Source organism: Komagataeibacter ossonobensis, assembly GCF_057359305.1.
This window is the reverse complement of sequence record NZ_JBXAYQ010000002.1, coordinates 55741-113226: the sequence shown is the minus strand read 5'-3', so window position 1 is coordinate 113226 and position 57486 is coordinate 55741. Positions and strand designations below refer to the sequence as shown.

Annotated in this window: 55 protein-coding genes (2 of these 55 cut by a window edge); 7 read left to right on the top strand and 48 right to left on the bottom strand. The window is 61.7% G+C overall.

The features are described 5' to 3' along the window. The 3 genes in view from AC1RQ9_RS02845 to AC1RQ9_RS02835 are tightly spaced (at most 5 nt apart) and all read left to right on the top strand, a layout consistent with a single transcriptional unit that may run on beyond the window. On the top strand, positions 1 to 1065 hold the end of the coding sequence (locus AC1RQ9_RS02845; RefSeq protein WP_485985472.1) for an efflux RND transporter permease subunit. The gene continues 2112 nt to the left of window position 1, outside the view; the window shows 1065 of its 3177 coding nt (coding positions 2113-3177); its start codon lies off the left edge, out of view; the stop codon is at positions 1063 to 1065. Then, positions 1062 to 4358 (top strand): efflux RND transporter permease subunit, encoded by a 3297-nt coding sequence (locus tag AC1RQ9_RS02840; protein WP_485985471.1) that lies wholly within the window; start codon positions 1062 to 1064, stop codon positions 4356 to 4358. The genes AC1RQ9_RS02845 and AC1RQ9_RS02840 overlap by 4 nt, the downstream gene beginning before the upstream one ends. A gap of 5 nt (positions 4359 to 4363) precedes the next feature. Further along, positions 4364 to 5935: an efflux transporter outer membrane subunit gene (locus AC1RQ9_RS02835; protein WP_485985470.1), complete on the top strand. Its 1572-nt coding sequence runs from the start codon at positions 4364 to 4366 to the stop codon at positions 5933 to 5935. Between the two features lie 57 nt (positions 5936 to 5992). On the opposite strand, the gene AC1RQ9_RS02830 is transcribed toward AC1RQ9_RS02835, so the two are convergent. The 47 genes from AC1RQ9_RS02830 to AC1RQ9_RS02600 all read right to left on the bottom strand — a co-directional run bounded on the left by AC1RQ9_RS02830 (position 5993) and on the right by AC1RQ9_RS02600 (position 47369). After that, the gene (locus tag AC1RQ9_RS02830) at positions 5993 to 6172 is read right to left on the bottom strand and encodes a DUF1328 domain-containing protein (RefSeq protein ID WP_193732495.1); all 180 of its coding nucleotides are present in this window, start codon (positions 6170 to 6172) and stop codon (positions 5993 to 5995) included. A gap of 61 nt (positions 6173 to 6233) precedes the next feature. Next, positions 6234 to 6491: a hypothetical protein gene (locus AC1RQ9_RS02825; RefSeq protein ID WP_485985469.1), complete on the bottom strand. Its 258-nt coding sequence runs from the start codon at positions 6489 to 6491 to the stop codon at positions 6234 to 6236. A gap of 103 nt (positions 6492 to 6594) precedes the next feature. Next, on the bottom strand, positions 6595 to 7401 hold the full coding sequence (locus AC1RQ9_RS02820; protein ID WP_485985468.1) for an ABC transporter ATP-binding protein: 807 nt from the start codon (positions 7399 to 7401) through the stop codon (positions 6595 to 6597). Next, on the bottom strand, positions 7398 to 8162 hold the full coding sequence (locus AC1RQ9_RS02815; RefSeq protein ID WP_193732498.1) for an ABC transporter permease: 765 nt from the start codon (positions 8160 to 8162) through the stop codon (positions 7398 to 7400). The genes AC1RQ9_RS02820 and AC1RQ9_RS02815 overlap by 4 nt, the downstream gene beginning before the upstream one ends. Further along, entirely contained in the window at positions 8159 to 9202 is a 1044-nt protein-coding gene (locus tag AC1RQ9_RS02810; protein ID WP_485985467.1) for an ABC transporter substrate-binding protein, read from the bottom strand. The genes AC1RQ9_RS02815 and AC1RQ9_RS02810 overlap by 4 nt, the downstream gene beginning before the upstream one ends. Positions 9203 to 9372: 170 nt before the next feature. Then, positions 9373 to 9798, bottom strand: coding sequence for a 50S ribosomal protein L17 (gene rplQ / locus AC1RQ9_RS02805; RefSeq protein ID WP_010506694.1), 426 nt, complete (start codon positions 9796 to 9798; stop codon positions 9373 to 9375). Between the two features lie 33 nt (positions 9799 to 9831). Further along, the gene (locus AC1RQ9_RS02800; RefSeq protein WP_007399646.1) at positions 9832 to 10851 is read right to left on the bottom strand and encodes a DNA-directed RNA polymerase subunit alpha; all 1020 of its coding nucleotides are present in this window, start codon (positions 10849 to 10851) and stop codon (positions 9832 to 9834) included. 121 nt (positions 10852 to 10972) lie between these two features. Further along, positions 10973 to 11365 (bottom strand): 30S ribosomal protein S11, encoded by a 393-nt coding sequence (gene rpsK, locus AC1RQ9_RS02795; RefSeq protein WP_003621069.1) that lies wholly within the window; start codon positions 11363 to 11365, stop codon positions 10973 to 10975. Positions 11366 to 11443: 78 nt separating this feature from the next. Further along, positions 11444 to 11821, bottom strand: coding sequence for a 30S ribosomal protein S13 (gene rpsM / locus AC1RQ9_RS02790; RefSeq protein ID WP_010506706.1), 378 nt, complete (start codon positions 11819 to 11821; stop codon positions 11444 to 11446). A 233-nt stretch (positions 11822 to 12054) separates the two neighbouring features. Next, complete coding sequence (locus AC1RQ9_RS02785; RefSeq protein ID WP_485985466.1) at positions 12055 to 12714, bottom strand: adenylate kinase; 660 nt, start codon at positions 12712 to 12714, stop codon at positions 12055 to 12057. Then, complete coding sequence (secY, locus tag AC1RQ9_RS02780; RefSeq protein ID WP_193732501.1) at positions 12711 to 14060, bottom strand: preprotein translocase subunit SecY; 1350 nt, start codon at positions 14058 to 14060, stop codon at positions 12711 to 12713. The genes AC1RQ9_RS02785 and secY overlap by 4 nt, the downstream gene beginning before the upstream one ends. Before the next feature lie 158 nt (positions 14061 to 14218). Continuing rightward, complete coding sequence (gene rplO, locus AC1RQ9_RS02775) at positions 14219 to 14707, bottom strand: 50S ribosomal protein L15 (RefSeq protein WP_193732502.1); 489 nt, start codon at positions 14705 to 14707, stop codon at positions 14219 to 14221. A gap of 1 nt (position 14708) precedes the next feature. Next, positions 14709 to 14897: a 50S ribosomal protein L30 gene (gene rpmD, locus AC1RQ9_RS02770; protein ID WP_010506714.1), complete on the bottom strand. Its 189-nt coding sequence runs from the start codon at positions 14895 to 14897 to the stop codon at positions 14709 to 14711. Beyond that, entirely contained in the window at positions 14890 to 15468 is a 579-nt protein-coding gene (gene rpsE / locus AC1RQ9_RS02765) for a 30S ribosomal protein S5 (RefSeq protein ID WP_010506715.1), read from the bottom strand. The genes rpmD and rpsE overlap by 8 nt, the downstream gene beginning before the upstream one ends. Before the next feature lie 17 nt (positions 15469 to 15485). Next, on the bottom strand, positions 15486 to 15848 hold the full coding sequence (rplR, locus tag AC1RQ9_RS02760) for a 50S ribosomal protein L18 (RefSeq protein WP_193732504.1): 363 nt from the start codon (positions 15846 to 15848) through the stop codon (positions 15486 to 15488). After that, positions 15848 to 16381 carry a 50S ribosomal protein L6 gene (rplF, locus tag AC1RQ9_RS02755; protein ID WP_193732505.1) on the bottom strand — a complete coding sequence of 178 codons (534 nt, stop codon included), beginning with the start codon at positions 16379 to 16381 and terminating at the stop codon, positions 15848 to 15850. The genes rplR and rplF overlap by 1 nt, the downstream gene beginning before the upstream one ends. A gap of 10 nt (positions 16382 to 16391) precedes the next feature. Continuing rightward, positions 16392 to 16790 (bottom strand): 30S ribosomal protein S8, encoded by a 399-nt coding sequence (gene rpsH / locus AC1RQ9_RS02750; RefSeq protein WP_010506719.1) that lies wholly within the window; start codon positions 16788 to 16790, stop codon positions 16392 to 16394. Between the two features lie 12 nt (positions 16791 to 16802). Continuing rightward, positions 16803 to 17108 carry a 30S ribosomal protein S14 gene (gene rpsN, locus AC1RQ9_RS02745; protein ID WP_010506721.1) on the bottom strand — a complete coding sequence of 102 codons (306 nt, stop codon included), beginning with the start codon at positions 17106 to 17108 and terminating at the stop codon, positions 16803 to 16805. 106 nt (positions 17109 to 17214) lie between these two features. Continuing rightward, complete coding sequence (gene rplE, locus AC1RQ9_RS02740; RefSeq protein ID WP_039732878.1) at positions 17215 to 17784, bottom strand: 50S ribosomal protein L5; 570 nt, start codon at positions 17782 to 17784, stop codon at positions 17215 to 17217. Positions 17785 to 17794: 10 nt separating this feature from the next. Further along, positions 17795 to 18115, bottom strand: coding sequence for a 50S ribosomal protein L24 (rplX, locus tag AC1RQ9_RS02735; RefSeq protein ID WP_025439065.1), 321 nt, complete (start codon positions 18113 to 18115; stop codon positions 17795 to 17797). Further along, entirely contained in the window at positions 18115 to 18483 is a 369-nt protein-coding gene (gene rplN / locus AC1RQ9_RS02730) for a 50S ribosomal protein L14 (protein ID WP_007399629.1), read from the bottom strand. Before rplN ends, rplX begins: the two co-directional genes overlap by 1 nt. Positions 18484 to 18498: 15 nt before the next feature. Further along, positions 18499 to 18780: a 30S ribosomal protein S17 gene (gene rpsQ, locus AC1RQ9_RS02725; RefSeq protein WP_193732506.1), complete on the bottom strand. Its 282-nt coding sequence runs from the start codon at positions 18778 to 18780 to the stop codon at positions 18499 to 18501. 13 nt (positions 18781 to 18793) lie between these two features. Continuing rightward, positions 18794 to 19030, bottom strand: coding sequence for a 50S ribosomal protein L29 (rpmC, locus tag AC1RQ9_RS02720; RefSeq protein ID WP_485985465.1), 237 nt, complete (start codon positions 19028 to 19030; stop codon positions 18794 to 18796). A 1-nt stretch (position 19031) separates the two neighbouring features. After that, complete coding sequence (gene rplP, locus AC1RQ9_RS02715) at positions 19032 to 19448, bottom strand: 50S ribosomal protein L16 (RefSeq protein WP_007399626.1); 417 nt, start codon at positions 19446 to 19448, stop codon at positions 19032 to 19034. 54 nt (positions 19449 to 19502) lie between these two features. After that, a complete protein-coding gene (rpsC, locus tag AC1RQ9_RS02710; protein ID WP_010506729.1) occupies positions 19503 to 20180 on the bottom strand; it encodes a 30S ribosomal protein S3 in 678 nt (225 codons plus the stop codon). A gap of 3 nt (positions 20181 to 20183) precedes the next feature. Continuing rightward, on the bottom strand, positions 20184 to 20585 hold the full coding sequence (gene rplV, locus AC1RQ9_RS02705) for a 50S ribosomal protein L22 (RefSeq protein WP_007399624.1): 402 nt from the start codon (positions 20583 to 20585) through the stop codon (positions 20184 to 20186). Positions 20586 to 20587: 2 nt separating this feature from the next. Further along, positions 20588 to 20866: a 30S ribosomal protein S19 gene (gene rpsS / locus AC1RQ9_RS02700; RefSeq protein WP_007399623.1), complete on the bottom strand. Its 279-nt coding sequence runs from the start codon at positions 20864 to 20866 to the stop codon at positions 20588 to 20590. A gap of 12 nt (positions 20867 to 20878) precedes the next feature. Next, positions 20879 to 21709: a 50S ribosomal protein L2 gene (rplB, locus tag AC1RQ9_RS02695; RefSeq protein WP_010506731.1), complete on the bottom strand. Its 831-nt coding sequence runs from the start codon at positions 21707 to 21709 to the stop codon at positions 20879 to 20881. A 16-nt stretch (positions 21710 to 21725) separates the two neighbouring features. Next, a complete protein-coding gene (locus AC1RQ9_RS02690; RefSeq protein ID WP_010506732.1) occupies positions 21726 to 22022 on the bottom strand; it encodes a 50S ribosomal protein L23 in 297 nt (98 codons plus the stop codon). Positions 22023 to 22057: 35 nt separating this feature from the next. Next, complete coding sequence (gene rplD, locus AC1RQ9_RS02685; RefSeq protein WP_010506735.1) at positions 22058 to 22672, bottom strand: 50S ribosomal protein L4; 615 nt, start codon at positions 22670 to 22672, stop codon at positions 22058 to 22060. Between the two features lie 12 nt (positions 22673 to 22684). After that, the gene (gene rplC, locus AC1RQ9_RS02680) at positions 22685 to 23368 is read right to left on the bottom strand and encodes a 50S ribosomal protein L3 (protein ID WP_029329235.1); all 684 of its coding nucleotides are present in this window, start codon (positions 23366 to 23368) and stop codon (positions 22685 to 22687) included. 10 nt (positions 23369 to 23378) lie between these two features. After that, positions 23379 to 23687, bottom strand: coding sequence for a 30S ribosomal protein S10 (gene rpsJ / locus AC1RQ9_RS02675; protein ID WP_007282720.1), 309 nt, complete (start codon positions 23685 to 23687; stop codon positions 23379 to 23381). A 105-nt stretch (positions 23688 to 23792) separates the two neighbouring features. Continuing rightward, a complete protein-coding gene (gene tuf, locus AC1RQ9_RS02670; RefSeq protein ID WP_010506739.1) occupies positions 23793 to 24983 on the bottom strand; it encodes an elongation factor Tu in 1191 nt (396 codons plus the stop codon). A 93-nt stretch (positions 24984 to 25076) separates the two neighbouring features. After that, positions 25077 to 25553, bottom strand: coding sequence for a 30S ribosomal protein S7 (gene rpsG / locus AC1RQ9_RS02665; RefSeq protein WP_007399617.1), 477 nt, complete (start codon positions 25551 to 25553; stop codon positions 25077 to 25079). 15 nt (positions 25554 to 25568) lie between these two features. Beyond that, positions 25569 to 25940 carry a 30S ribosomal protein S12 gene (rpsL, locus tag AC1RQ9_RS02660; protein ID WP_003621118.1) on the bottom strand — a complete coding sequence of 124 codons (372 nt, stop codon included), beginning with the start codon at positions 25938 to 25940 and terminating at the stop codon, positions 25569 to 25571. 415 nt (positions 25941 to 26355) lie between these two features. After that, entirely contained in the window at positions 26356 to 30552 is a 4197-nt protein-coding gene (gene rpoC / locus AC1RQ9_RS02655; RefSeq protein WP_485985464.1) for a DNA-directed RNA polymerase subunit beta', read from the bottom strand. Between the two features lie 101 nt (positions 30553 to 30653). Continuing rightward, positions 30654 to 34826: a DNA-directed RNA polymerase subunit beta gene (gene rpoB / locus AC1RQ9_RS02650; RefSeq protein WP_485985463.1), complete on the bottom strand. Its 4173-nt coding sequence runs from the start codon at positions 34824 to 34826 to the stop codon at positions 30654 to 30656. A gap of 255 nt (positions 34827 to 35081) precedes the next feature. Beyond that, the gene (rplL, locus tag AC1RQ9_RS02645; protein ID WP_010513091.1) at positions 35082 to 35459 is read right to left on the bottom strand and encodes a 50S ribosomal protein L7/L12; all 378 of its coding nucleotides are present in this window, start codon (positions 35457 to 35459) and stop codon (positions 35082 to 35084) included. Between the two features lie 102 nt (positions 35460 to 35561). Further along, a complete protein-coding gene (gene rplJ / locus AC1RQ9_RS02640; RefSeq protein WP_193732509.1) occupies positions 35562 to 36080 on the bottom strand; it encodes a 50S ribosomal protein L10 in 519 nt (172 codons plus the stop codon). Positions 36081 to 36365: 285 nt separating this feature from the next. Next, complete coding sequence (gene rplA, locus AC1RQ9_RS02635) at positions 36366 to 37061, bottom strand: 50S ribosomal protein L1 (RefSeq protein WP_193732510.1); 696 nt, start codon at positions 37059 to 37061, stop codon at positions 36366 to 36368. A gap of 5 nt (positions 37062 to 37066) precedes the next feature. After that, the gene (rplK, locus tag AC1RQ9_RS02630) at positions 37067 to 37501 is read right to left on the bottom strand and encodes a 50S ribosomal protein L11 (RefSeq protein ID WP_039732885.1); all 435 of its coding nucleotides are present in this window, start codon (positions 37499 to 37501) and stop codon (positions 37067 to 37069) included. A 112-nt stretch (positions 37502 to 37613) separates the two neighbouring features. Beyond that, positions 37614 to 39236 carry an efflux transporter outer membrane subunit gene (locus tag AC1RQ9_RS02625; protein WP_485985462.1) on the bottom strand — a complete coding sequence of 541 codons (1623 nt, stop codon included), beginning with the start codon at positions 39234 to 39236 and terminating at the stop codon, positions 37614 to 37616. After that, positions 39233 to 40519 carry an efflux RND transporter periplasmic adaptor subunit gene (locus AC1RQ9_RS02620; protein WP_485985461.1) on the bottom strand — a complete coding sequence of 429 codons (1287 nt, stop codon included), beginning with the start codon at positions 40517 to 40519 and terminating at the stop codon, positions 39233 to 39235. Before AC1RQ9_RS02620 ends, AC1RQ9_RS02625 begins: the two co-directional genes overlap by 4 nt. Then, positions 40516 to 43704 (bottom strand): efflux RND transporter permease subunit, encoded by a 3189-nt coding sequence (locus tag AC1RQ9_RS02615; protein ID WP_485985460.1) that lies wholly within the window; start codon positions 43702 to 43704, stop codon positions 40516 to 40518. Before AC1RQ9_RS02615 ends, AC1RQ9_RS02620 begins: the two co-directional genes overlap by 4 nt. Positions 43705 to 43845: 141 nt before the next feature. Then, the gene (locus tag AC1RQ9_RS02610; protein ID WP_193732514.1) at positions 43846 to 45243 is read right to left on the bottom strand and encodes an ATP-binding protein; all 1398 of its coding nucleotides are present in this window, start codon (positions 45241 to 45243) and stop codon (positions 43846 to 43848) included. Continuing rightward, positions 45233 to 45970, bottom strand: a complete 738-nt coding sequence (locus AC1RQ9_RS02605; protein WP_193732515.1) for a response regulator transcription factor — start codon at positions 45968 to 45970, stop codon at positions 45233 to 45235. Before AC1RQ9_RS02605 ends, AC1RQ9_RS02610 begins: the two co-directional genes overlap by 11 nt. A gap of 55 nt (positions 45971 to 46025) precedes the next feature. Further along, positions 46026 to 47369 carry a DNA recombination protein RmuC gene (locus tag AC1RQ9_RS02600; RefSeq protein WP_485985459.1) on the bottom strand — a complete coding sequence of 448 codons (1344 nt, stop codon included), beginning with the start codon at positions 47367 to 47369 and terminating at the stop codon, positions 46026 to 46028. 241 nt (positions 47370 to 47610) lie between these two features. Here AC1RQ9_RS02600 and AC1RQ9_RS02595 point away from each other — a divergent pair, with 241 nt between their 5' ends. Beyond that, positions 47611 to 49002, top strand: coding sequence for a dicarboxylate/amino acid:cation symporter (locus AC1RQ9_RS02595; protein WP_485985458.1), 1392 nt, complete (start codon positions 47611 to 47613; stop codon positions 49000 to 49002). A 30-nt stretch (positions 49003 to 49032) separates the two neighbouring features. Beyond that, the gene (locus tag AC1RQ9_RS02590; RefSeq protein WP_193732518.1) at positions 49033 to 50334 is read left to right on the top strand and encodes an MFS transporter; all 1302 of its coding nucleotides are present in this window, start codon (positions 49033 to 49035) and stop codon (positions 50332 to 50334) included. A gap of 111 nt (positions 50335 to 50445) precedes the next feature. On the opposite strand, the gene AC1RQ9_RS02585 is transcribed toward AC1RQ9_RS02590, so the two are convergent. Further along, positions 50446 to 53778 (bottom strand): AsmA-like C-terminal region-containing protein, encoded by a 3333-nt coding sequence (locus AC1RQ9_RS02585; protein WP_485985457.1) that lies wholly within the window; start codon positions 53776 to 53778, stop codon positions 50446 to 50448. 65 nt (positions 53779 to 53843) lie between these two features. Between AC1RQ9_RS02585 and AC1RQ9_RS02580 the strand changes: the two genes are divergently transcribed. Continuing rightward, on the top strand, positions 53844 to 56912 hold the full coding sequence (locus AC1RQ9_RS02580) for a bifunctional [glutamine synthetase] adenylyltransferase/[glutamine synthetase]-adenylyl-L-tyrosine phosphorylase (RefSeq protein ID WP_485985456.1): 3069 nt from the start codon (positions 53844 to 53846) through the stop codon (positions 56910 to 56912). Between the two features lie 73 nt (positions 56913 to 56985). Then, a protein-coding gene (locus AC1RQ9_RS02575) for a peroxiredoxin (RefSeq protein WP_485985455.1) crosses the window boundary here: on the top strand, positions 56986 to 57486 show its 5' portion. Its footprint extends 3 nt past the window's final position; only the first 501 of its 504 coding nucleotides appear in the window; it begins with the start codon at positions 56986 to 56988; its stop codon lies off the right edge, out of view.

The following is a 57486-nucleotide window of genomic DNA, read 5'->3' as shown; positions in this document are numbered from 1 at the left end:
GCGGCGGGCCTTGTGGCGCATGTCGACCTGGACCGCACCACGGGGGCGCGGTATTCCATCACGCCCCAGACCATCGACAACGTACTGTATGACAGCTTTGGCCAGCGCCAGATCTCGACCATCTTCACGCAGTCCAACCAGTACCGCGTGATCCTGGAGGCCACGCCCGCGTTCCAGCAGGACATGGGATCGCTCAACCAGATCTATCTACCCGGTATCAGCGGCAACGCAGGGGAAAGCACATCGGGGCCGACGCGTTCGCCCACATCGGGACTGGTGCCGCTGGCGTCCGTTACCAGTGTCACGCGCGATACCGCGCCGCTGCTGATTACCCATGTGGGGCAGTTCCCGGCCACGACCGTGTCGTTCAACGTCAGGTCCGGCTATGCGCTGGGGGATGCGACGGATGCGATCGAACGCGCGGCGAAGGACATCCACCTGCCATCCAGCTTCCAGACATCGTTCCAGGGCACGGCGGCGGCGTTCCGCAGTTCACTGTCCAACGAGGCATGGCTGGTGCTGGCGGCCCTGATCGCGGTCTATATCGTGCTGGGCATCCTGTATGAAAGTTTCGTGCATCCCGTCACCATCCTGTCCACCCTGCCCTCCGCCGGTGTGGGCGCGCTGCTGGCGCTGTGGATCACGGGATCGGGGCTGGATGTCATGGGCATCATCGGGCTGGTGCTGCTGATCGGCATCGTCAAGAAAAACGCCATCATGATGATCGACTTCGCGCTGGAAGCCGAACGGGTGGAAGGCATGACCTCGCTGCAGTCCATCCGCCATGCCGCGCTGCTGCGTTTCCGCCCCATCCTGATGACCACGCTGGCAGCCATGCTGGGTGCGGTGCCCATGATGCTGGGCACCGGCACAGGTTCCGAACTGCGCCGCCCCCTGGGCATCGCCATTGTCGGTGGGCTTGCGGTCAGCCAGTTGCTGACACTGTTCACCACGCCGGTCATCTACCTGCTCATGGACGGGATCAGCCAGAAGCTGTCGCGCCGCTTTGGCAATGCTGATGGCAAGGGTAAGGATGGGCTGCCCGGACCGCAGGCGCAGGCATGACGCCGCTTTCCATCTTTGTCCGCAGGCCGGTGGCGACAGTCCTGCTGACGGTGGCGCTGATCATTGGCGGCATCATCGGCTATACCACGCTGCCGGTTGCCGACATGCCCAATGTGGATTTTCCGGTCATACAGGTACAGGCGCAGCAGGCCGGTGGCTCGCCCGAGGAAATCGCCAGTTCCGTCGCAGCCCCGCTGGAGCGGCATCTGGGCGCGATCGCGGGCCTGAACGAAATGACATCACAGTCATCGGCCAACCAGGCGCGGATCACGCTGCAGTTCTCGCTGGACCGCGACATCAACGGGGCCGCGCGTGATGTGGAGGCCGCCCTGCAGGCAGCCCACGCGGATCTGCCGTCGTCGCTGCGGCAGAACCCGAGCTATTTCAAGGCCAATCCCAACGGCGCGCCGGTCATGATCCTGGCGCTGACATCGCGTACCCGTACTGCGGCACAGCTTTATGACCTTGCGTCCAACGTGCTGCAGCAGCACCTGTCACAGATACAGGGCGTGGGACAGGTTGAAATCGGTGGCAGTTCGCTGCCCGCGGTGCGGGTGGAGATGAACCCGCTGGCGCTGTACAAATTCGGCATAGGGTTCGAGGATATCCGCGCAGCCCTCGCCTCGGCCAACGCCCATACGCCAAAGGGCTTCATCGACGAGGGCGACCACCGTTTCGTGCTGTCGACCAATGACCAGGCGCATAATGCACAGGCCTACCGTGACCTGATCGTGGCCTACCATGACAGCCGTCCCGTCAAGCTGGAGGACGTGGCCTACGTCCATGATGGTGTGGAGGACGTGCGCAACGCCGGCTACGTGGATGGCAGGCACGGGGTGCTGGCCATCATCTTTGCGCAGGCCGGCGCCAACATCATCAACACCAATGACCAGATCCGCGCCAAGCTGCCCATGCTGCGTGATGCCCTGCCGGCCGACGTGGACCTGGGCAGGTTCATGGACCGGTCCACCACCATCCGCGCGGCCCTGGCCGATACGCAGTTCACGCTGGTGCTGTCGGTCTTCCTTGTGGTGCTGGTGGTGCTTCTGTTCCTGCGTTCGCCGCGCATCACCATCATTCCCGCAATCGTTGTGCCGACATCCATCATCGCTGCCTTTGGCGCGATGAAGCTGCTGGGCTATTCCATTGACAACCTGTCGCTCATGGCGCTGACCATTTCGACCGGTTTCGTGGTGGATGACGCCATTGTGGTGGTGGAAAACATAAGCCGCCACATGGAAGCGGGCATGGACCGCCTGCAGGCCACCCTGCTGGGCACGCGAGAGGTGGCGTTCACGGTCCTGTCCATTACCGTATCGCTGATCGCGGTGTTCCTGCCCATCCTGCTGCTTAGCGGTGTGGCGGGGCGTCTGTTCCATGAATTCGCCATGACGATGTCACTGACCATCGTCATTTCCATGATCCTGTCGCTGTCGCTGACGCCCATGCTGACCTCCCGCCTACTGCGCCCGCATCTGGCGGCCCCGTCGAAGGGCTTTTTCGGCAGGGTTGGCGCATGGCTGGAACATATACTGACTGCCGCCCAGCAGGGTTACGCCAGTTCACTGGAATGGGCGCTGACGCACCGGCGGATCACCATCCTGTCGCTGCCCGTAACCATTGCCATCATGGTCGGGCTGTTCATCAAGATGCCCAAGAGCCTGTTTCCCGAATCCGATACCGGCATGCTGATGGGACACCTGATGGGTGACCAGTCCATTTCGTTCCAGGCCATGCAGGGCAAGATCGCCACCACGCAGCAGGCCATCATGGCGGACCGTGACGTAGCCCATGTCATGGGATTCATGGGCGGGCGCGGCAGTTCCAACCAGGCCAACATGTTCGTGACCCTGAAGGACAAGTCGCTTCGCAATGACACACCCGCGCAGACCATTGCCCGCATCACGCGCCGGTTGCGCAACATGGTGGGAGCGACGTTCTACATGTCCGCGCCGGGACAGCTGCGCATAGGCGGACGGCAGAGCAATGCGGCCTACCAGTATTCGCTGCACTCCGATTCCTCGAAGGATCTGTATAAATGGACGCCGCTGCTGGTCAGCGCGTTGCAGAAGCATCCCGAACTGTCCGACATTTCATCGGATGTACTGCAGGGTGGTTCGGCGCTGGATGTGCAGATAGACCGCGATACCGCAAGCCGCCTGAACATTACGCCCCAGCTTGTATCCAACACGCTGTATGACGCCTATGGCCAGCGTTCGGCCTCGGTCATCTACAATGCCCTCAACCAGTACCGCGTGGTAATGGAAGTCGAGCCACGATTCTGGAAGGACCCGACCACGCTCAAGCAGGTCTGGGTCAGTGTCGCCGGTGGTACGGCGGGTGGCGGCACGCAGTCCAACACTATCCGGGTCAAGACGGATACAGGCACCACGGAATCTCAGCTGAGCGAGGAATCCTTCCGCAACCAGGTGGCCAACACGCTGGCGGGTGGCAACAGTGCCTCCACCGGGTCGGCCGTGTCCACCAGTTCGGAAGCGATGGTACCGCTGACACTGGTATCGGTGCTGAAACCCACCAAGACGGCACTGAGCATCAACCATGACGGGCAATCGGTTTCCAGCACGGTCTCGTTCAACCTGGCCAATGGCGTCCCGCTGAGCAAGGCGGTGCAGATCATCAATGAGGAAACCGTGCGCCTGCACATGCCCGCCAACATCCAGGGCAATTTCGCCGGTAACGCCGCCCAGTTCCAGAAATCGGTCAACAACGAACCGCTGCTGGTCCTTGCGGCCCTGGCGGCGGTGTACATGACGCTGGGCATTCTGTACGAAAGCTACGTGCATCCGCTGACCATCCTGTCCACCCTGCCCTCGGCCGGGGTGGGGGCGCTACTGGCGCTGCAGTTTTTTGGCGAGGCCTTTTCACTGATCGCCATGATCGGGGTGATCCTGCTGATCGGCATCGTCAAGAAAAATGCCATCATGCTGGTGGACTTCGCCATCACGGCCGAACGGGAAGAAGGCCATAGCGCGCTTGATTCGATCCGCATGGCCTGCCTGCTGCGCTTCCGCCCGATCATGATGACCACCTTTGCCGCCGCACTGGGCGCGCTGCCCCTTATATTCGGTCATGGCTATGGCGCCGAACTGCGCCGCCCGCTGGGCATTGCCATTGTGGGCGGGCTGCTGGTCAGTCAGGCGCTGACGCTTTACACGACGCCGGTTGTCTATCTCTATCTCGATCATCTGGGGATAGCCTGCCGCACATTTTTCAACCGGCTGTATGGACGGCTGTCCCGACGCCATCGTCTTTCCCACCAGCAGGATTCCTGAACCGGATGACACCTTTTTCGCCATCCCCCGGCCGTGCCGCCATCCGCCCGTCCCGCGTCCCCCGCCGCTACGCCGCGCGCCTTGCGCTGGCGGCCCTGCCAGTTATGGCGCTGGCGGGATGCATGGTGGGGCCAAAATACCATCGTCCTGCCGCGATCGTGTCCCCGCGTTTCAAGGAACTGCGCCCCGAACCGGGATGGGAAATGGCCGACCCCAAGCTGGCCGAACTGCCCAAGCATGACTGGTGGACGATCTATAACGATCCCATCCTGAACGGGCTGGAATCACAGGTTTCGATTTCCAACCAGAACGTCAAGCAGTACGAAGCCAACTACCGTAACGCCCGCGCCATGATCGACAGCGTGCGCGCGCAGCTTTTCCCGACCATCAGCGGCAGCCTGGGCTTCAACCGCAATGGCCATGGCGCGGGTTCGCTGTCCTCATCAGGCAGCAATTATGCAAATGCGGGAACGACCTACAACACCTATGACATCGGCCCCAGCGCCAGCTGGGATCTGGACATATGGGGCAAGATCCGCCGGCAGGTGCAGGAGCAGGTTACCGCGGCACAGGCCAGCGCCGCCGATCTGGCCAACGCCACACTGTCGTATCAGGCGCAACTGGCAACGGCCTATTTCAACATGCGCTATCAGGACAGCCTGACGGACCTGCTGCAGCGTTACGTCAATTTCAACGAACAGGCGCTGCAGATCACCCAGAACCAGTTCGAGGCCGGGACCGCCGATCCCACCGCCGTTTTGCAGGCCCGCACCACGCTGGAACAGAACCGCGCTTCCCTGATCCAGGCAGGAATCAACCGCGCGCAGTATGAACATGCCATTGCCGTGCTGATCGGCAAGCCACCTGCCGATGTCACCCTGCCCCCGGCGGAACTGTCGCGCACGGTGCCCCCCATTCCGGTCACGGTACCAGCCGACCTGCTGCAACGTCGCCCCGACATTGCGGCAGCCGAACGCACGATGGAGGAATACAACGCCATGATCGGCGCAGACATGGCGGCGTTCTATCCGGACATCACCATCAGCGCCAGCTATTCGCAAAGTGGTGGCGACCCGGTGACATCGCTGATGTCAGCGATGAACCGCGTCTGGTCACTGGGGGCTTCCGCCACCGAAATCCTGTTTGAAGGCGGGTCACGCACGGCCGCCGTGCATGAAGCCAATGCGCAGTACGACAGTGCCGTGGCGACCTACCGCCAGACCGTCCTGACCGCATTGCAGGGCACGGAAGATCAGCTGTCCAACCTGCGTATTCTGGCGCAGCAGGCGCAGCAGCAGCAGAAGGCACTGGATTTTGCCAACCGCACGGTCGAGGTCTCGCTGAACCAGTACCGGGCCGGAACCGAAATCTATACCACCGTCATCACCAACGAGAATTCGGCGCTGAGCGATGCCGAAACCCTGCTGGGCATCCAGCAGCAGCGCATGGTGGATAGCGTAAGCCTGGTGCAGGCGCTGGGCGGTGGATGGGATGTCTCGCGCCTGCCTTCCAAGGGTTCGTTGCAGAAGGATAATCCCCTCCTGCCCTCCTTCATCCAGAAGGACACCAATAAATAGGCAGAAAAAAACCCCCTGCGCCAATGCCGACAGGGGGTTTTTCATAAGGATGGACCGCTAGCTATTAAAAAGCGACTTGGCCGAAAACAGTACGATCAGGACCACGATCACAAAAGCCAGGATGGCGATAAAGAACAGTATTTTCGCCATCCCGGCCGAAACCGCGGAAATGCCAGTAAAGCCAAACAGCCCGGCGACCAGCGAAACAATCAAAAAGAACAGCGCCAGTTTCAGCATGGCATTTTTCCCTGCAAATCAGTCATGATGCCTTAAACGCGGCAGCACCGTATATGTTGCCCTATGCCCGGCGGCGCAGGAACATGCTGGTCAGAAAGCCCAGCACTGACGCGCCAAGTAGTGCGAACAGCGGCCGGTCAGCCGTCACGTCACGCAGGGTATCAAGGATTTCCCCCATGCCCTGCTGTGCCACGCCACCCGCGCCCTGCAGGCGTCCTGACAACGGGGTGCCCGTATCCCCGACAAAGCCATCCAGACCATCCTGAAGCCGACCGATGCCTTCTTCCAGATGCGCTTCAAAATTGGGGGGATTTGTCATGTTCGATATTCCCTTGCTTGCCATCGGGGGAATAGGGGAAATCCCGTCTCCCCCTGCCCATGCCGTCATGCCCGCAGGCAACAGGCCCGTTACAGCAGACTTATCATATCTCCGATGCCTGCCAATAGGCTGCATCCGCGCCGGGGTCCGGCTCCCCCGCAATCAGTCGGTGCATGCGCTCCGCCATTGCGCGCATGGCCGGGGCGGTATTGTCACGCGGCCGTGGCCCCACCGCAAAATCCCCCCGCAACCCTGCGGGATGCCCTTCGAGAATGATGATCCGGTCTGCCAGGATCAGGGCTTCGTCCAGATCATGGGTCACGAACAGTACCGTCCCGCGCCGCCGTGCATGAATACGCAACAGTTCATCCTGCAGGGCGCCGCGCGTGATGGCGTCCAGCGCACCAAAAGGCTCGTCCATCAGCAACAGGTCTGGCTCCACCGTCAGCGCGCGCGCAACCCCCACGCGCTGGCGCTGCCCACCCGATAGCTGGCGTGGCCACCGCTCCGCCGTATCCGCAAGCCCGACCAGTTCCAGCGCCGCCATGGCCCTGTCCCGCCGCTGCATGCGTGTCAGTCCCAGCCCTTCCAGACCCAGTTCCACATTGCGCCGTACGCTGCGCCACGGCATGAGCTTCGCGTCCTGAAACACCATGGCCGCAGGGCGATGCGCCGCCGTGGGCGACGCATGCAGGCTGACCGTGCCCTCGCTGGGCTGGACCAGCCCCATGATGACCCGCAGCAGCGTGGACTTGCCCACCCCGGACGGCCCCAGCACGGCCACGAATTCGCCACGCCTGATTTCAAGATCCACATGCCGCAGGATGAAACTGCGCCCCTGATCATGCGACAGGCCGATATTTTCCAGCCTGACCACGACATCGTCCGTATCCGTTACCACCGCATTCACCCCTGCCAGCCCAGCAGCCTTCTGCGCACCAGCATGAAAGCCGTGTCGGTCAGCGCATACAGCAGGGCCATGGTCAGCATGTAAACCACCACAAGGTCGGTCGCCAGCAGGCTGGACGCCTGCATCATCCGCGCGCCAATACCGGGCACACCGAACAGTTCCGCCGCGACGACCGACATCCATGCCTGACCCAGCCCCGTGCGCAGCCCCGCCAGCACGCCGGGGGCCGATGCCGGAATCACCACCGTGCGCAGCCGTGCCCAGAACCCGCCATGGCCAAAGGACGCCGCGACTTCATACAGGTCGGGGTCAATCGCCTGCACGGCCCCGTAGGCGGCATAGAAATTGATCCAGAACACCGAAATGGCGATCACGAACGTCGCCCCTGCGGTATCCAGCCCGAACCACAGGATGGCGAACGGCACCCATGCAAGGCCGGGTATGGGTCGCAATACACGCACGACACCGGACAGCAGCCCATCCAGCAACGGCACCGTGCCGCATAACAGGCCGGTCAGCATGCCCAGGACCGAACCAATGACCAGTCCCATCACGTAATGGGTCAGGCTGTCCCGAATGGCCTGCAGCCATGCCCCGCTGCGCACTTCTTCCAACCATGCCGGACCAAGGCTGCTTGGTGCGGGCAGCAGGCCGGATGGCACCCAGCCCAGCCGGATGGATGCTTCCCATGCCCCGAACAGCACGATCAGGCCCACGGCCCCCAGCAGCGGTCGTATCCAGAGGGAACGGGTGGGCGTCATTGTGCGATCTGCCGGTAACTTTCCAGGTCGAACAGCGACGCCACCGGTTCCGCCTTGCGCAACAGGCTGCTCTGCACTTCGAAATCCTGCAATTTGCCAACCGCGTCCACGATGCCAGCCGGGTCGGATACATAATCAGGTGCCGATGCCTTCAGCGCCTCGATAATGATGTCCCTGGGCAGCATGCCCCCACCGAGCGCCTGCTGGACATAGGGTTCCGCCTGTTCCGGATCGGTGGCCAGCAGGTGCGTGGCCTTCACGAAACTGGTCAGGAACGCGGTTTTCCATGCCGCGCGATCCGGCGCGTCCTCATTGACGATTGCCAGCACGGAACCCGGCTGCCCCGGCATGAGATCATGCCCCGATGCCAGCACCCGCATGCCGGGCATGCGATGACGGATAATGGTCAGCGCCGGTTCGCGCAGGATGGCGCCATCCACCGCACCCGCCAGAAATGCCTGCTGGGCGGCATCAATATCAATGCCGACAATATCCGCCACCTGCGCCGGATCCAGTCCGTTGCGGACCTTGAGCCAGTATCGCAGCAGCGTATCGGGCACCGAACCGAGCGGCTGGGCCGCGATCTTGGGCCTGTGACCCGCCTTCGTGGCGAAATCGGCGAAACGCTGACGGACCTCGTCAGCACTCAGCCCCGCAGGCTGTTCCGGCAGGCCATCCGCCAACGCACCGCGGGAGACGATTTCCAGTTCCTCGGTCGCGGCACTGGCCACGACCTTTACATCCGCCCCATGCGCGCGTGCCTGCAGCAGTGGCAGGACACCCGCCACATAGGCGTCAATCTTGCCCGATACCAGCGCCTGAATGGCCTGTGGCCCCGACTGGAACCGGACCAACTGCATGTCGATACCTGCGTCACGCGTCCAGTTCTTACCCTGCATGACAAACAGCGGCGCCGACCCGATGACAGGAATATACCCCACCCGCACCGTTGCGGCCTGAACGCTTCCGCACAGGCCGATCATGGCGGTCACGGCATAAAGCCCACGGCGTATGACACGCCCGAAAACTGATCCTGTCATGGCGAAGCCCTGTCTGCTGCGCAGGGTATGGTCCTGCATGTCGAAAGCGTATCGAAATATACATGTCGTGACCGAATATCCATATCACGACGCACAAAATGCCAGATCGGCTACCGACATAAAAAAACCCGGCCAAAGGCCGGGCTTTTTCACGCGGGAACCGAAGTGCCTCAGGCTGCCAGATGGTCTTCCTGAGTGGCTTCCGGACGCGGACCGCTGTCCTTGCCCTTTGCCGACACATCGCGGTCAACCAGTTCGATCACAGCCATGTCGGCTGCATCACCGTGGCGCATGCCCGCACGCAGCACGCGGGTGTAGCCACCCTGACGCGCCTTGTAACGGTCTGCCACCGTATCGAACAGCTTGGACACAATCTTGTCGTCACGCAGCTGGGCGAAAGCCTGACGGCGGGCGTGCAGATTGCCACGCTTGCCAAGGGTGATCAGCTTTTCCACAACCGGGCGCAGTTCCTTCGCCTTCGGCAGCGTGGTGGTGATCTGTTCGTGCTTGATCAGGGCGACAGCCATGTTGCGAAACATGGCCAGTCGATGGGACGAGGTAACGCCGAGCTTACGGCCGGCAACACCGTGACGCATGATGTAATTTCCTGTTTTATCCGGTTCCGAGGATCAGAACGGCTCGTCGAGCCTCTTGGCCAGATCTTCGATATTTTCCGGCGGCCACGCCGGGACATTCATACCCAGTGAAAGTCCCATGGCGGTCAGGACTTCCTTGATCTCGTTGAGCGACTTGCGGCCGAAGTTCGGCGTGCGCAGCATCTCCTGCTCGGTCTTCTGAACCAGATCACCGATATAGACGATGTTGTCGTTCTTCAGGCAGTTCGCGCTACGGACCGACAGTTCCAGTTCGTCAACCTTGCGCAGCAGGTTACGGTTGAACGGCAGGTCATCCTGCGGCTCTTCCGTGCGCACCGTGCGGGGTTCATCGAAGTTGATGAACAGCTGCAGCTGGTCCTGAAGGATACGCGCGGCAAGTGCCACGGCATCTTCCGGTGTTACCGCGCCATTCGTCTCAACCGTCAGCAGCAGGCGGTCATAGTCGGTGACCTGACCCACGCGGGTCTGTTCCACCTTGTAGGACACGCGGCGGACGGGCGAGTAGATGGCATCAACCGGGATCAGGCCGATCGGTGCGTCTTCCGGGCGGTTGGCCGCCGCGGGGACATACCCCTTGCCCATGTTCACGGTGAATTCCATCCCGAACTTCACCCCTTCATCAAGGGTGCAGATCACCAGGTCAGGATTCATGACTTCGATATCATGACCTGTCTGGATCTGTCCGGCACGCACTTCGCCCGGCCCCGTGGCCGTCAGCACCATGCGCTTCGGCCCCTCACCATGCATCCGCAGCGCGAGCTGCTTGATGTTGAGGACGATATCGGTCACGTCTTCACGAACACCCGCCACCGACGAGAATTCATGCAGCACGCCGTCAATCTGGATTGCCGTAACCGCAGCCCCCTGCAGGGACGACAGCAGAACCCGACGGATCGCGTTACCCAGCGTCATGCCAAAGCCGCGTTCCAGCGGCTCGGCAACGACGGTGGCAATGCGTGAAGGTTCCGCCCCCGGTTCGACTTCCAGCTTTTCCGGCTTGATCAGGGATTGCCAGTTTTTCTGGAGGACCAAGGTAATGGCCTTTCAAGACTGATCTGCCACCCGTTACGATGGCAGATGGTATCCTGCGGCAGGATACCGGAATGACAATCTTCCCCCGCATGCGGGGGAATACGACTAAGCAGATTGCGGTTCAGACGCGACGGCGCTTGCGCGGACGGCAGCCGTTATGCGGAACCGGCGTCATGTCACGGATGGCCGTGATCGAGAAACCGACGGCCTGCAGGGCACGCAGTGCGCTCTCACGCCCCGAACCGGGACCGGAAACCTCGATTTCCAGCGTCTCCATGCCGTGTTCACGTGCCTTGCGGCCCGCATCCTCGGCGGCAACCTGCGCCGCGTACGGCGTGGACTTGCGCGATCCCTTGAAGCCCTGGGCACCAGCGGACGACCAGGCAATCGCGTTGCCCTGTGCATCCGAGATGGTGATCATGGTGTTGTTGAAGGTGGACAGCACATGCGCCACACCGGAAATGATGTTTTTCCGCTCTTTCTTGCGAATACGCGGAGCCGCAGCTTTCGCCATAGTTTTCTCGATCCTGTCAGTTCAAACGGCGCATGGGGCGGGCTGCCCCCCATGCTTACATACCGGACAATCCGCTGATTAGCGGGTTGCCTTCTTCTTGCCCGCAATAGCCACGGCCTTACCCTTGCGGGTACGGGCGTTGGTATGAGTCCGCTGACCATGGACAGGCAGCCCACGCCGGTGACGCAGACCACGGTAGCAGCCAAGGTCCATCAGACGCTTGATGTTCATCGCCACTTCGCGGCGCAGATCACCTTCCACGCGATACTTGCTGTCGATCAGTTCACGGATCTTACCGATCTCGTCATCAGACAGCTCGTTCACGCGCCGCTCAGCCGGGATTTCCAGCTGGTCGCAGATCGCCTGGGCCTTGGTGGCCCCGATACCATAGATATAACGCAGGCCAATGGTGACCCGTTTGTTGGTTGGGATGTTCACGCCGGCAATACGTGCCACGCCACTTACTCCTCGTCCGCCCTGATACAGGGCACTAACTATCAGGCAGGGCTGCTTCACACCACCTGCCCTATTGGCAGGAGCGCCGTGAACATACCGGTTTCGAACCGGCCAACCCCATCATCATTCATTCCGGCCATACGAGCCGCACCATCAGCGGGCGACTCATGTGACGCTCATACCTTGAGGGCGCGCAATATACTGCTGCCCCCATGCGAGTCAATTATTTTGCATCACTTCTTCGTGATACGGTCGATAACAGCGAAGACTTCCTTGGTCACTGCATCGATATCCGCCATCCCGTCAACACGGTACAGACGCTTCTCTTCCTCATAATAAGGCAGGATCGGCGCCGTCTGTTCACGGTAGGCCTTCAGTCGCGCGGCCACGGTATCCCGCCGGTCATCTTCCCGGCGAATGAACTCATGTCCACCACAGACATCGCATATGCCTGCCACCTTCGGCTTCTTGAACAGGTCGTTATAGCCCGCGCCGCACTTGGCGCAGGTGTAACGACCCGCAATGCGGTCAGCCAGTGCGTTCTCATCCACATCCAGCAACAGCACCGCATCAATATGCTGGCCACTGCGTGTCAGCATCTGGTCCAGCGCTTCGGCCTGCGCCCGGGTGCGCGGGAAGCCATCAAGGATGAACCCCTTCGCGCAATCAGGCTGACGGATGCGGTTTTCGATCATGGCGATGATCAGGTCATCAGGCACAAGCTGGCCTTCTGCCATGATGGTCTTGACCTTCTGCCCCAGCGGGCTTCCGGCCGCGACTTCCGCACGCAGCATGTCACCCGTTGAAATCTGGGCGATTCCATACCGTTCTTCCAGCCGCTTTGACTGGGTGCCCTTACCGGCACCCGGCGGGCCAAGAAAAATAATATTCACCGCATTCTGCCCTTTCTGCCCCGTCCCCGGCGCATAAGTCCCTGATACTGGTGCGCGACCAGATGCGACTGCACCTGCGTCACCGTATCAATCGTCACCGTCACGATAATGATCAGACTCGTGCCACCAAAATAGAAAGGCACGTTGTAATGGCTGATCAGGATCTGCGGCAACAAGCAGACCGCAACAAGATACAGCGCCCCGATGGTCGTAATCCGCGTCAGGATCCGATCAAAGAACGCAGCCGTATTGGCCCCCGGCCGGATACCCGGCACAAAGCCCCCCTGCTTGCGCAGGTTTTCCGCCGTTTCCTGCGGGTTGAAGGTCACCGCCGCATAGAAATAGGAGAAAAATACAATCATCGCCGCATAGAACAGCATGTAGAGCGGCTGCCCCTGCCCCAGTTCCTGTCCCAGGAAGGACAGCCAGCCGGGCATGGAACTGTTATTGACGAACCCCGCGATCGTGACCGGGATCAACAGCACGGACGATGCGAAGATGGGTGGAATCGACCCGGCCGTGTTCACCTTCAGCGGCATGTGGGTCGAATCGCCACCAAACATGCGTTGACCGACCTGGCGCTTGGGGTACTGGATCACTACCCGGCGCTGCGCCAGTTCCATGAACACGATGAAAGCGATCGTAATAGCCGCCAGCACCAGGAACACCAGCACGAAGAACGGGGACAGCGCGCCCGTATAGCCAAGCTGGAACAGACTGGCCAGGGCATTGGGCAGGTTCGCCACGATACCCGCAAAGATGATCAGCGAGATACCGTTACCGACCCCCCGCGACGTAATCTGTTCACCCAGCCACATCAGGAACATGGTGCCACCCACAAGGGTCAGCACACAGGAAACGATGAAGAAAAGCCCAGGGGAGACAACGGCAGACCCGGCTTCCGTATGCATGTTCTCAAGCCCTATGGCGATGCCGTAGGCCTGGAACAGCGCAATCACGACGGTCAGGTAGCGCGTGTATTCATTCAGCTTGCGCCGTCCGCCCTCCCCTTCCTTCTTGAGTGCTTCAAGCGAGGGGATTGCCGCCGACATGAGCTGTACGATGATCGAGGCACTGATATAGGGCATGATGTTCAGTGCAAACACGGTCATGCGCCCCAGCGCACCACCGGTAAACATATCGAACATACCCAGAATACCGCCCTGATGCCGGGCCAGAAGCTGCCCCATCACCGTCGCATCGACGCCAGGGACGGGGATATAGGTGCCAATCCGATACACGATCAGCGCACCCAGCGTGAACCAGATACGCTTTTTCAGTTCCGTTGCGTTGGCAAAGGAATTGAAATTCAGATTGGCAGCCAACTGTTCGGCCGCGGAGGCCATGCGCCCATCCTTTCACAAGAACAGCGCCACCGCTGGAGGCGGGACGCTGTCATGATAAAAAAAACCGCAAAAAGTAATAAAGCGATGCGCCCGCCGAGTGCAAGCAGCATCGCTTTTATTATGCTCCGGGTACAGAACGTGCCTGTGCCCGGGACCGGTCATTCCGCGGCAGGAGCCTGCTGCTTCTGCGCCTTGACCTGCACCTTGCCACCCGCCTTTTCGACAGCGGCAACGGCGCCAGCCGAAGCACCCGACACTTCAATGGTCACGGCATGGTTCAGTTCACCATCCGCCAGCAGGCGGATACCGGCAAAGCGACCGGAACCGACCAGACCGGCCTTGACCAGGGTCTCTTCCGTCACGACAGCCTTGGCATCGACCTTGCCCGCCGCAATCGCCTTATCCAGAGTGCCCAGATTCACAATCGCATATTCCTTGCGGAAAATGTTCTTGAATCCACGCTTGGGAAGACGACGGTAGATCGGCAGCTGACCGCCTTCAAAACCGTTCAGGGACACACCGGAACGCGCCTTCTGACCCTTCACACCCTTGCCCGACGTCTTGCCCTTGCCAGAGCCGATGCCGCGACCAAGACGCTTCTTGGTGTAACGCGCGCCTTCGTTGTCACGAAGTTCGTTCAGGTTCATCTCAATCCTCCACCTTGATCAGGTGGGACACCTTGCGGATCATACCGCGAACGGAAGGGGTATCCTCCAGTTCACGCGTACGACCAATCTTGTTCAGGCCCAGACCAATCAGTGTCGCCTGCTGGCCCGGCTTCTGTCCGTTCCCGGAATGCACCTGGGTGACGCGCACTTTTGCCTTGGTATCAGACATCGGCCGTGGCCTCCGTCGTTGCCGCAGCTTCGCGACGTCCCAGGATATCCGAAACCTTCTTGCCACGGCGGTTGGCAACCGAACGCGGGCTGGCGCAACGCTCCAGCGCGGCGAATGTCGCCTTCACCATGTTGTGCGGGTTCCGGGTCCCGAGGGACTTCGCCACCACGTCATTGATGCCCAGGCTTTCGAAGACTGCGCGCATCGGACCACCGGCAATGATGCCCGTGCCCGCATCAGCGGAACGCAGGACAACCTTGCCCGCACCGAAGTGACCGGCCACATCGTGATGCAGCGTACGGCCTTCCTTCATCGGAACGCGGATCATCGTCCGCTTGGCGCGATCGGTTGCCTTGCGGATTGCCTCGGGAACTTCACGGGCCTTGCCCGCACCGAACCCGACGCGACCCTTCTGGTCACCAACCACAACCAGGGCTGCGAATGCAAAGCGGCGACCGCCCTTTACAACCTTCGCAACGCGGTTGATCGTGACCAGCTTGTCGACCAGATCATCGCCTTCGCGATCGCGGTCGCGACCACCCCGGCCGCCTTCTCTCGGTTCACGTGCCATTATGCGTGACCCTTTCGTCAGAACGAGAGACCGCCCTCACGGGCAGCCTCCGCCAGGGCCTTGATACGCCCATGATAGAGATACGCGCCGCGGTCGAAAACGACCTTCGACACACCTGCAGCCACTGCGCGTTCGGCCAGAAGCTTGCCAACTGCACCCGCCGCCTTGACGTCCGTGCCACCCTTGAGGGCGGTACGCAGGTCCTTGTCCAGGGTCGATGCCGCGGCCAGGGTACGGCCGGCAGCGTCGTCAATCACCTGCGCGTAGATGTTCTTGCCCGAACGGAACACCGACAGACGCGGACGGCCACCGCTCTTGCGGCGAAGCTGGAAACGCAGGCGCTGACGCCGCCGTTCCCGCAGATCCTTCTGCGTGCTCATTATTTCTTCTTACCTTCCTTGCGACGGATGGTTTCCGTTTCGTAACGGACACCCTTGCCCTTGTAGGGCTCGGGCTTGCGGAAGCTACGGATGTCAAGTGCGACCTGACCAACCCGCTGCTTGTCAATGCCTTCGACCGTGACCGCCGTGGGGCGGGGGGTCGTGATCTTGATCCCTGCGGGAATCGCATAAACGATGTCATGCGAATAACCGAGGTTCATGACCAGGTTCGTCCCCTGCACTGCGGCACGGTAACCTGTCCCGGAGATTTCCAGCGTCTTGGAAAACCCTTCGGACACGCCCTTGACCATACCCGCGATCAGGGAACGGGTTGTTCCCCACATCATGCGGGCCTGTGCCTGGGTATCGACCGGCTTGACGGCAACCTTGCCATCCGCAACATCAACCGAAACGTGGCTGGACAGCGGCAGCTTGAGTTCACCCAGCTTGCCTTTTGCCGTCAGCACACCATCAGCAATGGAAACCTGAACGCCCGACGGTAATTCGACGGGATATTTGCCCACTCGCGACATTTATCCCTCCTTAGAATACACGACAGAGGACTTCACCGCCAACATTGGCAGCGCGGGCCTCCGCGTCGGACAGGACACCGCGCGGCGTCGACAGGATCGACACGCCCAGCCCGGCATACACACGCGGCAGTTCCTTGATCTTGGAATAGACGCGGCGTCCCGGCTTGGACACACGGTGGATTTCTTTGATGACCGGCTCACCATCGAGATACTTCAGCTCGATGCGCAGCTGGGCCACACCTTTACGCAGTTCCTCGCGTGAGAAACCACGGATATACCCCTCGCGGCGCAGCGCCTCGAGAACACTGGCGCGCAGCTTGGAAGCTGGCGCCACGCAGGCAGCATGCCGTGCACGCTGCGCATTGCGGATCCGGGTGAGCAGATCACCCAAAGGATCAGAAAGTGACATCGTTCCCTGCCCTTACCAGCTCGATTTGACCATACCCGGGATCTGACCATTGGAGGCCAGGTCGCGCAGGGCGATACGGCAGAGTTCGAACTTTCTGTAATTGGCGCGAGGACGCCCCGTCAACTTGCAGCGCAGACGCACACGGACGCGCGAACCATTGCGAGGAAGTTCAGCAAGCTTGAGCGATGCATCGAAGCGATCTTCAACCGGCAGAGACCGGTCCATGATGATGTTCTTCAGTGCAGTCCGCTTAGCCCGGTCCCGGTTTGCCATGCGCTCGCGCTTGACATTCCGGTTAACGGCGGAAATTTTGGCCATGCCTTGTTTTACCCTCCGGAACCTGTCGGGCCAGTCCCAACGGTTTTCCAAACAACGTGTGTATTAGGTCTTCTGGACTTCAGACGGAAGCCCTTTCGCTACATTTTTATGCAGCGAAGGGCAGATCAAACGCCTTGAGCAGAGCCTTTGCTTCCGCATCCGTCTTCGCGGTGGTCACGAAGATGATGTCCATGCCACGGATTTCGTCGACCTTGTCGTATTCGATTTCCGGGAAGACAATCTGTTCCTTCAGGCCCATCGCAAAGTTACCACGACCGTCGAAACCCTTGTTCGCCGGCAGCCCGCGGAAATCACGCACGCGCGGCAGGGCAATCGTCACGAAACGATCCAGGAACTCGAACATCTGCGCACGACGCAGCGTCACCTTGCACCCGATCGGCAGCCCTTCACGGATCTTGAAACCGGCGATGGCCTTCTTGGCCACGGTCTTGACCGGCTTCTGACCTGCGATCAGGGTCATTTCCTTGACGGCTGCATCCAGCTTCTTCTGATCGCCGGCAGCTTCGCCCACGCCCATGTTCAGGACAATCTTCTCAAGACGCGGAACCTGCATCTCGTTCTTGTACCCGAACTGCTCACGCAGCTTCGCACGCATCTCATCCTGATAGCGCTTCTGCATGCGCGGCACAGGACGGGCTTCTTTCACTTCAGACATACCCGCCTCCTCAGCCTTCGATAACTTCGCCGGTCGCCTTGGCGACACGAACCTTGCGACCATCTTCCAGAACGCGGAAGCCGACCTTTGTCGGGTCACCGCTCTTGGGATCGATCAGCTTCAGGTTGGACAGGTGAACCGGCATTTCCTTCTGGATAATGCCACCCTGTTCACCCATGCGGGAAGGACGGGTGTGACGCTTTGCAATCGCCACGCCGCGCACAACAGCCTTGTTGGCTGCGGGCAGGACTGTAACAACCTCGCCACGGGTTCCCTTGGAACCACCGGTGGTGACCAGAACCTGATCACCCTTCTTGATACGAGCAGCCATTACAGCACCTCCGGTGCCAGCGAGATGATCTTCATGAACTTGCGCGCACGCAGTTCGCGTACGACCGGGCCAAAGATACGGGTGCCAATCGGCTCCTGCTGCTTGTTGATCAGCACGGCCGCGTTGCGGTCAAAGCGGATGGCGCTGCCGTCGGCGCGACGCACGGGGTAAGAGGTACGGACGATCACCGCCTGGTGCACGTCGCCCTTCTTGACCTTGCCGCGGGGGATGGCCTCCTTGACGGACACGACAATCACGTCGCCGACCGAGGCAGTCTTCCGCTTGGAACCGCCCAGCACCTTGATGCACTGCACCTGACGGGCACCGGAATTGTCGGCCACGTCAAGGTTGGTCTCGGGATGGATCATGGTCTATGCCCTTCTTTACGCCTGCGCACCAGACGTGGCACCGGCGGCAGCCGTGAGCGGCTGGCCATTCCGGACAACGACAGTCCAGGTCTTGCGGCGGGAAATCGGCTTGCATTCTTCAATGCGCACCGTGTCGCCCACCTTGCATTCATTCAAGCCGTCATGCGCCGCATACTTTTTAGAGCGACGAATGAACTTCTTATACAACGGATGGATAACGCGACGATCGACAAGAACCGTTACGGTCTTGTCCATCTTGTCGCTGGTTACCCGTCCGGTCAGGACGCGCCTTGGCATCGCCCGTCTCCCTTCAGGACTTTACTGCCGGCGCGTGGCCAGCGGAACTCTTCTTCACAACCTCGGTTGTAACAGTCTTCACACGCGCGATTTCACGACGAACTTCGCGCATGCGGGACTGCCCCTCGGTCTGACCGGTCGCATGCTGAAACCGAAGATTGAACTGCTCGCGCTTCAGATCGACGAGAAGCGTATCCAGTTCTTCAACAGTCTTGGCACGCAGATCGGCCGGCTTTGTTGCCTTTGCCATCTCACGCCTCTCCGATACGGGTCACAAACTTGGTCTTGATCGGCAGCTTTGCCGCACCCAGAGCCAGCGCTTCACGCGCGACTTCCGGCGGCACGCCTTCAATCTCGAACAGGATACGACCCGGCTTCACACGAGCCACCCAGTATTCAGGCGACCCCTTGCCGGACCCCATACGCACTTCTGCGGGCTTTGTCGAGACCGGAAGATCAGGGAAAATCCGAATCCAGACACGACCGGCACGTTTCATGGCACGGGTAATGGCACGACGGGCAGCTTCGATCTGGCGGGCAGTGATCCGTTCAGGCTGCAGAGCCTTCAGGCCAAAAGCCCCAAAATTCAGGGTTGTGCCACCCTTGGCCAACCCATGAATACGCCCCTTGTGGGCCTTGCGGTACTTTGTCCGCTTGGGAGAAAGCATTTTCTAAATCCTCACGCGCCGCCTGGCGCATTTAGGTCCATTGGACCCCGCAGATTAGCGCTGCGGGGCCTGTTCGGCGGCGCGACGGTCCTGCGCCAGCGGATCATGGGCAAGAATCTCACCCTTGAAGATCCAGACCTTCACACCACAGGTGCCATAGGTCGTCTTGGCGGTCGCCACACCATAATCAATGTCCGCACGCAGCGTATGCAGCGGCACGCGGCCTTCACGATACCACTCGACACGTGCGATTTCCGCACCGCCCAGACGGCCGGAGCAGTTGATCCGGATCCCCTGCGCACCCAGGCGCATGGCGGACTGCACGGCACGCTTCATGGCGCGACGGAAGGCAACACGACGTTCGAGCTGCTGGGCAATGTTCTCGGCCACCAGGGTCGCATCGATTTCCGGCTTGCGGATTTCGACGATGTTCAGCGCGACGTCGGTCTTGGCCATGCGGGCCAGATCCTTGCGCAGCACATCGATGTCCTGGCCCTTCTTGCCGATCACGACGCCCGGACGGGCCGCGTAGATGGTCACGCGCGGCTTCTTGGCCGGGCGTTCGATCACAACGCGGGATACACCGGCACCGGACAGCTTGCGGCGCAGGTAGGACCGCAGCTTCAGGTCATCATGCAGCAGACGCGCATAGTCGGCATCAGCATACCAGCGGCTGTCCCATGTCCGGTTAATACCAAGCCGCAGCCCGATCGGATTAACTTTATGTCCCATGGATCAGGCCGCCTTCTTTTCGGTTTCAGCTTCGGGCTTCTTTTCCGCCACAACGATGGTCAGGTGGCTGAAGAACTTCTCGATGCGGGCCGAACGGCCACGACCACGTGCGTGGAAACGACGCATCACGATCGACTTGCCCACTTCTGCACGGGCAACAACCAGTTGGTCAACGTCCAGCTGATGGTTGTTCTCGGCGTTGGCGATCGCGCTTTCCAAGGTCTTCTTGACCTGCTGGGCGATACGACGCTTGGAGAATGTGAGGGTGGCGATCGCCTGCGCAGCCGGCTTGTTGCGGATCAGACCCGCAACAAGGTTCAGCTTGCGCGGGCTGATGCGGATGTTCCGCGTCAGCGCCTGCGCCTCGGTTTCCGCGAGCGTGCGCGGATGCTTAGGCTTGCTCATGATCAGCCCCGCTTCGCTTTCTTGTCCGAAGAATGACCCGTGAAGGTACGGGTCGGTGAAAACTCACCGAACTTGTGCCCCACCATATTCTCGGAAACCTGCACGGGCAGGAATTTGTGCCCGTTATAGACGCCGAACGTCAGTCCGACGAACTGCGGCAGGATGGTGGATCGACGCGACCAGATCTTGATCACTTCGTTACGGCCCGACGCGCGCGATGCATCGGCTTTGTTCAGCAGATACCCGTCCACGAACGGGCCCTTCCAGACGGAACGTGCCATCTTAAATGCCCCTTACTTGCCGGTCTTCCGGCGACGGATGATCAGACTGTCCGTACGCTTGTTGACCCTGGTCTTGTAACCCTTAGTCGGCTTGCCCCATGGCGTAACCGGATGACGACCGCCCGAGGTCCGTCCTTCACCACCACCATGCGGATGGTCAACCGGGTTCATGACGACACCACGGTTATGCGGACGGCGGCCCAGCCAGCGGTTGCGGCCTGCCTTGCCCAGATGCTGGTTCATGTTGTCCGGGTTGGACACGGCACCGATGGTGGCCATGCACTCCGCACGGACGACACGCAGCTCACCGGACTGCAACTTGATCTGGGCATAGCCCACATCCTTGCCGACCAGCTGTGCATAGGTGCCAGCGGAACGGGCGATCTTGCCACCACCACCGGCCTTGAGCTCGATGTTGTGGATGATCGTACCCACCGGAACCGACGACAGGGGCATTGCATTGCCCGGCTTGATATCGGCGCGGGTGCCAGCAACAACCTGATCGCCTACCTTCAGACGCTGCGGTGCGATGATGTAGGCCAGCTCGCCATCTTCATACTTGATGAGGGCGATGAAGGCCGTACGGTTCGGATCGTATTCCAGACGTTCCACCGTGCCGACCACGTCGAACTTGCGACGCTTGAAATCGACATAGCGGTAGGACTGCTTGTGTCCGCCACCGATGAAACGCGAGGTGGTGCGGCCGTGGTTGTTACGACCGCCGCTCTTGTTCTTCCCCTCGGTCAGGCCCTTGACGGGCTTGCCTTTCCACAGCTCCTTGCGGTCGATCAGAACCGTTCCGCGCAGGCTGGGGGTAACTGGATTAAAGTGCTTCAATGCCATTTCTTGTCACCCCACGTCAGACCAGCTTCGCGGTCAGGTCGATGGACTGACCTTCAGCAAGCTGGACAAACGCCTTCTTCACATCCGAACGCTGGCCGGGACGTCCCTTGAAGCGCTTGGCCTTACCCTTCTGGATGAGCGTGTTGACACCCAGAACCTTCACGCCAAACAGCGTCTCGACCGCTACCTTGATTTCCGGCTTCGTCGCATCGATCGCAACCTTGAAACCGACCTGATTCTTCTCGGACAGGGCCGTAGCCTTTTCCGTGATCAGGGGCGCGCGGATGATGTCGTACATCGCTTCGCGCGACATGCGTTCCGCCTTCTTGCGGATTGCCAGGATGTTGGTCATGCCAGACGCTCCTTCAGTCCCTCAACACCTGCGCGGGTAATAGCCAGCACATCATGGTTCAGGATGTCATAGACATTCGCGCCGATGGTCGGGAGAATGTCGATTTTCGGAAGGTTGCGCGCGGCACGGCCGAAGTTTTCCTCAACGGCGGCATCCACGATCAGGGCGGATGTCCAGCCCAGAACCTTCAGCTTCTTCGCAAGCTCAGCAGACTTGCCCGAGGCGGTCGCGGCATCAAGCACGACCAGCTTCCCTTCCGCCGCTTTCTGCGACAGCGCCGAGATCAGGCCCAGACGCCGTACCTTCTTGGGCAGGTCATAGCCATGATCGCGCACGACCGGGCCATGAACCACACCACCGGTGCGGTACTGCGGCGAACGCAGCGAACCCTGACGGGCGCTGCCGGTGCCCTTCTGGCGGTACGGCTTCTTGGTCGTGCCGGAGATTTCCCCCATGCCCTTGACCTTGTGCGTACCCGCCCGGCGCTTTGCCAGCTGCCAGTGCACCACGCGCGCCATGATGTCCGTGCGCGGGGTTGCGGCGAAAATCTCGTCGGGAAGGCTGGCCTTGCCTGCGCTTCCGTTATCGAGGGTTTTGATATCGTAATCCATTGCCCTCTATCCTCAGCCCGCAGCCTCAACCAGGGCCGCCGGATACGGCGCCTCGGCATGACGGGCCTTCTTGATCGCATCACGAACCAGAACCGATTCATTCTTTCCGCCTGGCACGGAGCCGCGGATCATGATCAGGTTCTTTTCGGCGTCAACAGCCGCAATCTCGAGGTTCAGCGTGGTCACACGCTCGGAACCGAGATGGCCGGCCATCTTCTTGTTCTTGAAAACCTTGCCCGGATCCTGACGGTTACCCGTCGAACCGTGCGAACGGTGACTGATCGAGACACCGTGGGTGGCTTCGAGACCGGCAAAGTTCCAGCGCTTCATCGCGCCGGCAAAACCCTTACCCTTGCTGGTGCCGGTAACGTCCACCTTCTGTCCCACCACAAAGTGGGTAGCGGACAGAGAAGCCCCGACTTCCAGGACGGCGTCATCCGCAACGCGGAATTCAGCCAGCTTCTTCTTGGGCTCGACCTTGGCCTTGGCAAAATGGCCGCGGTTCGGCTTCGACACATTTTTGACCTTGGCCTTGCCCGAACCAAGCTGGACGGCAGTGTAGCCATCACGCTCGGTCGTACGGACATCAACCACCTGCAGATCATCAACCTGCAGGACAGTCACCGGCACATGTGTGCCGTCTTCCTTGAACAGCCGGGTCATACCCAGCTTTTTTGCGATCAATCCGGTGCGCATCGTCTGGACCTTAGAGTTTAATCTCGACATCCACGCCAGCGGCGAGGTCGAGTTTCATGAGAGCGTCCACGGTCTGCGGGGTCGGCTCGACAATGTCGAGCAGCCGGCGATGGGTCCGAATTTCGAACTGCTCGCGGCTTTTCTTATCCACGTGGGGGGAGCGGTTCACGGTGAACCGTTCAATATGCGTCGGCAGCGGGATAGGACCCCGAACCCGCGCACCCGTACGCTTCGCCGTGTTGACGATCTCTTTCGTGCTGTTGTCAAGCACCCGATGATCGTACGCCTTCAGGCGAATGCGGATGTTCTGGTTGTCCATCTTTCTGTTTCAGTCCAACTTTACCTGATTCGGGGGAACCCGATCCGCAATGGAAACCCGGCCGGATCGCTCCGACCGGGATGCCACACTTCAGTTATTGTCCAATCACGCCGTGATGGAAGCAACAACACCTGCACCAACGGTGCGGCCACCTTCGCGAATAGCGAAGCGCAGGCCTTCATCCATGGCGATCGGAGCGATCAGCTCCACATCCATGGCGACGTTATCGCCAGGCATGACCATTTCCGTGCCTTCCGGCAGGTGAACGACGCCGGTGACGTCGGTCGTGCGGAAATAGAACTGCGGACGATAGTTGGTGAAGAACGGCGTGTGACGGCCACCCTCTTCCTTCGTCAGGATGTAGGCTTCAGCCTTGAACTTGGTGTGCGGGGTGATGGAACCCGGCTTCGCCAGCACCTGGCCACGCTCAACGTCTTCACGCTTCGTGCCACGCAGCAGCGCGCCGATGTTGTCACCTGCTTCACCGCGATCAAGCAGCTTGCGGAACATTTCAACGCCGGTCACGGTCGTCTTCTGCGTCGGACGCAGACCAACGATTTCGATTTCGTCGCCAACGTTCACGGCGCCACGCTCGACACGGCCCGTCACCACGGTGCCACGACCGGAGATGGAGAACACGTCTTCGATCGGCATCAGGAACGGACGGTCGATCGGACGTTCCGGCTGCGGGATGTATTCGTCAACCGCGTTCATCAGGTCCATGACGCGGTTTTCACCAACTTCCGGATCCCCATCTTCCAGCGTCACCAGGGCAGAACCCTTGATGATGGGGATATCGTCGCCGGGGAACTGGTAAGCGGACAGCAGCTCACGCACTTCCATTTCGACGAGTTCCAGCAGTTCCGGATCGTCAACCTGGTCAACCTTGTTCAGGAACACGACCAGCGCCGGCACGCCAACCTGACGGGCAAGCAGGATGTGTTCACGGGTCTGCGGCATCGGGCCGTCAGCAGCGGACACAACCAAGATCGCGCCGTCCATCTGCGCGGCACCGGTGATCATGTTCTTCACATAGTCAGCATGGCCGGGGCAGTCGACGTGTGCGTAGTGACGCTTGGCGGTCTCGTACTCGACGTGCGCGGTCGAGATGGTGATGCCACGGGCACGTTCTTCAGGTGCGGCGTCGATCATGTCGTACGCCTTGAATTCCGCACCACCGGCCTTCGCCAGCGTCTTGGTGATAGCAGCAGTCAGCGAGGTCTTGCCGTGATCGACGTGACCAATCGTGCCGATGTTGCAGTGCGGCTTATTCCGCTCAAATTTAGCCTTTGCCATCGTTTTCTCCGTTAACTCGGCCTCGTGCCGAGAGTCGGGTTGGAAAGTTCCGTTTCGGAAGCCGGGCAGGTCAATAGACCGGCCAGACCGCCTTTACCAGCGGTAATGACTGAATGCCTTGTTGGCTTCGGCCATGCGGTGCGTGTCTTCGCGCTTCTTGACGGCGGCGCCACGATTGTTGACGGCGTCAAGAAGTTCGTTCGACAGACGATCCTGCATGGTGTTCTCGCCCCGCTTGCGCGACGCGTCGATCAGCCAGCGGATTGCCAGCGCCTGACGGCGCTCAGCCCGGACTTCGACCGGAACCTGATAGGTGGCGCCACCAACACGGCGGGAACGCACCTCGACAGCCGGCTTGACGTTGTCCAGCGCGCTGTGGAACATGACCACAGGGTCCGCAGCAGCGCCACCACGGCGACGCAGCACCTCAAGGGCGCCATAGACGATCCCTTCGGCTGTGGACTTCTTGCCGTCGTACATCAGGGCGTTCATGAAACGCGTAATGACGACATCACCAAATTTCGGATCGGGAAGAATCTCGCGCTTTACTGCGCGATGACGGCGACTCATGCCTCGTTATTCCTTTTACTTAGGACGCTTCGCGCCATAGAGCGAGCGACGCTGACGACGCTTGGCGATACCCTGGGTGTCCAGAACGCCGCGCAGGATGTGATAACGCACGCCAGGAAGATCCTTAACGCGACCACCACGGATCAGGACAACACTATGTTCCTGGAGGTTATGCCCCTCACCCGGAATATAGCTCACAACCTCATACCCGTTGGTCAGGCGAACTTTTGCCACCTTACGCAGAGCCGAGTTCGGCTTCTTCGGTGTGGTTGTGTAAACACGAGTACAAACGCCACGCTTCTGCGGACAGCCCTGCAGAGCAGGAACCTTGTTGCGTTTGGCTGCGGGCTCGCGACCTTTCGCGATCAACTGGTTGATGGTCGGCATACGCCTTTCCCGATCCTTACAAAATTCGGCCGGCCAACCCCATATCTGGTTGCCGACTGTCGTTCACAACAAAACCCCAACGAATGACAACCATTCGTTCGGGCATCATATTTACATCCGGCCTGGGCAGCCCGATTCCCGGACTGCGGCACCGCATGTCTGCATGCTGCATTCGACGGCCAACGACGTCTTTCAGACAGGGCTAGCCGAGGGCGCGTTACCTACGGGCAAACTGACCAAAAGTCAAGCCTTGCGCAGGATTCGCTAGCAGTCCGACAGAGCGACTCTGTTCCATCGGACTCGGAGCACCGCTCCGTCAGGCCGCTGATACCGCCTGAATCGGATGGTGACAATAGTGCAGCACCGAATCATGCCAGATACCGAGCATTCGGTATCTGGCATTTCACTCGTATTGTTACTCGGCGGCCTTGGTGGTGGCCACCGTAGCGCGGGCCTGGGCCAGACGCTGCTTGTCCTCGCCCGCTGCAACGGCACGGAGCTTGTTCATCACGCTGCCCGTCCCTGCGGGGATCAGGCGACCGACGATGACGTTTTCCTTCAGGCCGTTCAGCGTATCCTTCTTCCCGGCCGTAGCAGCCTCTGTCAGGACACGTGTGGTCTCCTGGAAGGATGCGGCGGAGATGAAGGACTGCGTCTGCAGCGACGCCTTCGTGATGCCCTGCAGCACAGGCATGGCAACAGCCGGACGCTCGCCCATGTTCAGGCGCTTGGTGTTCTCTTCCTCGTACTCGATACGGTCCACCGTCTCACCGATCAGGTAGGTCGTATCGCCCGGTTCAAGGATTTCCACCTTCTGCAGCATCTGACGGACAATGACTTCAATATGCTTGTCATTGATCTTCACGCCCTGCAGTCGATAGACGTCCTGGATCTCGTTGACGAGATAGTCGGACAGCGCCTCGACACCCAGAACCTTCAGGATGTCATGCGGCACGCGCGGACCATCGACCAGCGGATCGCCAACCTGGACAAAGTCGCCTTCCTGAACGGAAACGTGCTTGCCCTTGGGGATCAGGTAATCCGTCTCCTCGCCCGTCTCGTCGTTCTTCACGATGACACGGCGCTTGGACTTGTAGTCCTTGCCGAATTCCACACGCCCCTCGGTTTCCGAGATGATGGCGTGGTCCTTCGGACGACGGGCCTCGAACAGTTCGGCCACGCGTGGCAGACCACCGGTAATGTCACGCGTCTTGGAGCCTTCACGCGGGATACGCGCCAGCACGTCACCGGCGTTGACCTGCGCGCCGTTTTCAACCGACAGCAGCGAATCAGGCGACAGGAAGTAGCGGGCGTCGTTGCCGTTGGCCAGCTTCACCACATCGCCATTGGCGTCCTTCAGCTGCAGGCGCGGCCGCAGGTCAATCCCCTTGGAAGCCTGCTTGTAGTCCACGACCACTTTCGACGTCAGGCCCGTCACCTCATCCATCCGCTCCACCAGGGTGATGGAGTCGATCAGGTCCAGATATTCGACCTTACCGGGCTGTTCGGTGATGATCGGCAGGGTGTACGGATCCCACTCGGCCATCTTCTGGCCACGTGTGACCTCGGCCCCGTCTTCCACCAGCAGGCGCGCACCATAGGGCACACGGTAGCGGGCGCGTTCGGTGCCGCGGTCATCCGTCAGCAGGATTTCACAGTTACGCGACATGACGATGGGCACGTTCTGACTGTTGTGCACAACGTTCTTGTTGCGGATCGTCACCTTGCCGTCACGCGATGCCTCGACCATCGACTGCTCGGCGCCACGCTGCGCCGCACCACCGATATGGAAGGTACGCATGGTCAGCTGGGTGCCCGGCTCACCAATGGACTGGGCGGCAATGACGCCCACAGCCTCACCAATGTTGACCGGCGTGCCACGCGCAAGGTCACGGCCATAACAATGCCCACACACACCCACACGGCTGTCACAGGTCAGCACAGAGCGGATCAGCAGGCTTTCGACACCCGCCTTCTCGATCTGCTCGGCCTGGGCTTCCTCGATCAGCGTATTGCGCGGGAACAGCACCTTGCCGGTCGCGGGATCCAGCACGTCGGCCGCAAGGGTACGACCCAGCATCCGCTCGGACAGGGACGCGACGACCTCGCCACCATCCATGACTGCACGGACCGTCAGGCCGCGTTCGGTGCCGCAATCTTCCTCGACAATGATGCTGTCCTGCGCCACGTCGACCAGACGACGGGTCAGGTAACCCGAATTCGCGGTCTTCAGCGCGGTATCGGCCAGACCCTTACGCGCACCGTGGCTGGAGGTGAAGTAATCGAGAACCGACAGGCCTTCCTTGAAGTTGGCGATGATCGGCTGTTCGATGATCTCACCCGACGGCTTGGCCATCAGGCCACGCATGCCGGCCAGCTGCTTCATCTGTGCTGGCGACCCACGCGCACCGGAGTGGCTCATCATCCACACGGAATTGGTTGGCTTGCCGATTTCCTGCTTGGAAATCTCCTTCATCATCGCGGCCTGCACTTCGTCCGTGCAGCGCGACCAGGCATCGACTACCTTGTTGTAGCGTTCGCCCGCGGTAATCAGGCCGTCCTGATACTGCTGTTCGAACTCCTTCACCTCGGCGGCGGTGCGATCGACCAGTTCCTTCTTCTCGGTCGGAACGATCATGTCGTCCTTGCCGAAGGAAATGCCCGACTTCGCCGCATGACGGAAACCAAGACCCATCAGGCGGTCACAGAAGATCACGCATTCCTTCTGGCCGCAGTGCCGGTAAACCGCGTCGATGACGTCCGACACGATCTTCTTGGTCAGCTGCCGGTTGATCAGCGAGAACGGCAGCGCGGCGTTGCGCGGCAAGATCTGGGCGACAAGCATGCGGCCCGGCGTGGTCACGACGGTTTCGCGCGTGACCTTGCCCTCGGCATCGACATTCTCGATACGCGCGCGGATCTTGTCATGCAGCTTCACCGCACCCGTGCTGAGTGCATATTCCACTTCGCCCACGCTGGAGAAGGAAGGCGCGCCCGCAACCGTCACCTGCCCCTTGTCATCATAGCTGTTCTGATCCGGGGTAGCCCGGAATTCCGGGGTCTCGAGGCTGAGATAGTACAGACCCAGCACGATATCCTGCGACGGCACGATGATGGGCTTGCCGTTGGCGGGGCTGAGAATGTTGTTGGTGGACATCATCAGCACGCGCGCTTCCAGCTGCGCCTCAAGGCTCAGCGGCACGTGCACGGCCATCTGGTCACCGTCGAAATCCGCGTTGAACGCGGTGCAGACCAGCGGGTGCAGCTGGATCGCCTTGCCTTCGATCAGCACCGGCTCGAACGCCTGGATGCCCAGACGATGCAGCGTCGGCGCGCGGTTGAGCATGACGGGATGTTCGCGGATCACTTCTTCAAGGATATCCCAGACCTCGGGACGTTCCTTTTCCACCATCCGCTTGGCAGCCTTGATGGTGGTGGCGTGACCGTACTTTTCCAGCTTGGAATAGATGAACGGCTTGAACAGTTCCAGCGCCATCTTCTTGGGCAGGCCACACTGGTGCAGCTTCAGTTCCGGGCCAACCACGATGACCGAACGACCGGAGTAGTCAACGCGCTTGCCCAGCAGGTTCTGGCGGAAACGCCCCTGCTTGCCCTTCAGCATGTCGGACAGCGACTTCAGCGGACGCTTGTTCGCACCCGTGATGGCGCGGCCACGACGACCGTTGTCGAACAGCGCATCGACCGATTCCTGCAGCATGCGCTTTTCGTTACGGACGATGATGTCCGGCGCACGCAGTTCGATCAGCCGCTTCAGACGGTTGTTACGGTTGATGACGCGACGGTACAGGTCGTTCAGGTCCGACGTCGCGAACCGGCCACCATCCAGCGGCACCAGCGGGCGCAGCTCGGGCGGGATGACCGGCACCAGTTCCAGGATCATCCATTCCGGGCGCGATTCACTGTCGGCAAAGGCCTCGACCAGCTTCAGGCGCTTGACCAGCTTCTTGCGCTTGGCTTCGGACGTGGTGTCCTTCAGTTCCTGACGCAGCTCTTCCTTTTCGACCTTGCAGTCGATGCGTTCCAGGATCTTCTTGATCGCTTCGGCACCGATGCCGACCTCGATCCCCTCGTCACCATGCTCATCCATGACATCAAGGTACTGGTCTTCCGTCAGCAGGCTGTACTGCTTGAGCGGCGACGTGCCGGGTTCCAGAACCACGTAGCTTTCGAAATACAGGATCTTTTCCAGATCCTTCAGCGTCATGTCGACCATCAGGCCGATACGGCTGGGAAGCGACTTGAGGAACCAGATATGGGCGACGGGGCTTGCCAGTTCGATATGGCCCATGCGCTCACGCCGGACCTTGGCCAGCGTGACTTCAACGCCGCACTTTTCGCAGATGATGCCGCGGAATTTCATCCGCTTGTACTTGCCGCACAGGCATTCGTAATCCTTGATCGGACCGAATATCCGCGCGCAGAACAGGCCATCACGTTCCGGCTTGAATGTCCGGTAGTTGATGGTCTCGGGCTTCTTGATCTCGCCGTACGACCAGGAACGGATCTGCTCGGCCGAAGCCAGCTGGATCTTGATCTGATCGAAGGTCATGGCCTGGCCGCCCTGACCAAGGATCTTCATGAGTTCATTCATGCGCCGCAAACCCCCTGAGGGAATGAAGCGGAAGCAGCCGCGTTACCTGCTTCCACTCCTGAAAGAAAAATGTATGGACCGACGTGCAACACAAGGCCCGGTCAGGAACCGCTCTGTTCCAGGTCAACATTCAGGCCAAGGGACTTCAGTTCCTTGATCAGGACGTTGAAGCTTTCCGGAATACCGGCTTCGAAGTCATCCTGCTCGCGCACGATGGCCTCATACACCTTGGTACGACCGGACACGTCATCCGATTTGACCGTCAGCATTTCCTGCAGTGTGTAAGCCGCGCCGTAAGCTTCCAGCGCCCACACTTCCATTTCACCAAAGCGCTGTCCACCGAACTGCGCCTTACCGCCCAGCGGCTGCTGGGTCACCAGCGAGTACGGACCGATGGAACGGGCATGGATCTTGTCATCAACAAGATGATGCAGCTTGAGCATGTAGATGTAACCGACCGTGGTCTTGCGCTCGAACGGTTCACCCGTGCGCCCGTCGATCAGCTGCGACTGCCCGGATTTGTCCACGCCCGCCTTCTGCAGCATGGTTTCGATATCCGGAATGGACGCGCCATCGAACACCGGCGTTGCAATCGGCACGCCCTTGCGCAGGTTGCCACACAGTTCCAGCAGCTGCGCATCGGTCATGTCGCCGATCTGCTCGTCATAAACCTTGTCGCCATAGACCGACTTCAGTTCATCCAGCAGTTCCTGGCGCTTTTCGCCATGGCGCTGGTAATTATCGGCCAGTTGGGCCACCTGGCGGCCGATATTGGCACAGGCCCAGCCCAGATGCGTTTCAAGGATCTGCCCCACGTTCATGCGCGACGGCACGCCCAGCGGGTTCAGCACAATGTCAACCGAGGTGCCATCCTCAAGGAACGGCATGTCCTCAACCGGCACAACGCGGGAGACGACACCCTTGTTACCATGGCGACCGGCCATCTTGTCACCCGGCTGCAGCTTGCGCTTCACCGCGACAAAGACCTTGACCATTTTCATCACGCCCGGCGGCAGTTCGTCACCGCGCTGCAGCTTCTCGACCTTGTTGTCGAAACGGGCTTGGATCTTGGACACGGCAGCATCGAATTCACGACGCAGCGTTTCCAGTTCCGCCATGACCTCATCGGACATCACGGTGATGTTGCGCCATGCGCCGCGCGGATGCTCGGACAGGACCTCATCTGTGATCTCGGTGCCCGAACGGATGCCCTTGAAGCCCGTACCGGCCGTCTGGCCGATCAGGTGTTCACGCAGACGGTTGTAGAAAGAACGTTCCTGAATGGCGCGTTCATCGTCACGGTCCTTGGCAAGGCGTTCGATCTCGGCGCGCTCGATCGCCATCGCGCGCTCGTCCTTGTCCACGCCACGGCGGGAGAACACGCGCACGTCCACGATGGTGCCCGTCGTGCCCGGCGGCAGCTTGAGCGAGGTGTCACGGACATCGGACGCCTTTTCACCAAAAATGGCGCGCAGCAGCTTTTCTTCCGGCGTCATCGGGCTTTCGCCCTTTGGCGTGACCTTGCCGATCAGGATGTCGCCGGGATTCACCTCGGCGCCCACATACACGATCCCGGCTTCGTCGAGGTTGCGCAGCGCTTCCTCACCGACATTGGGAATGTCGCGGGTGATTTCTTCCTGACCCAGCTTGGTGTCACGGGCCATGACCTCGAATTCCTCGATATGGATCGAGGTAAACACGTCATCACGCGCGATCCGTTCGGAAATCAGGATCGAATCTTCGAAGTTGTAGCCATTCCAGGGCATGAACGCGACCAGCACGTTACGGCCCAGCGCCAGTTCACCCAGTTCGGTGGACGGGCCATCGGCGATGATCTCACCCGCACGGACCTGGTCACCCACGCGCACCAGCGGACGCTGGTTGATGCAGGTGGACTGGTTGGAACGCATGTATTTGCGCAGGCGGTAGATATCCACGCCCTGCGTCGCACCGGCATCATCCGTGGCACGGACAACGATACGCGCACCGTCAATCTGGTCCACCACGCCATGGCGACGGGCCACGATCGCGGCACCGGAGTCATGAGCCACGGCGGCTTCCATGCCCGTGCCGACCAGCGGCGCGTCCGAACGCACCAGCGGCACGGCCTGACGCTGCATGTTCGAACCCATCAGTGCGCGGTTGGCGTCATCGTTCTCAAGGAACGGAATGAGGGCCGCGGCGACGGAGACAAGCTGCTTGGGGGAGACGTCACACGCCGTCACATCAGTCGGCGGAACCTGACGGAAGTCACCACCACGGCGCACCGAAACCAGGTCGTCCGTCAGGTGGCCCTGCGCATCCTGCTTCGCATCTGCCTGGGCGACGACCAGCTTTTCCTCTTCCATGGCGGAAAGGTATTTCCAGCCATCCTGAAGGACGCCGTCCTCAACCATGCGGTACGGGGTTTCGATAAAGCCGTACTTGTTTACCTTGGCATAGGTAGCCAGGGAGTTGATCAGACCGATGTTCGGGCCTTCCGGCGTCTCGATCGGGCAGATACGGCCATAATGCGTCGGATGCACGTCACGGACTTCGAAGCCCGCGCGCTCACGTGTCAGACCACCCGGGCCAAGCGCCGAAAGACGACGCTTGTGCGTGACTTCCGACAGCGGGTTGGTCTGATCCATGAACTGGCTGAGCTGCGACGAACCGAAGAACTCACGCACCGCAGCCGCTGCCGGCTTGGCGTTGATCAGGTCATGCGGCATGACCGTGTCGATATCGACGGAACCCATGCGTTCGCGGATGGCGCGCTCCATACGCAGCAGGCCAACGCGGTACTGGTTTTCCATCAGCTCGCCAACCGACCGCACGCGACGGTTGCCAAGGTTGTCAATATCGTCAATCGCGCCGCGACCGTCCTTCAGTTCGCACATGATCTTGACGGTGCGCAGGATGTCTTCCTTGCGCAGAACGCGCACCGTGTCGGGCACGTCTACGCCAAGGCGCATGTTCATCTTCACGCGGCCAACGGCAGACAGATCATAACGGTCCGGATCGAAGAACAGGCCGGAGAACATGGCTTCCGCCGTTTCGGGCGTCGGCGGCTCACCGGGGCGCATGACACGATAGATGTCGGTCAGCGCCTCATCACGCGAGGCATTCTTGTCCACGGCCAGCGTATTGCGGATCCACGGGCCATTGGCTGCGTCAACCGCAAGGGTGGACAGCGTGGTCAGGCCCGCTTCCTCGAGTTCTTCCAGCTTCTGCTCGGTCAGTTCGTCACCGGCTTCAGCAAAGATCTCGCCCGTGTGTTCATTGACTATGTCGGATGCAACGAAACGCCCGATCAGCCCGGCCGGACCAACCAGCACTTCCTTGGTATTTTCCGCGATCTTGCGGACCATGCGCGCGGTCAGCTTCGCATCGACCGGGGCGACTTCCTCACCCGTCTGGGCGTCGATCAGCGGCTCAAGCAGCTTCATGCCACGGAAGGAATCAGCATCAAAGCGGCGGGCCCAGCCCTTTTCCGTCTTCGTGAACTCGACCTTGCCGTAGAAGTAGCTCAGGATCTCGTCAGGATCCATGCCACGGATTTCCATGGACTCCACGTCGCCACCCTCAGCGGCCTTGGCGGCGCGGGCGACTTCGGATGCCTCCCCTTCCAGGGCGTACAGAAGCGTGGTGACCGGCAGCTTGCGCTTGCGGTCGATGCGGACGTAGATCAGGTCCTTGCTGTCAAATTCGAAGTCGAGCCACGACCCGCGATAGGGAATGACACGCGCGGCGAACAGGAACTTGCCCGAAGAATGGGTCTTGCCCTTGTCATGGTCAAAGAACACGCCGGGGCTGCGGTGCATCTGGCTGACGATGACACGCTCGGTCCCGTTGATGATGAAGGTGCCGTTATCGGTCATGAGCGGCATGTCGCCCATGTAAACCGGCTGTTCCTTGATATCGCGGATCGAGCGCGATCCGGTATCTTCATCCACGTCCCACACGATCAGGCGCAGGATCACCTTCAGCGGCGCGGCGAAGGTCAGGCCGCGCTGGATGCATTCCTCGACGTCGTATTTCGGTTCTTCCAGCTCATAGCTGACGAATTCCAGACGCCCGCGCCCCGCGAAATCATTGATCGGAAAGACGGAACGGAACACTTCCTGCAGGCCCGTCGGCGTCCGGCTGTCGGGCGCCACATTCATCTGAAGGAACGTCTCGTAGCTTGCCCGCTGCACGTCGATCAGATTGGGCATCGGAGCGACCTCGGGTATATGCCCGAAGCTCTTGCGGATGCGTTTGCGTCCCGTGAACGATTTTGTAATCGCGTTCATCGCCTATCCAGCCCCCATCCACACAGGTCCGCACGACCGTGACACGAATGTCACGCGGACTGCGCGGCCCGTAAAAATCCTTGGCGGATCGACCGGACCTGCGGCCCGACCAACCCTTTACTACCGCCAAAGGCACCCGAAGCCTCGCGGCCAGGGTGCCTGTAACGCCCAAGGGGGCGGAAACCAGACGGTTTCCACCCTCACCTGAACAATCAGCCTGAGTGCGTCATAAACGACGCATCCCGATTGGCCAACTTATTTGATTTCGACAGAAGCGCCGTTGTCTTCAAGGGTCTTCTTGATCTTCTCGGCTTCATCCTTGCTGGCGCCTTCCTTGATGGTCTTGGGCGCGCCCTCGACCAGATCCTTGGCTTCCTTCAGGCCCAGACCCGTGATCGCGCGGATTTCCTTGATCACGTTGATCTTCTTGTCGCCGGCCTTGGTCAGGACAACGTCAAATTCGGTCTTCTCTTCAGCCGGCGCGCCACCAGCAGCGGCACCCGGAGCAGCAGCCACGGCAACCGGAGCAGCAGCGGAAACGCCCCACTTTTCTTCCAGCAGCTTGGACAGTTCGGCAGCTTCCAGAACGGTCAGAGCGGACAGGTCTTCAACAATCTTGTTCAGATCGGCCATAATTTTGGTCTTCCTAATTTATACACTGGTTGGCACAGCACAATCCCGTTTTTTCAGGAAAATGCCATTTTTTTGATAACCCGGCGGGCCGGGTCATAGGTCTCAGGCTGCTTCGCCCGTCTTGGCATAGGCACCAAAAACCCGTGCAAGCTGTCCTGCCGGCGCCTGCAGCACGCCTGCGATACGCGTGGCCGGCGTGGAGATAAGCCCCACCAGCTGCGCGCGCAGAACGTCCAGGGACGGCAGCTCGGCCAGAGCCTTGATGCTTTCGACGCCGAGCGTCTGGGCACCAAGTGATCCACCAAGCAGAACAAGCTTTTCATTGGTTTTGGCGAACTCGACCAGCACCTTCGCCACGGCCACGGGTTCATCCGCCCACGATAACGCGGTCGGCCCCTTCAGCAGCGGCTTGATGCCTTCGAACTGGGTCCCTGCCAGGGCGAGAGAGGCCAGCCGGTTCTTCGCGACCTTGTGTGTAGCTCCTGCCGCACGCACGCGACGCCGGAGTTCCGTCACATCAGCCACGCTCAGCCCGTCATTACGGGTGACGATGACCATGGACGTCTCAGCGAACACGGCTGCGAGGGAGGCAACAAACTCCCGCTTCTCCGTACGGTCCAAATCCCGTCTCCATCATCACCTGCCAGCAAAAAGCCGACAGGTAGGGTTTACCCTTGGGATATTCCGGCGTGCCGGTCATATCCCGGTTCGCCTGTCCTTTCAAACGGAACAACCAGTGCGGGCTTTCGCCCCGATCCGGCAATCCCCGTCTCCCGGTTGCAGCCCCTGCGGGCAATCAAGGCTTGCGCCACATCCGGTCATGGACAGGTTCGGAAAATGACGGCCAGGCCGCCATCTCCTGTTCCCCCACCCCTGTTACGGGGCGGGGTCATTCTTCAGCTGATGTCAGCCCGCGGTGAAAGCGGACGCGTCAACCGTAACACCCGGCCCCATGGTGGAGGACAGGGCGATCTTCTTCACATACGTGCCCTTCGCACCCGTGGGGCGGGCCTTCTGGACGGCGTCAACGAACGCACGGATGTTTTCGGCCAGCTTGGCTTCGTCAAACGACGCCTTGCCAACGCCGGCATGCACGATACCGGCCTTTTCCGCGCGGTATTCGACCTGACCGGACTTGGCTGCGGAAACCGCGCCCTTCACGTCCATGGTCACGGTGCCCAGCTTCGGGTTGGGCATCAGGCCACGCGGGCCGAGGATCTTGCCCAGACGACCGACCAGCGCCATCATGTCCGGCGTCGCGATGCAGCGATCGAACTCGATTTCGCCAGCCTTCACCTTTTCGGCCAGATCTTCGGCGCCAACCACGTCTGCACCGGCCGCCGTCGCTTCCTCGGCCTTCGGGCCACGGGCGAACACGCCAACGCGCAGGGTCTTGCCCGTGCCGTTGGGCAGGGACAGCAGGCCACGGACCATCTGGTCGGCATGACGCGGGTCGATGCCCAGGTTCATGGAGATTTCGACGGTCTCGTCAAACTTCGCCTTGGCGTTGTTCTTGACCAGGTTGATGGCCTCATCCAGGCCATACTGCTTCGTGCTGTCGACAGCGGCGCGGGCTGCGGTCAGACGCTTGTTCTTTGCCATTGTAATCAGCCCTCCACCACGTCGAGACCCATGGAGCGGGCGGAACCCGCCAGCATGCGCACGGCGCCGTCGATATCGTTGGCGTTCATGTCTTTCTGCTTCGTCTCGGCAATCTCGCGCAGCTGCGCGATCGTGACCTTACCGACGGACGCCGCCTTGCCTACCGTGGAGCTGCCCTTGGAAACCTTGGCGGCCTTCATCAGGAAGTAGGTGTTCGGCGGGGTCTTGGTAATGAAGCTGAACGTACGGTCGGCATACGCGGTGATGACGACGGGAATCGGCATACCGGGTTCGAGACCCTGCGTCTTCGCGTTGAACTCCTTGCAGAACTGCATGATGTTCAGGCCGCGCTGACCCAGTGCCGGACCAACCGGCGGGGACGGATTCGCCTTGCCGGCGGGGATTTGCAGCTTGATGTAGCCAACGATTTTTTTGGCCATATCCGGGGCTCCTGACTGTTTCACCCGGACCGCGGTTCTGGTGGCCCGCCCCCGCCCGGCATGGGCAGGGAGCGCGACCTCCCGCGTTCCGATAAGAGGCGCGCACCTACCGCTATTTGGCGGGGGCTGTCAAGTCCCCGTCATGAAATCCCTTGCCCGACAGGTCGAGGGAATCGGGACCGTTATCGACATTCACGCCACTGAAGGACCGCGGCATGCGCATATGTGTGTACTGCATGGGGCCGAAAGGCTTGAGCTGCTTGTTATTCGGCAGTTCCGCCGTGGTCCATCCGCCGCCCAGCGCACGGATCAGTTCCACCTGCGCCTGCATGTAGCGGGTTTCCACCTGCACTTCGGAAATGCGCGCCTGCAGGGCCGCGACCTGCGCCACCACCACATCCAGGTAATTGGTCAGGCCACCGGTATAAAGCTGCATGGTCATATTCTGCGTGCGCATGGAAGCCTGCACGGCCTCGGCCTGCTGTCCGGCCTCTATATTGAGGTCATGCGTCAGGCTCAGCCCGTCTTCCACATCCTTGAATGCATCCAGCACGATGGCGCGGTACTGGTCTTCCGCCTGACGGTACTGCGACCAGTTGCGCTGTACTTCCGCGCGCCGCAACCCGCCCTGGAACAGGGGCATGACCGCCTGCGCGGCATAGGAGTACATGCCGTTGGCGAATTTATCGAGTGTGAAGCCGTTATCCATGAAACCGGCTGTCGCGCTGAAGGTTACACGCGGGAAGAATGCCGCGCGCGAGACGCCAATGGCCCGGTTGGCCGCCGCCATGTGCCGCTCGGCACTGGCGATGTCGGGCCTGCGTTCCAGCAGGGTGGCGGGAATGCCGACCGGGGTCGCCACCTTGGGGAAGGTAATCTGGTTACGGGGCTGGATATGGAAACTGGTCGGGGTCACGTTCACCAGAATCGCGATCGCGTGCTCCATCACGGCGCGCCGGGCCTGCAGGTCCGTATCCGCCGCCTGGGTGGACGAAAGCTGCGTCTGGGCGCGCGACACGTCGATACCGGCCGCAATCGCGCCGGCCTGCCGCATCCTGGTGATCTTGACCGCGGTTTCGTAATATCGGATCGAGTCGAGATAGACGGCGTGCTGCGCATCCATGCCGCGCAGCTGCATGTAGTCATTGGCCAGTTCGGACTGGATGCTCAGCCGCGCCACCGCAAAATCGGCTGCCGCTGCCTGTGCCAGACGCTGCTGCACGCGCCTGCGGTTACGGATGGCGGACCAGAAATCCGGCTCCCATCGCGCGGCGGCGCTATACTGTTCGGATGACATGTAGATCGGGCCGGTCGATCCCATGCCACGCCACAGCCTGTGGTTCGACGCCTGGTTCTGGGACGCACCCGCCCCACCCGAGATCTGTGGGTACAGGTTCGACTGTGCTTCCGCCACGATGTCGCGTGCCTGGGTGAAGGTTTCCGCATCCGCCTGCAGGTTCGGGTTCAGGTGACTGGCGCGTTCTTCCAGTTCATCAAGGGTGGAGTCGTGAAAGACCTTCCACCAGTCCCCTCGTGCCGCGCCATCCTGCGGGGTGCCGAACTGCACTACGGCATCCCCCTTCCAGTTGTCGGGCAGCATGTAATGCTGGCCATGGTATTTCGGGGCCAGATCCACGCAGCCACACAGCGTGCTGGCGATTGCAGCACACCCGGCCAGCGAAAGCATGCGCCGGGACAGCATGGGACATGACGGGTCGCGTGGTGCGCCGTTCATTGGCGCACCCCCGTATCACCCGCATTGCTGTCGCCCGTGGGCATGGCCCGCACGTCATCGCCCTTGTCCACCGCGGGCGAGGCGGTTGCACCCGCGTCGTTATATCCCGGCGTCGCACCGACCAGATAGACCTTCTGGCCTTCCAGCAGCCCCGCCGACGGGTTGTTCACAATCCGGTCCTTTGGACCGATACCAGCCAGAACCTGCACTTTTGTCCCCAGATTGGTGCCAACCGTTACATTGCGCAGGCGGATGCGGTCATCGGCATCCACGACCGCCACCTGCATGCCCTGCGCGCGGAACACAAGGGCACCTTCGGGAACTATCAGGATATCGGGATCACCGGGTGCGACAAAGTGTACATTGGCATAGGAATCCGGCCACAGTTCACGCTTGTCATTATCGACCACCAGTTCGGTCGTCACCGTACGCGTGCCCGCATTGAACGCCTTGGCGGTCGCCAGGAACTTGGCCTTGAACACCCGCCCCGGATACTGCGGCACGGATACGTCACCTTCCAGCTTGGGGCTGATGATGTCGGCATAATCCTGCGGCACGGACACAAACACGCGCATGCGGTGCACGTCGGCCACGCTGAACAGTTCGGTTGCGGTGCCACGGGACGAGACATCGCCACCGCCCGCGTTCACATAATCGCCCACATCCGCCAGACGCGATGTCACCACGCCATCAAACGGGGCCACGATCTGCTTGAACGCGATCAGGGCGGCATAGCGGGAAACTTCATGCCGCGCGGCCTCGACCTCCGCCTCCCGGGCTTCGGCATTGGCTGCCTGCACGTCCACTTCCTGCTGTGACACCGCCTGCGTCCCCTGCAGCGCACGCCAGCGCCTGGCGGTGATCTGGGCCAGCCTGTACCGCGCCATGGCCACGTCAAAATTGGCCTTGGATGCCGCGTACTGCGCATCCAGTCCCGGCGTATCGATGGTGGCCAGGATCTCGCCCGCCTTCACCTTCGCGCCGATGTCCTTGTACCACATCTGCACATAGCCCGAGACCTGTGCGAATATGGGCGCCTGGTACCACGCCGAGATATTGCCCGGCAGGTCCAGCGTGCGGGTCTTGGGCCCCTTCTGCGGCAGGATGACCTGCACGCGGGGAATGGCCGCGTCCTGCGCCACGTCCTTCAGATGCGATACATGGATCCGGCGTTCAAGAATGCCACCCGCAACAATGGCGGCCACCACAACCCCACCCAGGGTGACATACAGCCGCGCGCGTCCGGACATGCGTGGCTTGGGGGTTTCGCCTGTGGCGGTCATGCGTGTTCTCCTTCGCCAGCGGCGGACTTCTTGGACTTTCTGGAATGGATCAGGGCGAATACGCAGGGAACGAACAGCAGGGTTGCGCATGTCGCCACCAGCAGGCCACCCATCACGGCGCGTCCCAGCGGGGCATTCTGCGAATTGCTCAGCGACATGGGCAGCATGCCGATGATCATGGCCGACGCCGTCATCAGCACGGGACGGATACGTTCATACCCCGCCTCGATCGCGGCGCGCAGTGCATCGCCATGTACATCCATCCGTTCCCGCGCGAAGGATACGACAAGGATGGAGTTGGCCGTGGCCGTGCCCATGCACATGATTGCCCCCGTCAGCGCCGGGACCGACAGCGCCGTATGTGTCAGGAACAGGCTCCACGCGATCCCCGCCAGCGCCCCGGGAAGGGCCGTGATGATGATGAACGGGTCCAGCCATGACTGGAAGTTGACCACGATGATCAGGTACACCAGCAGGATCGACATCGCCAGACCGCCGATAAGCTGGGTATAGGCCCCGTTCATGGTCTCCGCCTGACCACGGATGGTCAGGCTGGACCCCGCGGGCAGGTCCTTGCGCACGTCATCCACCACGCGGGCGACCTGCCGCGACACCGCGCCAAGGTCCAGCCCCTCGGTCGAGGCATAGATGTTGAACACCGGCATGATGTTGTAGTGCGAGACCTCGCCCGGGGTGCCGGTCTGCACGATATCGCTCAGGCCGCCCAGGATCTGCGGCGCCTTGTCAGACGGGTTGCCGTCCCCCTTGTCGATGGGAATGGTCTCAAGGTCGTTCATGGTCTGCAGGAACTGCAGCGGCGTCTGGATATCCACCAGATGCGAAACCCCGGTCTTGGGATCAAGCCAGTAGGTCGGCGCCACCTGCCCGCTGCCCGAAAGGACGGCCAGCGCGTTGTTGGCCACGTCCGCTTCGGTCAGGCCGGTGCCCAGCGCGTAGGTCCGTCGCGCATTGACGCGCAGCGTGGGCGTATTCAGCGGTTCCTGCACCGCCACGTCGGCAATGCCGGTGACATGGCGCAGCTTTTCCGCCAGCTTTTCGGCAAAGTCGAAATTGGCGTACAGATTGCGTCCCGTGACCTGCACATCCAGCGGCGCGGGCAGCCCGAAGTTCAGGATCTTTGCCGTAAGGTCGGCCGGCATGAAGGTGATCTCGGTGCCGGGGAATTTCTCCGCCAGTCCCTTGCGCAGGATCGTGCGGTATTTCGCGACGGGCGCTTCCTCATCCTTCAGCGTCACGGTCAGGTCACAGTCCTGCGCGCCAACGGTGGGCGTGGGGATGAAGGCCTGGTTGAGCGGGCTGAACGGCAGGCCGCAGTTGTTGACGATATTTTCGACCTGTCCGGGCAGCAGGCGTTCGATCTCGTAATTCACCAGCATGGAAATCTTGCCGGCTTCCGCGATCTTGGTGCCCATGGGCGCGCGCATGTGCAAAGCCAGCGCATTGGAATTGATTTCGGGAAAGAAGTCCTGCCCCGCGAACACCAGCAGCACGAGCGAGGAAAACGCCCCGATACCGAATATCGGCACGAACCGCCCGCGTATGCTGATCAGGTGTTCAAGGATGGCGCGATAACGGTTGCGGAAGGCAATGAATTTCCGCTCGAACCCCTGCTGGAAGCGACCGAAGATATTGCGCGGTTCCTGGTGCCCCCCCGCCGCCTTGGCCGCCGCATGGGCCGCGACCTGGGCTGCCAGCATATATTTGGCCATGGTCGGCACCAGCGTGCGCGACAGGATGAAGGACGCGATCATGGCGAAGATGATGGCTTCGGCCATGGGCATGAACAGCCAGCCCGCGACACCCGTCAGCTGGAACAGCGGCATCCACACGATACAGATACATAATGTGGACACGAAAGTGGGGATAACGATCTGGTTGGCGGCGTCGATGATGGCCGTTTCCAGATCCTTTTCCATTTCAAGATGGGCGTCGATGTTTTCGATCATGACGGTGGCATCATCAACCAGGATACCGACCGCCAGCGCCAGGCCACCCAGCGTCATGACATTGATGGTCTGTCCCGCCATGCCCAGCCCGATGACCGAACACAGCATGGCCAGCGGGATGGAGGTGGCGATGATGACCGTCGATCGCCACGACCCCAGGAACAGGAGCACCACCAGGCTGGTCAGCAGGGCGGCGGTGCCCATTTCCTGCACCACGTCGCGCACCGCCTCCTTCACGAAGGTCGAGGCATCGCCCAGCACGGTGATATCGACCCCGGGTGGCAACGTGCGGACAATGGAGGGCAGCAGCGCCTTGATCCCGCTGACCACCGACAGGGTGGAGGCGTCACCACTTTTCATGATGACGATCAGGACGGCCTGATGCCCCTTGACCAGCACCATGTTGGTCTGTGGCGGCCCACCGGCATGCACCCACGCCACATCACGCAGGTAGACGACGGAATTGCCTTCCTGCTTGATGGGCATGTTGTTGAAACTGTCTATTTCCTCGGGCGAGGCATTGGTCTGGACCATCCAGTCGAACGCGCCGATCTGCTGGTCACCGGCAGGCAGCACGATGTTCTGCTTGCCCAGCGCGTTGCCGATATCGGTCGCGGACAGGCCATGGGCCAGCAGCTTGCTCTGGTCCAGGTCAACCATGATGTTGCCCGGCTGGCCGCCATACGGGTTGGGAATGGCCGCCCCCGCAACCGATACCAGCGCAGGGCGGATCAGGTTGGAGGACATGTCATAGATCTGCGACGCCGTCATGGAATCGGACGACACCTGCAACGTCAGCACCGGCACGGATGATGCGTTGTAGGTCAGCACCAGTGGCGGCGTCATGCCCGCGGGCATCTGCTTGATGACGGTCTGGGAAACGGAGGTGATCTGCGTCTGCGCCACGGCGGTATCGGTGCCGGGCTGGAAGAATACCTTTACGATGCCGCGCCCGTAATAGGACTGGCTTTCGATATGTTCGATATTGTTGACCGTCGCGGTCAGGGCGCGTTCGTAATAATAGACGACGCGGCCGGACATGTCCTCGGGCATGAGGCCGGTATAGGTCCAGCAGATCGCAACGACGGGAATATTGATGCTGGGGAAGACGTCGGTTGGCGTGCGCAGCAGCCCACGGACACCGAATACGACAATCAGGATGGAAAGGACGACGAAAGTATAGGGCCGCTTGAGCGCGGTAACAACGATACCGTTCATGCGCGGCCTGTTTCCCTCCGTCCGGTCGGCTGACCTTCCACGGACCCGGGCCGGGACAGGTGGTGTCTGTACATATCTCGTCTCCCCGTCTGTCCTTCCGGTGTTAACGGGGGCACGACAGGTCGCAAATGAAATTTCAATTTAGTTTCCAGCCTGAATCAAGGTCGATGGTGGGAAAATGATACCCATTGTAACCCCCGGCAGACTGTCATGCACCCGCGACGGCATGATATCGAGCCGTGCGTGATGCAGCGCGAGGATGGCCGACACAAGGCTAAGCCCAAGCCCGCTGCCGGGGATGTGGCGACTTTTATCCGAACGGTAAAAACGTCCCATGACCGCCTTGCGTTCACCCGCCGGGATACCGATTCCGGTATCGACCACCTGCAGCAGCGCGCAGTCGCCACTCATGCGGGTGCGGATTTCAACCCGGCCACCTTCGGGCGTGAACTTGATGGCGTTGTCCACCAGGTTGGCCAGCACTTCGATCAGCAAGTCCCTGTCCCCCTGCACCTGTATCGGCGTGTCCGCGCCCGCATGCGACAGGATGATACCCTTGGTTTCGGCTATGGGTTCATACAGATCCACGATATCGGCTACCAGCGCGCCAAGGTCCACAGTGCCGAACCCCGCGCGCCTGCGGCCGTTCTCGATCTCGCCAATGCGCAGCAGGGCGGTGATGATGGAAAAGGACTGGTCCAGGTCATCTATGGTGCGGGAAATGACATTGCGCAGCGCTTCGGCCGAATGATCGGCATTCAGCGCGCGGTCAAGGCGGGCGCGCACGCGCGCCAGGGGCGTACGCAGGTCGTGGGCGATGTCGTTGCCCACGTCGCGTATTTCATCCAGCAACTGTTCCAGCCGGTCCAGCATGCGGTTGACGCTGCCCGCAAGGCGCTGGAGGTCGTCATTCTGTTTTCCCGCTGGCAGGCGTTCATGCAGGTCGCCTTCCATGATGCGGTCGATCGCCTCATGCATGTCCTTGACCCGCGACAGGGCGCGATGGCTGAGGATGATGCCGGTTATCAGCGCGAACAGGACGGTCGGCACGATCGAGACCAGCATGGAATGCCGCATCATCAGCCGCAGTTCGGTGCGCATGTGCCGGCTGCGTCCCAGCACCAGATAACGCCCCCCCCGCACCCGCACCGCCACCATGCGCAGCACGGTGGCGGACCCGCCGCCCATTGCCTCGGGTTCGATGACATGGACATGCCCGTCCGCCACCAGCCCGGTGGGCCAGTTATGCAGGTCGCCCACGATATAATGCTGCTGCGCGTCAAACAGCGTGGTGACGTTCATGATAATGCGCAGGTCATCGGTCGCGCGGTCGCGCACCTGCTGCTCAAGCTCGGAAGGGGGTTCACGCTGCAGGATGCTGGCTTCGCGCAGCAGCAGCGTGTCTGACCGCCGGGCCTCGAACACGCTGGCCTGGCTGTAGCCGAAAAAGAACTGCAACGCGGCTGAACAGATCATTGCCGCCACCACCGCCAGCGTCAGGCGGAAGGTGGCGGTACGGAACAGCTCATTACGAAGCACGCAGCATGAACCCCGCGCCCCGGATGCTCTGGATCAGGGGGGGCTTGCCGCTTTCATCGATCTTGCGGCGCAGCTTGCCGATATGCACGTCCACAAGGTTGGTCTGGGGAATGAAGCGGTAATTCCACACATCCTCCAGCAGCATGTTGCGTGTCAGCACCTGCCCCGGACGACGCATGAGGTATTCCAGCAGGCGGAATTCACGTGGCAGCAGGTCGATCGGCTCGCCATTACGCGTGACCGTGCGTTCGATCAGGTCCATTTCCAGCGGGCCGACACGCAGCATGGTATGGCGTGAAGTATCGGGCCTGCGCAGCAACGCCTCCAGCCGCGCGGCCAGTTCCTCCATCGCGAACGGCTTGGTCAGGTAGTCATCGCCCCCCGCCTTCAGCCCGCTGACCCGGTCATCCACCGCCGACAGGGCGGACAGCACCAGCACGGGTACATGCACCCTGCGCTCACGCAGGGTCTCGATCAGCGTAAGGCCATCGAGTTCGGGCAGCATGCGGTCCACGATCATGACATCGAAATGCGCGTTCAGCCCCATGGCCAGACCGGCAGCACCTGATTCCTCGTGCTGGACATGGAAATGGCGGCTTTCGAGTTCCTCCACCACTTCTTGCGCGATCTTGCTGTCATCCTCCACCAGCAGGACACGCGGCGCGGCCTCGCCCGTGGGGGCAACGGGCCCGGTTTCAGGACGGGGGGTTTCAGACGGAACACTCATCATCCCTTCCTTATGCAGCGCGTGCCGGAACAGGGCCAATTAAAATCGTTTTCAGCTACGCCCCGTATCCACCCGCCCCTTCGCGCGACCATGACGGCGCCATGTCAGCCTGTGCCCCGGCACCGTCGCCCGCGGCGGGAGCCGGGGTCGCGCCGCCATCATCCCCGGCGGGGGGAGCACCGGTATCCACATCCAGTTCGCGCAGCCTGCGGGTCACGAGGCCTGTTCGCCTGCGGGCCTCGTCGATCGAGGATGACATGGCCGACGCATTGCGGGCCAGTTTTTCCAGCACCCCGTCCATGCGCAGCATTTCCTGACGCGTGGCGCCCAGCAGGCGCGCGATGTCATCCGTGCGCCGTTCCAGCGCCAGCGTCACGTAACCAAGATGAATGGTGCGCAGCATGGCGGGCATGAGACCCGGCCCCATCACGATGACGCGATAGGTCCGGCCGATTTCATCCAGCAGGCCGGGAATCCGCGCAACCTCCGCATACAGCCCGTCGGTCGGCAGGTACAGGACGGCGAATTCAACCGTCACGGGTGGCACGATGTATTTGGTCGCGATCTTGCGCGCCTCGATCCGCAGGGTGGTTTCCAGCGCGCGGCGGGCGGCGCGTTCGGCGTCGGGGTTGCAGTCCTCCACCGCCTGAAGAAGGCGTTCATAGGCTTCGGTCGGAAATTTGGAATCAATCGCCAGCACCGGCGGGACCGTGGCCCGCACCGGCATGCGCACGGCGAATTCCACGACCTCCCGGCTGTCATCGCGCAGGCGGCGGTTGGTTTCGTACGCCCCTTCGGGCAGCACGTCGTCCAGAATGCTGCGCAGCTGGGATTCGCCCCATCCGCCACGGGTCTTGACGTTGGAAAACAGGCGCTTGAGGTCACCCACCTGCGCGGTCATGGCCGAAACCTCGCCCATGGCCTTCTGCATCGCGCCGATCTGTTCCAGCACGCGCTGGAAAGATGTCTGCATCTGCTTTTCCACCGCCTGATGCAGGCGTTCATTCACGGCGACACGCAGTTCATCGCTCTGCCGCCTGCCCTCCTCTGCCATTTCGCGCAGGGCTTCGGACTGCGTCACCCGCATTTCCGCAAGGTCGCGGCCCATCATGCGGGCAATGCGGTTGAAGGTTTCGGTCATTTCCTGATGCCGCTGGTCCAGTTTTGTCGACAGCGCGCGTTCGATTTCCGCCATGCGGGCGCGCTGGGCCTCGTTTTCCGCCACGCGGGCTGCGGTCTCACGCTCCGTCATCACGCACAGCCGCGCCAGTTGGTCTGCATCCCCCCCCTGTCCCGCCATAAGGGAAAGCCGGCGCAGAACGATCAGGGACAACAGGCATGACAGGGCGGCAAGCAGCATTCCGATCCACAAGACGGGCGATGCGGACAGATCGGGCATGGCGGAGTATTTCCCATCATAAAGAACAAAACATGTCCGTGCCCTGTAATGCGGGTGATGTAAACCCATCATGTTTTTTTGGAATATCTGGCAACCGTGATATGCACCGACCGTAACGATCCGCCTTTCACCTGATTTTCAGGTTCGCATGGCGCCAAAACCCACTAGCGTGCCCCGGCATGCCTTCACCCCGCCCGTTCGCGGTGCCGGAAACCGAACCGTTCTTGAGGACCCATCCACCATGCCCGAGGAAACGCAGACCTGCCCGCAAGCCCGACCGGCGCGGCGCGGATCCCTGTTTCGCAGCCTGTATGCGCAGGTTGTCATCGCGGTGGTGGCGGGCATCGCGCTGGGATATTTCTGCCCGCATGCGGCGGTGACGCTGAAACCGCTGGGGGATGGCTTCATCCGACTGGTCAAGATGGTGATCCCGCCGGTCATCTTCCTGACGGTGGTGACGGGGGTGGCCAGCCTGTCCGACCTGGGGCAGGCGGGCCGGCTGGCGGCGAAGGCGATGGTCTATTTCCTGACCTTTTCGTCGCTGGCGCTGGTGGTGGGCATGGTCATGGCCAATATCGTGCGTCCCGGCGCGCATATCCATGCCGACCCCGCGACACTGGATACCCACGCGGTCGCAGCCTTCACCGCGCGGGCACAGGCGCATTCGTTCAGTGACTTCCTGCTCAACATCATTCCCGACACGGTGGTCAGTGCCTTTGTCTCGGGCGATATCCTGCAGGTGCTGCTGATCGCCATCCTGTTCAGCATCAGTCTGTCGCACATGGGGGCAAAGGGGCATGCCATCCTGTCGGTGCTCAAGCAGCTGACCCAGCTGGTGTTCGGGGTGGTGCGGCTGGTCATGTATGCCGCCCCCATCGGGGCGCTGGGGGCGATGGCGTTCACCATCGGGCGGTTTGGCATCGGTTCGGTGCTGCACCTCGCCTTCCTTGTGGTGACCTTCTATGCCACCTCCGCGCTGTTCGTGGTGGTGGTGCTGGGGGCGGTCGCGCGGTACAACGGGTTCCGTATCCTGCCGCTGCTGGCCTACCTGCGTGAGGAACTGCTGATCGTGCTGGGTACCAGTTCGTCCGAATCAGCACTTCCCAGCCTCATGACCCGGATGGAGAACGCAGGCTGCGCGCCATCCGTCGTTGGGCTGGTTGTGCCGATGGGCTATTCCTTCAACCTGGATGGCACCAACATCTACATGTCGCTGTCGGCCCTTTTCATTGCACAGGCGACGGATGTACATCTGGGACTGGGCCAGCAGATCAGCCTGCTGCTGGTCGCCATGATCAGTTCCAAGGGGGCCGCCGGGGTCACGGGGGCGGGTTTCGTCACCCTTGCCGCGACACTGGCGGTGGTGCCGGACGTGCCGGTGGCGGGCATGGGGCTGATCCTGGGCATTGACCGTTTCATGTCGGAATGCCGGTCGCTGACCAACATCATCGGCAACGCGGTAGCCACCATCGTGCTGGCCCGGTGGGAAGGCGCGCTGGATACCGAACGCCTTGCGGCCGCCCTGTCGGGCCGGATCAGCGATGCGCAGGCCGATACCCCCATCATTGCCGGGACGGATGCCGTATCCGGCAGTCCCGCACGGACAACCCCGTCCCTGCCCCATTCATCCTGACGATCTTTTCGCCCCCATAGGTTGCACATCATGCCTGTTTTCAAGACCCAGACCGGCGCACTGACTACCGCGCAGAGAATACGAAGCATTATTGCGGGTTCATCCGGAAATCTGATCGAATATTACGACTGGTACGTCTATGCGGCATTTTCCATGTATTTTGCCCATGCCTTCTTCCCCAAAGGCAACCAGACGACGGAACTGCTGCGCAGCGCGGCGGTATTCGCCATCGGCTTCCTTATGCGGCCGGTGGGCGGGTGGCTCATGGGGCTTATGGCGGACCGGCATGGACGGCGCGCGGCACTGAGTGTGTCGATTGTCGCCATGTGCGCAGGCTCACTGGCCATTGCCATATGCCCGACCTATGAACGCATTGGCGTTGCGGCCCCGTGCGTGCTGCTGTTTGCGCGCCTGCTGCAGGGGCTGAGTCTGGGGGGTGAATACGGGGCCAGCGCCACCTATCTGTCGGAAATCGCACCACCCGCGCAGCGTGGGTTTTACGCCAGTTTCCAGTATGTCACGCTGGTCATGGGGCAGCTTCTGGCGCTTGTGGTGCTGCTGATCCTGCAGTTTGCGCTGCTCAGCCCGGCGCAGCTTGGGGCGTGGGGCTGGCGCATTCCATTCTGTATTGGCGCACTGTTGGCGCTGTCCATCCTGTGGTTCCGTCGCGGCATGGCGGAAAGCGAGCAGTTCAGTACGGCCAGCCATGACCACAATGCCCATGGCGGCCTGCGCGTGCTGCTGCGCCACCCGCGTGAGGTACTTGGCGTATGCGGCCTGACACTGGGGGGCACGGTCGCGTTCTATACCTTCACGATTTACATGCAGAAATACCTGGTCAACACGGCGGGGCTGAGCAAGGAGCAGTCCACGCTGGTCTCCACCGCGTCGCTGGTGGTGTTCGCCATGGTCCAGCCCGCCTTTGGCGCGCTATCGGACCGGGTGGGCCGCAGGCGGCTGCTGCTGTCATTCGGCGTTATCGGCTGCCTTGCCACCGTACCGCTCATGCGGGCGCTATCAGGCGTGCATTCCCCGCTGGCGGCTTTTGGCCTGGTGACGGCGGCGCTGGTCGGGATTTCGGGCTATACCTCCATCAACGCGGTGGTGAAGGCCGAACTGTTCCCCACGCGCATTCGCGCGCTGGGGGTGGCGCTGCCCTATGCGCTGACCGTTTCGGTCTTTGGCGGCACGGCGGAATACGTGGCCCTGTGGTTCAAGCAGATCGGGCATGAAGGGCTGTTTTACTGGTACGTGACCGGCTGCATCGCCTGTTCGCTGCTGACCGTGCTGTTCTTGCTGCCCGGCCATGATCGCATTACGAACGAACGCTAATCGACAAAAGTTTTTGGGTGCCCCCTTTTTTAAAAAGGCAGCGTTCTTCCAAAGCTGTTTGAAAAAAGCCGCACCAGAAACTTCTTTCTGTTTTACAGGCGGCCCGCGCCTTCAGTGGATATGCATGAGATTACGCAGGAAGCCGGGCAGCAGCATGGCATAGGGGTTCACATGCACCGCCGGGTTATCCATCGGTCCCGTGACCTGATAGGTGGCGGAGACGACACCCCCGTTCTTTTCAGGACTGAACAGCCAGCCCAGCAGGCCCGGCAGGTGCCCCGGCGCCGCATTCACAGCAAAGGCGGGGATGATCGTGCCATCCAGATTGAGTGTCTTCTTTTCCAGATTCACATCCCCTGACACCGTGGCCCCAAGGGATGCGTTGCTGACCAGACCATCTGCAATATGGATGTTGCCTTCATCCAGCGTGACCGGCGCGTCCAGCTGCTCGACCTGGAAGCTGGGCGCATGTGGCGCGCGCAGCCAGCCATAGATCGAGGCGTTATTGGCCATGCGCACCACCGCCGGCACGTTGCGCAATTTGAACGGCCCCATATGCACCTTGCCCGAGAAGGGCGCGGTCGCAACGCTGTCGTCAAAGCGGCCGGTGATGTCGGTGACACCGCCCTGCATCTCATCGGTCACCTTCATGTCCTGCAGCAGCGCGCCAAGGCTGGCCACATGCACATCCAGCACGCGCGTATTGCCCTTCGGGTTCAGGTGCGCCGCGGCCGCTACCGGTCCCTCGACCGTCATGAAGCCACGCGTCAGGCGTACACCATCGGTTTCCAGATGGCTGTGCACGTTCGTCAGCACATCCTTCTGGCTGTAATACAGGGTCTGGGCATCAACATTCAGATCCCACCGGCGTCCCGGCGGTCCCTTCACGCGCCCGCTGGCCATTTCGGGCACATGATAGCCACTGTTGCCCTGCCCGGCCGCCACCCTGGCGGAAGCCGAGCTGTCTGGCGTGGTCTGGAATGACACCAGCGGCGACAGGTCCAGCACCCTTGCCGCCACATTCACCCCGATCGGGTCGCTTTCACGCGCCGGCAGCATGACCGAGGCATTGCCCATTGACCGGCCGACATGGAACCCGCGCAGGATCAGGCGGCGGGCGACACCGGATGCGGTCTCGGCATGGCCATCAATCAGCAGGTCGGGGCCTACCGCGCGGATATTCTCGATGCTGGAGATCTGGCCATGGTCAAGATCCAGCTCAACCGAGGCATTTGCCTCCTGCCCCACCCTTTTGGACCAGATGGGAATGTTCAGCGCCGCACGGTCAAGGTCCAGGTCGATATTGACCTGCGCCCTGCCGCCCACATACCGGTCGTAATCCACATCGAGCTGGGCGCTGCCGGCAAAATGCTCACCCATTTCGAATCCCGCGCGCCGCACGCCCTCAGGGGTGACGTGCCCCTGCAGGCTGGCGCTTTCCACCGCATGCACCATCGGCCCGTTCCGGAAATCCATGGTGTAGATCACGCTGGAGGGAATGCCCGCCAGCACCCCGGTCCCCTGCAGCAGCAGGCCGTTGATCGTGGCGTCAATGCCAAGGTTGCCGTTGTCCAGCGGCCGCCCCACCACCACATTGCCCAGATGCACCTGCGCCAGATCGGTATGGCTGCGCAGGTCGATCTGGTCCAGCCGCACATGCGCATCCAGTGGCAGGGCGATATGCAGCGACACATTGGCCCGGCCCGCAGGGTGCGTAAACGACATGGGATGACGCGAAAGCACATTCAGCCGGGGTTCGGCCAGCAGCGCCAGCACGTCACGCGCATTGCCCAGCAGGGTGACGTTGATGTCGCCTACCTGTACCTTTTCATTCAGGCCCGTAATCCGCATGGAACCGGGGCCGACCTCGATCCGTCCCGTGCCGGTGGCGTCCACGTGCCGGTCCGCAAGGTCCACCAGCTGGTAGGCGTGGCCAAAGCGGATCATGATCTCATCCGGACCATCAAAGGTCAGGTGGGCATCCATTTCATGCATGGGCGGGATGGGGCGCAGCCAGTGCAGTTCCATCCTGTCGGCGTCAATCGTGCCCCCAAGGGATACAAGGTCCAGCCCGTTCCAGCCCTTGTGGCTGGCCAGCCCCATGTTGACCTGCAGTTCCTGTACGTGCCCCTGCGGGATGTTCTGCGTAACCCACCGCCGCGCGCCCTTCATTGCGCGCGGGGGCCAGAAATCACCCAGTGTCGCGAAATCCAGCGACCGCGCGCGCGCGTCCACGTCCACCTGCGCCGCCTTCGGATCCAGCAGGGACGTTGATTTCAGGTCCGCCGTTGCATCCAGCGTGGGGCCGCTGCCATCATCGGTTGCATGTCCCGGCGCACGCAGGTGCAGTTCCAGACGCTTCAGCATGACATGCAGCGGGCCGTCAAACGGTGCGTTGCGTGGCCCGGCCCCGAGCGAGCCGACCAGATCGGCCTCCCCTTCGCCCACCAGGAACTGCCCCGCCTTGCGGGTCGTGACCTTCCCGTTGCCTGCATTGAGGTGCAGCGTGAAATCACGCGGCATGAGGAAGGGAATGTCCCGCACGCCCCCGTCACGGAAGGCGACCTGCAACTGCCCGCCCACGGGCAGGCCGAGTGGCTCCACCTCCTTCTGTCCCGGCGCGAAGGCGGCGGGGCTGATCGGGTCAAGCTGCAGGGTCCAGTTGATCTGACCGGGGCCAACATGTTCCCCCGTCCCATGCACCACCAGCCGTTCGCCATTCCCCTCCAGCCCGAGGCGGACTTCCCCCGTCACCCCTTTCTGCCCGGAATCGGTCACAACCTTCAGCCGGGCATCGGCTTCACCCAGCCGCCATGCACGACCGGTCATGCGGTCGGCAAAACTGACATGGGTGTCGGATATGACGGCCTGCCGCAGCGCCGTCAGGTCCACGGGGGTGGGTTCTTCGGGTTTCCGTGAGGGATAAGGCGTGTCCGGGCCAAGGTCGAGGCCGAATTTGCCTTCCTTGTTGCGCGCAAGCTTCAGCCGCCCGTGCGAGGCCGAGATTTCCAGTATCCGCACGCTGCCATGGAACAGCGCCGGGCTGTCCAACGTCAGGCGGCCACGGCGCAGGGTATCGGCCATCTGCCCGTCACGGCGCTGGATCCGCACGTCCTCCACCCATATCACCAGTGGGGCGCGCAGGCCTTCATGCACGGCGTTCCAGCCCATGCGCACATGCCCCGCCGACAGGGTGCCGATGATGTCTTCATGCTTCAGGCCATGCGCGACAGGCAGCGGCATGAGCAGGCTGACCACAGGTGTGACATCCAGCGGCCCCGCGGACAGCCGCACCGTCAGCACCAGCAGAAGCACGGCGGGCAGCGTAATGCACAGCAGCACAAGCCAGATCACCACGCGCCCGGCCGCCATGACCGCGCGACGCACGCGGCTGGGACTGGACACGGGCGTCCGGGCGGGAGAGGGTTGACCGGCTTCCGTCATGCCACCCACGTCATGCCACCATGCGGAACAGCATGATTTTCCAGCCCCTTAACGGACCCTTTCCCATGGACCAGCCAGCCCTGCCCCCCTTCGTGCCGCACCCTTCGTGGCGTGGCTGCACATGGCCCCATGCCGCCGACACCCGCGCGGCGCGCATCCTGCGTGAAAACCTGACGGATGCCTGCGCGCGCATGGGCCTGCCCGATATCGCGGCAATGCCCGAACTGGGTGCATTGCTGGATGCCATGGGGGGAAACAGTCCCTACCTGTCCGACCTGGCGCTGCGCGACACGGTGGCCTTTGCCGAGCTGCTGACGGATGGGGCGGCGGCGTGCGTGCGCCGGATCCTGTCGGGTCTGGACGCCCTGGCGCCCGATACTGCCCGCGCAGATGTCATGGCTGCATTGCGCGTGGCCAAACGGCAGGCGGCGCTGGCCATTGCGCTGGCGGATATCGGCGGCACATGGACGCTGGAGCAGGTCACCCTTGCGCTGAGCCAGCTGGCCGAGAACGCACTGGGGGCGGCGGTCAGACATCTGCTGCTGCATGCACATGACACCGGGCGACTGCGCCTGCGTAACCCCGAAACCCCGTGCCGGGGCAGCGGCTTCGTGGTTCTGGCAATGGGGAAGCTGGGCGCGCGGGAACTGAACTACTCCTCGGACATAGACCTGATCATCCTGTATGATCCGGACCGTCACCCCGGCAACGGGGAACTGCGGCATACCTTTGTGCGCATGACTAGCGATCTTGTCACGCTTATGGAAGCGCGTGATGCAAATGGTTACGTATTCCGCATGGACCTGCGGCTGCGCCCCGACCCGTCCGCCACCCCTGCCGCCGTGTCCTTTCCCGCCGCCATCCAGTATTATGAAAGCATGGGCCGGACATGGGAACGCGCGGCCATGACCAAGGCGCGACCGGTCGCGGGGGACATCACGGCGGGGCGCCGTTTCCTTAAAAGCATTCATCCGTTCGTATGGCGCCGCCATCTGGATTTCGCGGTAATTGACGATCTGCATGACATGAAAGCACGGATCGACCGCCACCGTAACGCGGGACATGCCAACCTGAGCAGCCTGCCGCCCGAATTCATCCATGACCCCGACGCCGCCACGGGCTGGCTGCTGGGACAGAACGTCAAGCTGGGACAGGGCGGCATACGGGAGGTCGAATTCGTGGCCCAGGCGCTGCAACTGGTATGGGGCGGCAGGCGGTCCGAACTGCGTGATCCCACCACGCTTGGCGCGTTGCGCAGGCTGCGCCGCGCCGGCCTGCTGACGCATGAACAGTCCGCAATACTGGCCCGCAATTACCGCATGCTGCGACAGGCCGAACACCGGCTGCAGATGCGCATGGACCACCAGACCCATACGCTGCCCGACACACTGGACGGATTCGCACGCTTCGCAATCTTCATGCTTGCGCCGGATGGCGGGGACCTTGCATGCGGCATGCTGTCGGTCATGCAGCGTTCGCGCCGCAATTTTGACCTGCAGTTTGCCGAAAACGACGCGCAGGCAGACATCACCATAGCGCCCGAGGATGCCGACGCCGCCGACAGGCTGCTGGAACAGGGTTTTCCTGCCACCGATATCAGTGACGCCCTTGTCATCCTGAACCGATGGGAGGGCAACCGCCTGCGCGCGCTGCGTTCGGACCGGGCACGCAAGCTGCTGCGCCGGCTGTTGCCCGCCATCCTGGCGGAAATCGGAAAGCGCCGGCAGCCACTGACCGTACTGCGGCGATTTGACGCTCTGCTGGAACGCCAGTGGGCGGGGGTGCAGTTCCTGTCGCTGCTGGAACGCAATACCGCGCTGATCCACCGCATTGTCACGGTGCTGGACTGCGCGCCCTTCCTGGCGGACCATCTGGCGCAGACGCCTTCCGCACTGGATGGCCTGCTGGACATGGATGGCGGTCCCGGCGCGCTGGGCACGGTCACGGCGCTGGTGCGTCGGCATGTCGCGGGCGCGCAGTCGGCCGAACAGGTGCTGCCCGTCCTGCGCGGCCTGGTCTGTGGCGAGGAATTCCGCCTGTCGGTCGCCCGCCTTGAACACCGCATGAGTGAGGAACGCGCCGCCCGTGCGCGCACCGCCATGGCGGAAACGGTCATACGCGGCCTGCTGCGCGTGGTCAGCAACGAACACAGGCGCCGCCACGGCACGGTGCCCGGCGGGTCCATGGCGGTCGTGGCGCTGGGCAAGGCGGGATCGTGTGAAATGATGCCGGGATCGGACCTTGACCTCATGCTGGTGTTCGACCACCCCGCCGATATCGTGGAAAGCGTCGTACCCGCCATCACATACGCCGATGGCCTGATGCCGCGCCCGCTTGCGGCGGGCACGTATTACGTCCGGCTGGCGCATGCTTTTGTCGCGGCCCTGACCGCGCCGGGGCGCGAGGGACCATTGTATGAGGTGGACATGCGGCTGCGCCCGTCGGGGTCCAAGGGGCCGGTTGCCGTCTCGCTGTCCGCATTCCGCCGCTACCATGCGGAATCCGCATGGACATGGGAACGCATGGCCCTGACGCGTGCGCGGGTCGTGGCGGGACCGCCCGCCCTGCGTGCCGAACTGCGCGCGGCCATCGCCACCGCGCTGGGCCACGGCGCGCGGACCCGGCAGGAACGCGCGCTGATCGTGCATGACATACGCCATATGCGCGAACGCCTGGCCCGTGAACGGCCTGCCACCAGCCCGTGGGACATCAAGCGTCGGCGTGGCGGGCTTATGGATGTGGAATTCATTGCCCAGGGACTGCAACTGCTGACCACCCGTTGCGCCAGCCGCAGCCAGTCCACGCGCCTGGCCCTGCTGCGACTTGCCCATGCGGGGGACATTACGGATGCCGACGCGCGGCTGCTGCGCCGGGCCGACCTGTTGTGGCGCGCGCTGCAGGGGCTTATCCGCATCATATGCGGCAGTGAAGTGCCGGACATCATTCCTGCCGCCAGCCTTGAAATCCTGACCGGGGAATTCAGGGTGGCGGATGCAGACAGGCTGCTGGCGCGCATGGACCGCATGGCCGCCGATGTCCGGGGGGTCTTTGACCGCCTGCTTCCGCCCGCCCCGGACACATCCACGCAGGCGAAACATGACAGCGGTTCCCCGACGGGGCAAGGCGGTGCATGATCGTCCCCACAACCATGCTGCATGTGTCCGGCCCATGGGGCCGACACATGCAACCAGATCAGCAAGGCAGGCCATGAGCAACCCGACACCCCCCTTTCCCGAACCCGGCAGCGCCGTTCCTGATTTCAACATGCCCGCAAGCCATGGCCGCACGGTCAGCCTTGCCGGGCTGAAGGGACATCCGTTTGTCCTGTATTTCTATCCCAAGGCCAACACATCGGGCTGCACCAGGGAAGCATGCGAATTCGAGGCGGCACTGACGGACCTGCACAAAGACGGCGTGAACGTCATCGGCGTGTCACGTGACGGGATGCCCGCGATCGAAAAATTCGCAGCCGATCACAGCCTGACCTTTCCACTTGCATCAGACAGTGATGGCACGGTGACGGAGGCCTATGGCGTGTGGGTGGAAAAATCGATGTATGGCCGCAAATACATGGGCATCGAACGCGCGACCTTCCTGATCGACGCCACCGGCCATCTGGTTCAGGCGTGGCGCAAGGTCAAGGTCACGAACCACGTCGCCGCCGTGCGCAAGGCCATTGCGACCCTGACGCTACAGGCGGCGGGTGGC

Excerpts from the sequence above, each read along its gene's own strand:
- AC1RQ9_RS02840 (WP_485985471.1), top strand. The coding sequence starts at position 1,062 with ATGACGCCGCTTTCCATCTTTGTCCGCAGGCCGGTGGCGACAGTCCTG.
- AC1RQ9_RS02835 (WP_485985470.1), top strand. The coding sequence starts at position 4,364 with ATGACACCTTTTTCGCCATCCCCCGGCCGTGCCGCCATCCGCCCGTCC.
- AC1RQ9_RS02830 (WP_193732495.1), bottom strand. The coding sequence starts at position 6,172 with ATGCTGAAACTGGCGCTGTTCTTTTTGATTGTTTCGCTGGTCGCCGGG.
- AC1RQ9_RS02825 (WP_485985469.1), bottom strand. The coding sequence starts at position 6,491 with ATGACAAATCCCCCCAATTTTGAAGCGCATCTGGAAGAAGGCATCGGT.
- AC1RQ9_RS02815 (WP_193732498.1), bottom strand. The coding sequence starts at position 8,162 with ATGACGCCCACCCGTTCCCTCTGGATACGACCGCTGCTGGGGGCCGTG.
- AC1RQ9_RS02810 (WP_485985467.1), bottom strand. The coding sequence starts at position 9,202 with ATGACAGGATCAGTTTTCGGGCGTGTCATACGCCGTGGGCTTTATGCC.
- rplQ (WP_010506694.1), bottom strand. The coding sequence starts at position 9,798 with ATGCGTCACGGTGTTGCCGGCCGTAAGCTCGGCGTTACCTCGTCCCAT.
- rpsK (WP_003621069.1), bottom strand. The coding sequence starts at position 11,365 with ATGGCGAAAGCTGCGGCTCCGCGTATTCGCAAGAAAGAGCGGAAAAAC.
- secY (WP_193732501.1), bottom strand. The coding sequence starts at position 14,060 with ATGGCCTCCGCGGCCGAACAGTTGGCTGCCAATCTGAATTTCAATTCC.
- rplO (WP_193732502.1), bottom strand. The coding sequence starts at position 14,707 with ATGAACCTGAACGAACTTCGTGACAACGAAGGCGCGCGTTACACCAAG.
- rpmD (WP_010506714.1), bottom strand. The coding sequence starts at position 14,897 with ATGTCTGATACCAAGGCAAAAGTGCGCGTCACCCAGGTGCATTCCGGG.
- rpsE (WP_010506715.1), bottom strand. The coding sequence starts at position 15,468 with ATGGCACGTGAACCGAGAGAAGGCGGCCGGGGTGGTCGCGACCGCGAT.
- rplR (WP_193732504.1), bottom strand. The coding sequence starts at position 15,848 with ATGAGCACGCAGAAGGATCTGCGGGAACGGCGGCGTCAGCGCCTGCGT.
- rplF (WP_193732505.1), bottom strand. The coding sequence starts at position 16,381 with ATGTCGCGAGTGGGCAAATATCCCGTCGAATTACCGTCGGGCGTTCAG.
- rpsH (WP_010506719.1), bottom strand. The coding sequence starts at position 16,790 with ATGTCACTTTCTGATCCTTTGGGTGATCTGCTCACCCGGATCCGCAAT.
- rpsN (WP_010506721.1), bottom strand. The coding sequence starts at position 17,108 with ATGGCCAAAATTTCCGCCGTTAACCGGAATGTCAAGCGCGAGCGCATG.
- rplE (WP_039732878.1), bottom strand. The coding sequence starts at position 17,784 with ATGTCTGAAGTGAAAGAAGCCCGTCCTGTGCCGCGCATGCAGAAGCGC.
- rplX (WP_025439065.1), bottom strand. The coding sequence starts at position 18,115 with ATGGCTGCTCGTATCAAGAAGGGTGATCAGGTTCTGGTCACCACCGGT.
- rplN (WP_007399629.1), bottom strand. The coding sequence starts at position 18,483 with ATGATCCATCCCGAGACCAACCTTGACGTGGCCGACAATTCCGGTGCC.
- rpsQ (WP_193732506.1), bottom strand. The coding sequence starts at position 18,780 with ATGCCAAGGCGCGTCCTGACCGGACGGGTAACCAGCGACAAGATGGAC.
- rpmC (WP_485985465.1), bottom strand. The coding sequence starts at position 19,030 with ATGGCAAAGGCAACAAAGCCGGCCGATCTGCGTGCCAAGACTGTTGAA.
- rplP (WP_007399626.1), bottom strand. The coding sequence starts at position 19,448 with ATGCTTTCTCCCAAGCGGACAAAGTACCGCAAGGCCCACAAGGGGCGT.
- rpsC (WP_010506729.1), bottom strand. The coding sequence starts at position 20,180 with ATGGGACATAAAGTTAATCCGATCGGGCTGCGGCTTGGTATTAACCGG.
- rplV (WP_007399624.1), bottom strand. The coding sequence starts at position 20,585 with ATGAGCAAGCCTAAGCATCCGCGCACGCTCGCGGAAACCGAGGCGCAG.
- rpsS (WP_007399623.1), bottom strand. The coding sequence starts at position 20,866 with ATGGCACGTTCCGTCTGGAAGGGCCCGTTCGTGGACGGGTATCTGCTG.
- rplB (WP_010506731.1), bottom strand. The coding sequence starts at position 21,709 with ATGGCATTGAAGCACTTTAATCCAGTTACCCCCAGCCTGCGCGGAACG.
- AC1RQ9_RS02690 (WP_010506732.1), bottom strand. The coding sequence starts at position 22,022 with ATGTCGCGCGAAGCGATGTACGACATCATCCGCGCGCCCCTGATCACG.
- rplD (WP_010506735.1), bottom strand. The coding sequence starts at position 22,672 with ATGGATTACGATATCAAAACCCTCGATAACGGAAGCGCAGGCAAGGCC.
- rplC (WP_029329235.1), bottom strand. The coding sequence starts at position 23,368 with ATGCGCACCGGATTGATCGCAAAAAAGCTGGGTATGACCCGGCTGTTC.
- rpsJ (WP_007282720.1), bottom strand. The coding sequence starts at position 23,687 with ATGGACAACCAGAACATCCGCATTCGCCTGAAGGCGTACGATCATCGG.
- tuf (WP_010506739.1), bottom strand. The coding sequence starts at position 24,983 with ATGGCAAAGGCTAAATTTGAGCGGAATAAGCCGCACTGCAACATCGGC.
- rpsG (WP_007399617.1), bottom strand. The coding sequence starts at position 25,553 with ATGAGTCGCCGTCATCGCGCAGTAAAGCGCGAGATTCTTCCCGATCCG.
- rpsL (WP_003621118.1), bottom strand. The coding sequence starts at position 25,940 with ATGCCGACCATCAACCAGTTGATCGCGAAAGGTCGCGAGCCCGCAGCC.
- rpoC (WP_485985464.1), bottom strand. The coding sequence starts at position 30,552 with ATGAATGAACTCATGAAGATCCTTGGTCAGGGCGGCCAGGCCATGACC.
- rpoB (WP_485985463.1), bottom strand. The coding sequence starts at position 34,826 with ATGAACGCGATTACAAAATCGTTCACGGGACGCAAACGCATCCGCAAG.
- rplL (WP_010513091.1), bottom strand. The coding sequence starts at position 35,459 with ATGGCCGATCTGAACAAGATTGTTGAAGACCTGTCCGCTCTGACCGTT.
- rplA (WP_193732510.1), bottom strand. The coding sequence starts at position 37,061 with ATGGCAAAGAACAAGCGTCTGACCGCAGCCCGCGCCGCTGTCGACAGC.
- rplK (WP_039732885.1), bottom strand. The coding sequence starts at position 37,501 with ATGGCCAAAAAAATCGTTGGCTACATCAAGCTGCAAATCCCCGCCGGC.
- AC1RQ9_RS02625 (WP_485985462.1), bottom strand. The coding sequence starts at position 39,236 with ATGAACGGCGCACCACGCGACCCGTCATGTCCCATGCTGTCCCGGCGC.
- AC1RQ9_RS02620 (WP_485985461.1), bottom strand. The coding sequence starts at position 40,519 with ATGACCGCCACAGGCGAAACCCCCAAGCCACGCATGTCCGGACGCGCG.
- AC1RQ9_RS02615 (WP_485985460.1), bottom strand. The coding sequence starts at position 43,704 with ATGAACGGTATCGTTGTTACCGCGCTCAAGCGGCCCTATACTTTCGTC.
- AC1RQ9_RS02605 (WP_193732515.1), bottom strand. The coding sequence starts at position 45,970 with ATGAGTGTTCCGTCTGAAACCCCCCGTCCTGAAACCGGGCCCGTTGCC.
- AC1RQ9_RS02600 (WP_485985459.1), bottom strand. The coding sequence starts at position 47,369 with ATGCCCGATCTGTCCGCATCGCCCGTCTTGTGGATCGGAATGCTGCTT.
- AC1RQ9_RS02595 (WP_485985458.1), top strand. The coding sequence starts at position 47,611 with ATGCCCGAGGAAACGCAGACCTGCCCGCAAGCCCGACCGGCGCGGCGC.
- AC1RQ9_RS02590 (WP_193732518.1), top strand. The coding sequence starts at position 49,033 with ATGCCTGTTTTCAAGACCCAGACCGGCGCACTGACTACCGCGCAGAGA.
- AC1RQ9_RS02585 (WP_485985457.1), bottom strand. The coding sequence starts at position 53,778 with ATGACGGAAGCCGGTCAACCCTCTCCCGCCCGGACGCCCGTGTCCAGT.
- AC1RQ9_RS02580 (WP_485985456.1), top strand. The coding sequence starts at position 53,844 with ATGGACCAGCCAGCCCTGCCCCCCTTCGTGCCGCACCCTTCGTGGCGT.